The sequence below is a fragment of the uncultured Veillonella sp. genome (genome assembly GCF_963522475.1).
Classification (GTDB): Bacteria; Bacillota; Negativicutes; order Veillonellales; family Veillonellaceae; genus Veillonella.
In genome coordinates this window covers 1-48792 of the sequence record NZ_CAUQYW010000016.1, presented here as the reverse complement: position 1 = coordinate 48792, position 48792 = coordinate 1, and the positions used below count along the sequence as shown (strand labels likewise).

General features: G+C 38.5%; 52 protein-coding genes and 4 tRNA genes. 9 read left to right on the top strand and 47 right to left on the bottom strand.

All coding sequences use genetic code 11. The features are described 5' to 3' along the window. Nucleotides 1-10 precede the first annotated feature (10 nt). The 25 genes from RWP19_RS08470 to RWP19_RS08350 form a co-directional block, all read right to left on the bottom strand. Nucleotides 11-87: transfer RNA gene (locus RWP19_RS08470), tRNA-Arg, on the bottom strand. 105 nt (nucleotides 88-192) lie between these two features. Next, nucleotides 193-266, bottom strand: a tRNA-Gly gene (locus RWP19_RS08465). A 10-nt stretch (nucleotides 267-276) separates the two neighbouring features. Continuing rightward, nucleotides 277-353: transfer RNA gene (locus RWP19_RS08460), tRNA-Pro, on the bottom strand. A 277-nt stretch (nucleotides 354-630) separates the two neighbouring features. Continuing rightward, entirely contained in the window at nucleotides 631-1836 is a 1206-nt protein-coding gene (locus RWP19_RS08455; protein WP_314357302.1) for an NADP-dependent malic enzyme, read from the bottom strand. Nucleotides 1837-2099: 263 nt separating this feature from the next. Continuing rightward, the gene (gene speD / locus RWP19_RS08450) at nucleotides 2100-2882 is read right to left on the bottom strand and encodes an adenosylmethionine decarboxylase (RefSeq protein WP_295286823.1); all 783 of its coding nucleotides are present in this window, start codon (nucleotides 2880-2882) and stop codon (nucleotides 2100-2102) included. A gap of 85 nt (nucleotides 2883-2967) precedes the next feature. Then, nucleotides 2968-3465, bottom strand: a complete 498-nt coding sequence (locus RWP19_RS08445; protein WP_314357301.1) for a YfcE family phosphodiesterase — start codon at nucleotides 3463-3465, stop codon at nucleotides 2968-2970. Between the two features lie 66 nt (nucleotides 3466-3531). After that, entirely contained in the window at nucleotides 3532-4107 is a 576-nt protein-coding gene (locus tag RWP19_RS08440) for an XTP/dITP diphosphatase (RefSeq protein ID WP_314357300.1), read from the bottom strand. A 1-nt stretch (nucleotide 4108) separates the two neighbouring features. After that, the gene (gene rph / locus RWP19_RS08435; protein WP_314357299.1) at nucleotides 4109-4864 is read right to left on the bottom strand and encodes a ribonuclease PH; all 756 of its coding nucleotides are present in this window, start codon (nucleotides 4862-4864) and stop codon (nucleotides 4109-4111) included. A gap of 130 nt (nucleotides 4865-4994) precedes the next feature. Beyond that, the gene (locus tag RWP19_RS08430) at nucleotides 4995-6449 is read right to left on the bottom strand and encodes a histone deacetylase (protein ID WP_314357297.1); all 1455 of its coding nucleotides are present in this window, start codon (nucleotides 6447-6449) and stop codon (nucleotides 4995-4997) included. Next, the gene (locus RWP19_RS08425; protein ID WP_314357296.1) at nucleotides 6439-8148 is read right to left on the bottom strand and encodes a hydantoinase/oxoprolinase family protein; all 1710 of its coding nucleotides are present in this window, start codon (nucleotides 8146-8148) and stop codon (nucleotides 6439-6441) included. The genes RWP19_RS08430 and RWP19_RS08425 overlap by 11 nt, the downstream gene beginning before the upstream one ends. Before the next feature lie 145 nt (nucleotides 8149-8293). Further along, nucleotides 8294-8944, bottom strand: a complete 651-nt coding sequence (locus RWP19_RS08420) for a coenzyme F420-0:L-glutamate ligase (RefSeq protein ID WP_295206244.1) — start codon at nucleotides 8942-8944, stop codon at nucleotides 8294-8296. Nucleotides 8945-8956: 12 nt separating this feature from the next. After that, on the bottom strand, nucleotides 8957-9496 hold the full coding sequence (locus tag RWP19_RS08415) for a hypothetical protein (RefSeq protein ID WP_295209161.1): 540 nt from the start codon (nucleotides 9494-9496) through the stop codon (nucleotides 8957-8959). A 12-nt stretch (nucleotides 9497-9508) separates the two neighbouring features. After that, a complete protein-coding gene (gene murI / locus RWP19_RS08410; RefSeq protein WP_314357295.1) occupies nucleotides 9509-10312 on the bottom strand; it encodes a glutamate racemase in 804 nt (267 codons plus the stop codon). Further along, nucleotides 10305-10724 (bottom strand): thioesterase family protein, encoded by a 420-nt coding sequence (locus RWP19_RS08405; RefSeq protein WP_105085333.1) that lies wholly within the window; start codon nucleotides 10722-10724, stop codon nucleotides 10305-10307. Before RWP19_RS08405 ends, murI begins: the two co-directional genes overlap by 8 nt. Nucleotides 10725-10842: 118 nt before the next feature. Continuing rightward, the gene (locus tag RWP19_RS08400; RefSeq protein WP_314357304.1) at nucleotides 10843-11187 is read right to left on the bottom strand and encodes a YkvA family protein; all 345 of its coding nucleotides are present in this window, start codon (nucleotides 11185-11187) and stop codon (nucleotides 10843-10845) included. Nucleotides 11188-11206: 19 nt separating this feature from the next. After that, complete coding sequence (locus tag RWP19_RS08395; protein WP_314357293.1) at nucleotides 11207-12058, bottom strand: hypothetical protein; 852 nt, start codon at nucleotides 12056-12058, stop codon at nucleotides 11207-11209. A gap of 137 nt (nucleotides 12059-12195) precedes the next feature. Then, nucleotides 12196-12963, bottom strand: a complete 768-nt coding sequence (locus tag RWP19_RS08390) for an SDR family oxidoreductase (protein ID WP_314357292.1) — start codon at nucleotides 12961-12963, stop codon at nucleotides 12196-12198. An 11-nt stretch (nucleotides 12964-12974) separates the two neighbouring features. After that, on the bottom strand, nucleotides 12975-13769 hold the full coding sequence (locus RWP19_RS08385) for a TSUP family transporter (protein ID WP_314357291.1): 795 nt from the start codon (nucleotides 13767-13769) through the stop codon (nucleotides 12975-12977). A gap of 65 nt (nucleotides 13770-13834) precedes the next feature. Then, nucleotides 13835-14131: a YerC/YecD family TrpR-related protein gene (locus RWP19_RS08380; RefSeq protein ID WP_314357290.1), complete on the bottom strand. Its 297-nt coding sequence runs from the start codon at nucleotides 14129-14131 to the stop codon at nucleotides 13835-13837. A 9-nt stretch (nucleotides 14132-14140) separates the two neighbouring features. Continuing rightward, nucleotides 14141-14794, bottom strand: coding sequence for a methionine ABC transporter permease (locus RWP19_RS08375; protein WP_295991958.1), 654 nt, complete (start codon nucleotides 14792-14794; stop codon nucleotides 14141-14143). After that, a complete protein-coding gene (locus tag RWP19_RS08370) occupies nucleotides 14775-15821 on the bottom strand; it encodes a methionine ABC transporter ATP-binding protein (RefSeq protein ID WP_314357289.1) in 1047 nt (348 codons plus the stop codon). The genes RWP19_RS08375 and RWP19_RS08370 overlap by 20 nt, the downstream gene beginning before the upstream one ends. A gap of 55 nt (nucleotides 15822-15876) precedes the next feature. Then, nucleotides 15877-16734 carry an aminotransferase class IV gene (locus RWP19_RS08365; protein WP_314357287.1) on the bottom strand — a complete coding sequence of 286 codons (858 nt, stop codon included), beginning with the start codon at nucleotides 16732-16734 and terminating at the stop codon, nucleotides 15877-15879. A 171-nt stretch (nucleotides 16735-16905) separates the two neighbouring features. Beyond that, nucleotides 16906-18027: an acyltransferase gene (locus RWP19_RS08360; protein ID WP_314357286.1), complete on the bottom strand. Its 1122-nt coding sequence runs from the start codon at nucleotides 18025-18027 to the stop codon at nucleotides 16906-16908. A gap of 10 nt (nucleotides 18028-18037) precedes the next feature. Then, nucleotides 18038-19843 (bottom strand): DUF4127 family protein, encoded by a 1806-nt coding sequence (locus RWP19_RS08355; RefSeq protein WP_314357285.1) that lies wholly within the window; start codon nucleotides 19841-19843, stop codon nucleotides 18038-18040. Between the two features lie 128 nt (nucleotides 19844-19971). Beyond that, nucleotides 19972-20619: a trimeric intracellular cation channel family protein gene (locus RWP19_RS08350; protein WP_314357284.1), complete on the bottom strand. Its 648-nt coding sequence runs from the start codon at nucleotides 20617-20619 to the stop codon at nucleotides 19972-19974. An 83-nt stretch (nucleotides 20620-20702) separates the two neighbouring features. Here RWP19_RS08350 and tadA point away from each other — a divergent pair, with 83 nt between their 5' ends. The 3 genes from tadA (at nucleotide 20703) to RWP19_RS08335 (ending at nucleotide 22612) form a co-directional block, all read left to right on the top strand. Beyond that, entirely contained in the window at nucleotides 20703-21248 is a 546-nt protein-coding gene (tadA, locus tag RWP19_RS08345) for a tRNA adenosine(34) deaminase TadA (protein ID WP_314357303.1), read from the top strand. Continuing rightward, nucleotides 21202-21292 (top strand) — tRNA-Ser (locus tag RWP19_RS08340). Before tadA ends, RWP19_RS08340 begins: the two co-directional genes overlap by 47 nt. A gap of 132 nt (nucleotides 21293-21424) precedes the next feature. After that, nucleotides 21425-22612: an MFS transporter gene (locus RWP19_RS08335; RefSeq protein WP_314357283.1), complete on the top strand. Its 1188-nt coding sequence runs from the start codon at nucleotides 21425-21427 to the stop codon at nucleotides 22610-22612. Nucleotides 22613-22661: 49 nt separating this feature from the next. Here the strand turns inward: RWP19_RS08335 and RWP19_RS08330 are convergent, their stop codons facing one another. The 4 genes from RWP19_RS08330 to RWP19_RS08315 all read right to left on the bottom strand — a co-directional run bounded on the left by RWP19_RS08330 (nucleotide 22662) and on the right by RWP19_RS08315 (nucleotide 26122). After that, nucleotides 22662-23909 (bottom strand): L-serine ammonia-lyase, iron-sulfur-dependent, subunit alpha, encoded by a 1248-nt coding sequence (locus tag RWP19_RS08330; protein WP_314357282.1) that lies wholly within the window; start codon nucleotides 23907-23909, stop codon nucleotides 22662-22664. A gap of 1 nt (nucleotide 23910) precedes the next feature. Beyond that, nucleotides 23911-24282, bottom strand: coding sequence for a RidA family protein (locus RWP19_RS08325; RefSeq protein WP_295274185.1), 372 nt, complete (start codon nucleotides 24280-24282; stop codon nucleotides 23911-23913). 117 nt (nucleotides 24283-24399) lie between these two features. Further along, nucleotides 24400-25176, bottom strand: a complete 777-nt coding sequence (locus RWP19_RS08320; RefSeq protein WP_314357280.1) for a hypothetical protein — start codon at nucleotides 25174-25176, stop codon at nucleotides 24400-24402. A gap of 1 nt (nucleotide 25177) precedes the next feature. Then, entirely contained in the window at nucleotides 25178-26122 is a 945-nt protein-coding gene (locus RWP19_RS08315) for a hypothetical protein (RefSeq protein ID WP_314357279.1), read from the bottom strand. Between the two features lie 240 nt (nucleotides 26123-26362). On the opposite strand from RWP19_RS08315, the gene menA reads away from it, so the two are divergent. Both menA and RWP19_RS08305 read left to right on the top strand, forming a co-directional pair. Next, nucleotides 26363-27259: a 1,4-dihydroxy-2-naphthoate octaprenyltransferase gene (gene menA, locus RWP19_RS08310; RefSeq protein ID WP_314357278.1), complete on the top strand. Its 897-nt coding sequence runs from the start codon at nucleotides 26363-26365 to the stop codon at nucleotides 27257-27259. 108 nt (nucleotides 27260-27367) lie between these two features. Further along, nucleotides 27368-28189, top strand: a complete 822-nt coding sequence (locus tag RWP19_RS08305) for a MetQ/NlpA family ABC transporter substrate-binding protein (protein WP_314357277.1) — start codon at nucleotides 27368-27370, stop codon at nucleotides 28187-28189. A 42-nt stretch (nucleotides 28190-28231) separates the two neighbouring features. Here RWP19_RS08305 and RWP19_RS08300 read toward each other — a convergent pair whose 3' ends face one another. Genes RWP19_RS08300 through RWP19_RS08285 form a run of 4 tightly spaced genes read right to left on the bottom strand, consistent with a single transcriptional unit; the run spans nucleotide 28232 to nucleotide 31298 of the window. After that, on the bottom strand, nucleotides 28232-28627 hold the full coding sequence (locus tag RWP19_RS08300) for a cytidine deaminase (RefSeq protein WP_314357276.1): 396 nt from the start codon (nucleotides 28625-28627) through the stop codon (nucleotides 28232-28234). Between the two features lie 10 nt (nucleotides 28628-28637). Further along, nucleotides 28638-29939 carry a pyrimidine-nucleoside phosphorylase gene (locus RWP19_RS08295; RefSeq protein WP_314357275.1) on the bottom strand — a complete coding sequence of 434 codons (1302 nt, stop codon included), beginning with the start codon at nucleotides 29937-29939 and terminating at the stop codon, nucleotides 28638-28640. Nucleotides 29940-29991: 52 nt separating this feature from the next. Next, a complete protein-coding gene (gene deoC / locus RWP19_RS08290) occupies nucleotides 29992-30654 on the bottom strand; it encodes a deoxyribose-phosphate aldolase (protein ID WP_314357274.1) in 663 nt (220 codons plus the stop codon). 14 nt (nucleotides 30655-30668) lie between these two features. Then, nucleotides 30669-31298, bottom strand: a complete 630-nt coding sequence (locus RWP19_RS08285) for a 3'-5' exonuclease (RefSeq protein ID WP_314357273.1) — start codon at nucleotides 31296-31298, stop codon at nucleotides 30669-30671. A 203-nt stretch (nucleotides 31299-31501) separates the two neighbouring features. On the opposite strand from RWP19_RS08285, the gene pyrF reads away from it, so the two are divergent. After that, the gene (pyrF, locus tag RWP19_RS08280) at nucleotides 31502-32221 is read left to right on the top strand and encodes an orotidine-5'-phosphate decarboxylase (RefSeq protein ID WP_295259343.1); all 720 of its coding nucleotides are present in this window, start codon (nucleotides 31502-31504) and stop codon (nucleotides 32219-32221) included. Then, nucleotides 32218-32805 (top strand): orotate phosphoribosyltransferase, encoded by a 588-nt coding sequence (pyrE, locus tag RWP19_RS08275; RefSeq protein WP_105090214.1) that lies wholly within the window; start codon nucleotides 32218-32220, stop codon nucleotides 32803-32805. Before pyrF ends, pyrE begins: the two co-directional genes overlap by 4 nt. A 192-nt stretch (nucleotides 32806-32997) precedes the next feature. On the opposite strand, the gene RWP19_RS08270 is transcribed toward pyrE, so the two are convergent. The 13 genes from RWP19_RS08270 to RWP19_RS08210 form a co-directional block, all read right to left on the bottom strand. Then, a complete protein-coding gene (locus tag RWP19_RS08270; RefSeq protein WP_314357272.1) occupies nucleotides 32998-33453 on the bottom strand; it encodes a hypothetical protein in 456 nt (151 codons plus the stop codon). 123 nt (nucleotides 33454-33576) lie between these two features. Beyond that, a complete protein-coding gene (locus tag RWP19_RS08265; protein ID WP_314357271.1) occupies nucleotides 33577-33984 on the bottom strand; it encodes a transcriptional regulator in 408 nt (135 codons plus the stop codon). A gap of 9 nt (nucleotides 33985-33993) precedes the next feature. Next, nucleotides 33994-34569 carry an HAAS signaling domain-containing protein gene (locus RWP19_RS08260; RefSeq protein WP_314357270.1) on the bottom strand — a complete coding sequence of 192 codons (576 nt, stop codon included), beginning with the start codon at nucleotides 34567-34569 and terminating at the stop codon, nucleotides 33994-33996. Beyond that, nucleotides 34556-34885, bottom strand: coding sequence for a PadR family transcriptional regulator (locus tag RWP19_RS08255; protein ID WP_295209076.1), 330 nt, complete (start codon nucleotides 34883-34885; stop codon nucleotides 34556-34558). Before RWP19_RS08255 ends, RWP19_RS08260 begins: the two co-directional genes overlap by 14 nt. Before the next feature lie 336 nt (nucleotides 34886-35221). Beyond that, nucleotides 35222-36316 carry a S1C family serine protease gene (locus RWP19_RS08250; protein ID WP_295260143.1) on the bottom strand — a complete coding sequence of 365 codons (1095 nt, stop codon included), beginning with the start codon at nucleotides 36314-36316 and terminating at the stop codon, nucleotides 35222-35224. 539 nt (nucleotides 36317-36855) lie between these two features. Then, on the bottom strand, nucleotides 36856-37545 hold the full coding sequence (locus RWP19_RS08245) for a response regulator transcription factor (protein ID WP_004693664.1): 690 nt from the start codon (nucleotides 37543-37545) through the stop codon (nucleotides 36856-36858). Then, nucleotides 37542-38882, bottom strand: coding sequence for a HAMP domain-containing sensor histidine kinase (locus RWP19_RS08240; protein WP_314357269.1), 1341 nt, complete (start codon nucleotides 38880-38882; stop codon nucleotides 37542-37544). The genes RWP19_RS08245 and RWP19_RS08240 overlap by 4 nt, the downstream gene beginning before the upstream one ends. 415 nt (nucleotides 38883-39297) lie before the next feature. Continuing rightward, the gene (locus RWP19_RS08235; RefSeq protein WP_314357268.1) at nucleotides 39298-40650 is read right to left on the bottom strand and encodes a pyruvate carboxylase subunit B; all 1353 of its coding nucleotides are present in this window, start codon (nucleotides 40648-40650) and stop codon (nucleotides 39298-39300) included. A gap of 522 nt (nucleotides 40651-41172) precedes the next feature. Then, nucleotides 41173-41499, bottom strand: a complete 327-nt coding sequence (locus tag RWP19_RS08230) for a hypothetical protein (RefSeq protein ID WP_314357267.1) — start codon at nucleotides 41497-41499, stop codon at nucleotides 41173-41175. Further along, a complete protein-coding gene (locus RWP19_RS08225; RefSeq protein ID WP_314357266.1) occupies nucleotides 41486-42658 on the bottom strand; it encodes a glycosyltransferase family 9 protein in 1173 nt (390 codons plus the stop codon). The genes RWP19_RS08230 and RWP19_RS08225 overlap by 14 nt, the downstream gene beginning before the upstream one ends. A 69-nt stretch (nucleotides 42659-42727) precedes the next feature. Next, nucleotides 42728-43672: a hypothetical protein gene (locus RWP19_RS08220; protein ID WP_295209062.1), complete on the bottom strand. Its 945-nt coding sequence runs from the start codon at nucleotides 43670-43672 to the stop codon at nucleotides 42728-42730. A gap of 8 nt (nucleotides 43673-43680) precedes the next feature. Further along, entirely contained in the window at nucleotides 43681-44619 is a 939-nt protein-coding gene (locus tag RWP19_RS08215; RefSeq protein ID WP_295260115.1) for a phosphodiester glycosidase family protein, read from the bottom strand. An 11-nt stretch (nucleotides 44620-44630) separates the two neighbouring features. Continuing rightward, on the bottom strand, nucleotides 44631-45434 hold the full coding sequence (locus RWP19_RS08210) for a polysaccharide deacetylase family protein (RefSeq protein ID WP_295209057.1): 804 nt from the start codon (nucleotides 45432-45434) through the stop codon (nucleotides 44631-44633). Nucleotides 45435-45750: 316 nt separating this feature from the next. Between RWP19_RS08210 and RWP19_RS08205 the strand changes: the two genes are divergently transcribed. Continuing rightward, nucleotides 45751-46542, top strand: coding sequence for a carbon-nitrogen family hydrolase (locus RWP19_RS08205; protein ID WP_314357265.1), 792 nt, complete (start codon nucleotides 45751-45753; stop codon nucleotides 46540-46542). Nucleotides 46543-46651: 109 nt separating this feature from the next. Here the strand turns inward: RWP19_RS08205 and RWP19_RS08200 are convergent, their stop codons facing one another. Beyond that, on the bottom strand, nucleotides 46652-46864 hold the full coding sequence (locus tag RWP19_RS08200) for a hypothetical protein (protein WP_314357264.1): 213 nt from the start codon (nucleotides 46862-46864) through the stop codon (nucleotides 46652-46654). Nucleotides 46865-47346: 482 nt separating this feature from the next. On the opposite strand from RWP19_RS08200, the gene RWP19_RS08195 reads away from it, so the two are divergent. Continuing rightward, nucleotides 47347-48720: a phosphoglycerate transporter PgtP gene (locus RWP19_RS08195; RefSeq protein ID WP_295209044.1), complete on the top strand. Its 1374-nt coding sequence runs from the start codon at nucleotides 47347-47349 to the stop codon at nucleotides 48718-48720. The last annotated feature ends 72 nt before the right edge of the window (nucleotides 48721-48792 follow it).

The following is a 48792-nucleotide window of genomic DNA, read 5'->3' as shown; positions in this document are numbered from 1 at the left end:
TACATTTCTTTGGTGATCCAGGAGGGATTCGAACCCCCGACCCACGGCTTAGAAGGCCGTTGCTCTATCCAACTGAGCTACTGAACCATGTGGATTACCTATATATGTAATTATCTATTATAGTATAAATTATGTAGTATGTATCGTCAACTGTGCTCTATTGCAGTTTACCCTAAAAAAGGCAAAAAAAAATGGAGCGGGTGAAGGGAATCGAACCCTCGCGACCAGCTTGGAAGGCTGGGGCTCTACCATTGAGCTACACCCGCAAATAAAAAATGGTCGGAGCAGCAGGATTCGAACCTGCGACCCCCTGGTCCCAAGCCAGGTGCGCTACCAAACTGCGCTATGCCCCGTCATTAATTACTTTGCTATTATAGCAAACCCGGTAGTTGATGTCAACCACTACTCTTGCTGAGTTTTTACTCTGTTGAGTATCGCTCTGCAACGAAAATTATTATATCATTGATGCAAAATAGTGACAAGTACTTTTTTACAACTTCATTAATTTTTTAAATTTTATTAATTCGTATACAAAAACATGCACCCCTTTCAAGGTGCATGTTTGATTGTTTATATTATCTTTGTTAGATTTTAAAGAGCTATTAAGCATTAAGCTCATAGCAATTAAAATTAACCTCCGTAGTTACCAGCTTTAACTGCTTCAGGATTTTTAGCAATACCTTGTTTTACAGCTACTTCAGCAACTGCTTTTGCAACAGCTGGAGCTACACGAGGATCAAATACAGATGGCATAACATTTTCTTCGTTCAATTCGCTATCTGGAATCAAATGAGCCAATGCTTCAGCAGCAGCCAATTTCATTTCGTCAGTAATTTTAGATGCACGAACATCGATAGCACCACGGAAGATACCAGGGAATACTGCTACGTTGTTGATTTGGTTAGGAGCATCAGAACGACCAGTACCAGCAATACGAACACCAGCAGCTTTCATATCCGCATATGTTGCTTCTGGGTTAGGGTTAGCCATGGAGAATACAATTGCATCATCAGCCAAGTTTTCCAAGATTTCTTTTGTGAAAGCACCTGCTGCAGATACACCAAGAAGAATGTCAGCACCTTTAGCATTTTCAGCCAAGTTACCATGTTTTTCTTCAAGTTTAAGCAAGTCGATCAATTCAGCTTGCAAGGAATCAAGACGTTTGTAGTCTTTATGCAATACGCCAGAGGATACTAACAATGTAATATCTCGAGCACCTGCAAGATACAACAAACGAGCGATGTTTGCACCAGCAGCACCCGCACCATTTACAACGATTTTAGCTGTTGTTAAATCTTTTTTAACAAGGCGAAGAGCACCTTTTACACCAGCTAAACAAGCGATAGCTGTACCGTGTTGGTCATCATGGAATACAGGTATTTCCAATTCTTCTTTCAAACGGTTTTCAATTTCATAACATTTAGGAGAAGAAATATCTTCCAAATTAATACCAGCAAAGTTTTTTTGCAATAATTTTACAGTGTTGATCAATGTATCAGCATCTTTAGTATCTACAACCAATGGAATGCAGTCTACATCGCCGAATTTTTTGAACAATAAGGATTTACCTTCCATTACTGGCAATGCTGCTGCAGCGCCGATGTCGCCAAGACCAAGTACACGAGTACCATCGGATACAACGGCAACCATGTTGGAACGACAAGTTAATTCGAAGGATTCTGCTTCATTATCTTTAATACGCAAGCATGGTTCTGCTACACCTGGTGTGTAAGCTACAGATAAATCATGAGCGTCTTTTAATTCATATTTTGTTCCTACAGTAAGGAAACCTTTTAATTCACGTTTCTTTTGTACCGCTAATTCACGTACGTCCATTCTAATTCTCCTTTGTGGATAAACTCGAACTCTTTTGAGTCGGTAATTAATACCTTTAACTAATTGTATTATACATAATGATATATGATAATTCAAGTTTTTTCGATATAGTTTTCCGAATATTTTAGAATTAAATTCTATTAATTTATATTAGTAAAAAAAATGATAAACAAAAAGTAGATAAGCCATATACGGCTTATCTACTTTCATACTACATACGCATCATATAACAGAACACATGGCGTAAAAATATATGTTTTTATTTATGCTTTTACAGAAGGTAAATTACGACCATAGAAAATTTCCATCATTTCTTGTTTTAATTGATGTTTAATTTGCTTGATTTCTCGTTCGCTTAATTCCGCTTCAGTAACACCAAATAAATAATTATCTAGATCAAACTCTTTTAACATCATTTTTGTATGGAAGATATTTTCTTGATACACATTTACATCAATCATATTGTACATATTACGAGTTTTTGCATTGATGTAGTTTTGGATAGAGTTAATGCGATGATCAATATAGATTTTCTTACCAGATACGTCGCGTGTAAAGCCACGTACATGATAATCCAATGTAAGAATATCGGAATCAAAGCTTTGAATTAAATAATTAAGTGCTTTAAGCGGAGAGATTTGACCACATGTAGAAACTTCAATGTCGGCACGGAATGTACTAATCCCTTTATGTGGATGGCTTTCAGGGTAAGTATGTACAGTAAGGTGAGATTTATCAAGATGCATAACAACATCTTCTTTTTCAATTTCCTCTTCAGAAATCAAAATTGTAACGGATGCACCTTGTGGATCATAGTCTTGTTTTGCTACGTTAAGGATATTTGCGCCAATAATACGACTAACTTCTGTTAAGATAGCCGTTAGACGATCCGCATTGTATACTTCATCAATGTACTGAATGTATTGTTTTTTCTCTTCTTCTGTACGAGTATAACAAATATCATAAATATTAAAACTCAAGGTCTTTGTGAGATTATTAAAACCATATAATTTCATTTTAGGTTTTGCTTTAACTGGTGTCTCCATGATATGTTATAACCCTTTCCATGCATAGACTTACTATTTTTAAAAGTTTATCGAGCTATTACGGCACGAAACTTTCACCATATAACTAAATAATATCTTCTTTATAAACAAACTCTACATCAAACTGTCCATTATCGTAGGTAACAATTGCAAAAGTACCACCAGAGCGGTCACGGGGCAACGATATGCTGCCAGGATTCACAAATACCGCATCACGGACACGAACCTCCCCATGATGATGACTATGACCAGAAACGATAAGTCGTGCGCCCATGTCAGTTCCTAATTCAATCAGTTTTTGTATTCGATTATAATATGATACCTCATGACCATGAGTCATGTAAATATAAGTATCCTCAAGAGGAATCAACTGTTCTCGAGGCTCAAGAGGCTGTACACGATCATTATTACCACGCACCGCATACACAGGAATCTCCGTATGTTCCTGCATATAGCGCGCATCATCTCCATAATCACCAGCATGAAGCCACATATCAATATCTTGATCTACAGTAGCCTCCAAAATGAGGTCAATATTCTCTAGATACCCATGGGTATCACTTACAATACCAATTCGTTTCATTTTATTATTTCTCTAATACTATTATATTATACATTGATTTGAACTATACCATATAGTTCGAAAATATCAAAGCTTGTTAATTAATTCACGTAGTGCACGTCCTCGATGGCTAATCGTTTCCTTTTCTTCAATGCTAAGTTCAGCCATAGTCTTTTTAAATTCAGGCACATAAAAATATGGATCATACCCAAATCCATTATCACCTTTTGGCTCATCTTGTACAATACCATCACAATAGCCTTCAGCTGTCACTTCACGACCATCAGAATATACAAGAGCTAAAGCACACACATAGTGGCCTGTGCGATTACTTTTACCTTGCAGTTCGCGAATTAATTTTTCATTATTAGCTTGATCATCACCATGATGACCTGCATAACGAGCAGAATATACACCTGGTGCTCCATTAAGTGCATCTACGGTGATACCAGAATCATCGGCAAGGCATGGACGATTGGTAGCCTTTGCATAGTAGTGAGCCTTCAAAAGAGCATTTTCCATAAAGGTTGTACCAGTTTCCTCTGGTTCCTCAACAGAAATCACATCTTTTACTGGTACACAGTCGATAGATAAATGAGAGAAAGCCTCAGAAAATTCACGAATTTTCCCTTTATTGCCTGTAGCTAATACGATTTGTTCCACCTTATACCTCCAGAGCTGTAGGATACACTTTACCTACTTTATCTGCTGTCACACCAAGTACTTCACGTTGTTTAGCCATAAGCTCATCTGTAGCGGCCTCCGCTAAGTCGAGTAATGCATTAAGTTCATCACGGTTAAAGGTACCATGTTCACCTGTACCTTGTACCTCAACCATATTACCAGATCCTGTACGCACTACGTTCATATCAACAATAGCAGCACTATCCTCTTCATAGCAAAGATCAGTAATAGGACCTTCTGGACCAACACCTACGGAAATAGCGGCACAGAAGTCAGTGATTGGGAATTTACCCGCTCCACCAAAGGTGAAGTCCACCGCATCAACGAGGGCCACAAAAGCACCGGTAATAGATGCTGTACGCGTGCCACCATCGGCTTGGATTACGTCGCAGTCAATTGTAATAGAGCGTTCACCTAATGCTTCAAGGTCTACAACAGCACGCAAAGCGCGACCGATAAGACGTTGAATTTCTACGGTACGGCCTGTTTGTTTCCCCTTTGCTGCCTCACGACTTACGCGAGTTTGCGTAGAACGTGGCAACAAGGAGTATTCAGCGGTTACCCATCCTTGGCCAGAACCTTTTAGCCAGCGCGGCACAGAATCCTCAACAGTAGCCGTACAGATAACCTTAGTCTTACCGCACTCAATGAGTACAGAACCTTCTGCATACTCTGTAAAATTCCGTGTTATTTTAATAGGTCGCAATTGACCTGCTGTTCTATTGTCGCTACGCATGGGAACCTCACCATTCTAAAATTAAACATTAGAACGCCCCTTACACAAAGGGGCGTTATTTCTTCTTATTATATCATAATTTTTCTATTTTTCATTACCATGAATCACATGGTGATTCGATAGTTTACCACTATACCTTGTATTGTCCATCGCCAAGTGGATCTACCACAACATAACGGCTAGCACCGCCTTCTGCTTTAGCTCGTTTAGCCTCTGTTATTGCATCTTGACGAGTTTCCTCATCTGCTTGCCAAGGGATAAACATAGCATATACACTTTGTGGCCCATAAGGTCCATATTGTCCTCGTGAAAGCACGCTATGCCAGCCCACCTTATCTTCGTACATACGCACCTTTTCAAGACGTTCCTCTTGTACGCCCGTTTCATCATAGTACACATTATAACGATTCGACCATATATCACCTACACCTGTACGTTCCTCTTCGGCCATCTTATAACGATCTGCCCATTGCACCTTCCATTTAGCAATAAGGTTATCAATATAAGCAGTTACATTTTGACTTTGCTTATATTTAACAGGGTCAAAGGCAGGTTCTACGACCTTACTGTAATCAAGGCCTGCCATAGATAATATGATACCTGTATTTACATAAGGCAATGCTTCCTGTACAGAGTAACCACCTTCTAATACGGCAATATCAGCTTGTAATAAATCTACAAGTTCAGCATAGCCCTTTGCAGTGACCTGCATATTTGCCAAAGGATCACTAAAGTGATTATCTTGACCTGCTGAGTTGATAACAACATCTGGATTAAATTCTTCCAAGATAGGCAATACAAGTTCACGCATAACCTTCATTAAGCCTTCGTCACCAGTTCCTGGTGGCAATGGGATATCTATATTGCCACCGATGGCTTGTGGTCCACCGAATTCATCCATAAAGCCTGTGCCAGGATACAATGTACGTCCATCTTGATGAAAACTAATGTATAGAGTATCAGGATCATGGTAGAACACATCTTGAGAACCATCGCCATGATGTACATCTGTGTCTACCACGGCCACTCGTTTTATACCATAGGTTTGGCGCATGTGTTGTATCATAACGGCTTCAATATTAATTGTACAGAACCCACGAATACCATGAACCATGGCCATTGCATGATGCCCTGGCGGTCTTACTAGGGCAAAGGCGCGATCTACTTCACCGCGCATAACCGCATCAGCAGCCGCAATAGCACCACCTGCAGAGACACGATGTGCTTCCGTCACCCAGGACTCTAAATCTGGAGCTCCCACATGAACTCGTTTTATCGTATCCCAATCGGCCACGATAGGATTATATTCCACAATATTAGGTATGTCTAATAAGCCTTCCTCTACGATTTGATCGCGTGTATATAATAACCGTTCTTGTCGTTCTGGATGTGTTTCAGAAATCTTCCAATCAAAAGCGGGGAAAAATACGAGGCCTAAACTATGTTTTAATACATTTTTATCCGGATTTAACGTGTCACCTGTATTTGTATTGGCGATCTTATTCGTACTAGTATTGGTAAGCTTATTTATACCAATATTTCTGAGTCCATGACGTTCTCGATAGGATAATCCTTTATTCCACATACTGTTTCACCCCCGCTGCTAGTTGTACTTTTACCGTTATTAAACGTTCCATTGATTGCCAGCCCTCTACTACAGGGAAATCTTCTATACTAATGACCTCTATGTCTTGGTTTTTACCAAGGCCTAAACGCAATGCTTCTTCACTGAGGGCCTCTTTAGCTCGTTCCACAACTTGTTCCACCCGCTTTAAGGTACATGTTTGCTGCTTAATGCCTAATTCGGGAATAACAAGTAAACGGCGTTTTGTATCGACATGAACAGTGAGTTCGATAGTAGATAAAGCTAGAGCAGCACCAATAGCATTAGCCACCTCCGCATTGTCTGGAATTGTCACAGGCAACTCCAAGTACTCCCCAATACTTGGACCTAAACTAGGCGCTGTACCACCTACTACAACGATTTGGGACGGTACAAATACATCAGGGTTTACGATATCCGCTACTACATAAATAGGTCGTTTATTTTCTGCCCTTACTACCTCATCTATACCACGTTGAATCGTTTGTAACGCCTTATTTACCACTAATTGAGCTATGTCAAAAGCCGTTATAGAAGATACTGATTGTTGTTTATTCTGAGTAGAATCAGATTTAAGACTGTTCTGTAATGTATTAGCTAATACGTCCATAGCCTGTATAGCTAATTTCGCATCACCATAGTTTGCATACCCTAATACAATGAGTGCATCCCCTAATGTAGGTTCATCGCCACCCAAAGCCGCAGATGGGCCTACCCGTTCAGGGCCCACTAAGATAACTCCATCTACAATACGAACGACAGATTCACCACCAATACCAACAGAGGTAACTGCAAAAGATCGTACTGCACTAGGGTACTCACGGATAGACACGCCATTTTTAGTCATCAATGGACTCCCTTGTTTCCACAAAGAAATATCTGTAGTGGTACCGCCAATATCTAAAGCAACTGTATGTTCATTCCCAATAGTTCCAAGAGCAGATAAGCCAAGTACGGTTGCTGCAGGTCCTGTAAAAGCGGTCTCCACAGGTCTACTCACCATATGCTCCATAGGTAAAGAACCGCCATCGGCTTTTAATATATGAAGTGGAGCCTTAATGTTTCGCACAGTGAGCGCATCTTCTACATTCTTCTTAAACAGTGTAAATACTGGTGTTACAGCACTATTAAAATATGCGCTAATGGTGCGTCGAGGAAAGTTTAATGAACCACTTAATAAGCTACCATTAGAAATAGTAGCATATGTATGTTCCAGCTCTTTTGCAATAGACAATTCCTCTTGAGGATTACGCACCCCAAATTTAGCAGATACAGCGGCTAAATCTGTGCCACTATGAGATTGAACCATTTCAGCTACACCATGAACTGTATTTGTAGGCGTACGCTCCACCACAATACCTCTATGATCAGTATAACCTTGAAGATATATCGGCTGCACAGGGAAAATATCATCCACATTTCGCCCAGGACCAGTTACTACATAGAGATCTACTACTTGTTCCTTCTCTTCTACGATGGTATTTGTTACCACAGTAGTAGACAGAGTGACTTGCTCAATATTTGCAGTATTACAACTTTGGATCACTGCATCAAGGGCTTCTCCTATCCCTTGCATTAAATTATCTTTGGTTGTTCGTCTTTTAGCGGATGCTACTACACGATGACCATCGATGATAACAGCATCTGTGAAAGTACCACCTACGTCTAAACCTAGTAACATAAAACCTCCTTATTAGCATTTATAGAGTTCTATACAAGCTCAATTATGGAACTAAATGGGCCCATCAATTTAGAATATAATTACCATTTACCCCCGCAACATAAAAAGGCTGTCCCCATCTCTATGTGATGAGTACAGCCTTCTATTATTTACCAGATACAGATGCGTAATTTTTAATGATAACAATCGGAGTCATTTGGCTATCATTACCAAATGGATTATCAATCAATAATTGTGCAATTTTATTACCGTCAATACCACGACTTGTACCTAAAACAGCGGAACGTTTCAAATCATTAACGTCAGCTACAACAGCACCATAACAGCCTGTGCGAGATACGATTTTCTCCGCTACTTTATCTGGGTCCTTTGGACCAAATACAATATGCTTATCAAATGGAGGCATTGTACCAGTCACGTCGTCAGTTAAAGATGCAGCACGAGCAATTGCATAGAATACACCTGGTTTGCGGAAAATTTTAGCAATAGCCCCCAAAATAAAGGCACCTAATACTTTCCATTTACCATCTAAGTTCATGGCGGATTGCATGCCATAAATAGATGCCATAGAGCCATCTGGATGAATAAAACGATTGATTAAACGAGCTTGCCAACATACATCTAGCTCTTCAGGACGTGTAAATCGTCCTTGTGTAATAGCTACTACAGATTCAGCTACACAAACGATATCTTCAGGTCCAATATTATGACCACCAAATTCAACGATAGCATCCACGATGTCATCATTATCTGTAAGAATACGTGTTGGCACACATACTAACTCTAATTCTGCCATTGTTATGCCTCCTTATTGAACCAATGCTGCTTGAACTTCTTCAGCAGTCAAACGAATACGTTGTTTATCAATATGATAATCTGTACGGCCTACGATTTGGTAGTAAATATCGATGTCCATATAAGGGAATCCCTTAATATCTTCACGAATATTCCCATTTTTACCTGTCAATGTAACGAATACACGAATGGTACCGCCTTTACGAGGTTTGATAATAACAGATTCAAAATAACCATCATGACGAGGACGATTAATATCCATAGCCCATGCTTCTACTTTTACAGCATCAAAATGTTCTTCAGGTAACAATGGACGAGGGAATAAATCCATAATTGTACCAAGTTGACGGCCTTTGTTTACAAAAGGAATATCACAGAACAAAGTAATAGATTCAAAATTACGATCAGACACTTGGAAGTTAGTTGCTCGTTTTGGCAATAAGATAACCTTTTCATTACCTTGTTTCAATACGAACAAACGGAATAATAAATACAAAGCTGCAATAGCCACAATAATAGCTATTACTACACTTAGGATGTTATAAAACCACATAGGGCATCTCCTTTATAATGTAATATGTTCAATGGTACGTCGACTTGGATCTAGGAAAGAAGCGCTCAATGTATCACCAAGCTCTATATCCTTTGTAAAATACAATGTCGCAGTACCTGCAGATTGTTGAGGATTAAACAAATCTTTACTCTCTAATCTACGGCGAACCAATTCACTCGTTTCAAAAGCAGGGTCAATAAATTGAATACGCCCTAACGTCAGTTCCTCTAGTAAAGGTTGTACAAATGGGAAATGAGTACAGCCCAAAACTACAACCTCAATTTCTCGAGATAATAAAGGTTCTAAATAGTCAGTACATACATCACGTACAAAATAATCATCTAAATGGCCTTGCTCAATGAGACCTGCCAATTCAGGACAAGGTTGTTCCCAAACAAGAACTTCATGATCAACTTCAAGGGCTACGTGTTTATGAATATGACTATTCACCGTCGCTACCGTCGCCATGATACCAATTGTCTTGCTTTTACTTTGACTAATCGCTGTTTTCACGCCTTGTGACACACCAATAACGGGTACAGATACGCGCTCACGTACCGCATCAAGTGCTACAACAGTAAACGTATTACAAGCAATAACCATCAATTTAACAGGCTGTTTTTCAAGAGCCTCTGCAATATGACAAGCTAAATATGTAATTTCATCATCACTGCGATTTCCAACAGGATTGTTTGCGTTATCGCCAATATAGATAAAATCTTCATTAGGAAATTGTTCTTGTAAAACCTTTAAAACAGATAGCCCACCCACACCGGAGTCAAATACACCGATAGGCAATTGTTGTACATTACTCATTAGGCATCTCCTCAACAGCTGCTAACATTGGCTGATAAAAAGTATCGTCTAATCGCACAATTTTACCTGTTGATTTTGACATAAATGCATTCTTAGTCTCTCCCGTAGCTAGGAGAGCACCATCGCTGGCACGGCGCATACGATAACGGAATACCATCTGTGCACGTGTCATCTTAACCAAATATGTTTCGATATGAAGCTCATCATCAAAATTTGCTGGTTCTTTATAATTACAGGATACATTCATAATAGGAAATACAATATCCTCATTCATCATATCCCACAGGGTTACACCGATTTGACGAAGGAATTCAATGCGTGCCATTTCAAACCATCTAAAATGATTACTATGGTGCGCAATACCCATCATATCGGTTTCGTAAAAGCGTACATTTACTGAAGCAATATGCATAAAATTTTCCTTCTTTTTTCATAGAATACAATCTTCATTGTATCTCTATTACTTTAGCGTGTCAAATAAATAAAGGCAGCTCAACCGCAACGGATTAAACTGCCTTAATGGTTAAAAGCTAGTTACTGCCACCAAATGGGAAGTATTTTTTTGCCTCTTCTTGATGACTAGTTTTAATATAACGATTAGCCACCTTAAAAGCAAGGCCAAGCACCGCTACATCATCTATCCAACCTAATACAGGAATAGTATCCGGTACAATATCAATAGGTAATACAAGATACCCTAAGGCACCAGCAATGACTGCTTTTACATATTTTGGAGTGTCCTTATCACGCATACAAAGAAACAAGGTCACCGCTCGTTGTACAAAGGCAAGTTTCTTACCATATCGCCCTAAAAAAGCGACAAATTTCGATTCGTTAAAATACTTACCATATGTAATAATCTTTAATGGATTCATCATAATAATCCTTCAACGCTTATTTGCGCAAACCACCAATTTTATCTTTTGCTGTATTAACAGTATTTACAGCTACATCTTTTGCTGTTTCTACAGCATCAGAAGCTTTAGTTTTTGCAGTTTCTACTGCAACTTGTGCGGAAGCTTTAGCTACTTCTACGCCACCTTTAGCTAACTCTTTTGCTACATCGATATTTTCTTTAGCAGCATCAATTTTATCTTTTGCTGCATCAGTTACTTTTGCCATAACTTCTGCGGCATTGTCATGTATTTGGTACTTAGTTTCCGTATTCCATTTATCAATAGCAGGCGTTACTTTTTCTTCATATACTTGTTTCAAAGTTTCCTTAGCAAGACCTGTTTCATTAGCAATACCAGCCCAAACGTCACGTTGACCTTGTGTGAAAGGAATGCTAGCGCCTGCATCGCGAATGATGTCAGATGCAATAGCTTTACCGCTTTCAAGGAATTCAGCAACCATTGGTTTATAACGTTCGATATCAGAAGGCATACCATCTTGGATCCAAATGTGAGCAATTTTACCGATAGCATATGTTAAACCAACTGCTACAGGAACACGAACTGCTTTTAGAGGAATAAGAAGAGAAATAGCCGCTGTACCTACAGCTGTGCTAAGACCACCAACTAGACCCACTACGGCACCAGATTGCAATTCTACTTCGTAAAGATGTGCAATGCGAGTTACCATATACGTTGCATTGGCGCACAAAGCAACACTGCTGAATTTAGGGGATAAAGCTAAAGCCGCTGCACGACCTGCACCCCAGAAAATAAATTGTTCAACTTGATAGTCACGATCTTGAGAACCATCCATAAGTGGCTCAAGTGTTACGCCATTATATTCTGCCATAAATATTCTCCTTTGTTGTGAACCAACTATAGGTCATGTTATTAGCATTATTATACCATTCTATTGATATAAGGGGAATAAATTTTTACAATTCTCCTAAGATTTAAAACGCAAAATATTATCTAAGATTTTCAATATTACCAACTAGTGAGACCACCGTCAATAGTCCAAGCAGCACCAGTTACAAAAGAAGCTTTGCTACTCAATAAAAATACAATTACCTCCCCAATCTCATGAGGTTGGCCAATCCGGCCTAAGGGATAATGTTGCCCCATTTCAGCCTTAGCAGCCTCTGCATCTTGTTGAGCATTTGCAATTTGCTTATCTACTAAGGAAGTATCTACATCACCAGGACACACGCAGTTAACGCGTACACTATGCGGCGCCATTTCTAGTGATAAAGACTTTGTAAAGCTTACCACCGCCCCTTTCGAAGCGCCGTATACAGAACAAGCTACGTTACCTTGTAATCCTGCATCACTGGCTACCGTTACAATGCTGCCCTTTGTAGTGCGCAAGTATGGTAGTGCAGCCTGACAGAGAAATACTGTACCTTTCACATTAGTCCCAAACATTTCGTCAAAGGCCGCCTCTGTCACATCTGCTAGAAGCTCTTCCTCATAATAGCCCGCTGCTGTTACGAGAGCAGATACACCACCAAATAATTTGACAGTTTCTTTTACAATGCGCTGGCAATCTTCAATCTTAGATACATCCCCTTGTACATACTGTACCCTTGAAGAATAGCGACGCAATTTCATCTTAGCTTTTTGTCCTGATTTTTCATCACGACCATTGATGACAACACACCAACCTTCTTTTAGAAGTAGTTTTGCAGTAGCAAAGCCAATTCCTGACGTGCCACCACTAATCAATGCCACTTGTACATCACTTTTATGAGGCATACCTTGCCCTCCTATAATGTTGAAACATAGTCATAGACTAATTTCAACAACATAACTGTCGTTACCGACAAGAATACAACACGTACCAACGAAGAACCTTTAGCAATAGCTAAATGAGATCCTAAATAAGCACCTATAATTTGTCCCACACCTGTAGCTAGACCGTACTTAATATTGACGTGACCTAAATAGAAAAAAACGATTAATGATGCTAAATTACTAGTAAAATTCAATATTTTTGCATTTGCAGAGGCATGTAAAAAATCAAAACCAGTAAAGATGAAGCCCATAATCAAAAAGGTACCTGTACCAGGACCAATAAAGCCGTCATAGATACCGATACCAAGCGCAAAGGCCATACAAATATATAGTGCTTTACCTGCCACTTGAGACGTACGGTTTATTTCTCCCCAATTCTTTTTAAAGACTACAAAAAATGTGACACAAACGAGTAGGACGATAATAATAGGCTTCACATATAATGGTGGCAAAGATACGACTGCCAAAGTACCAATCATAGAACCAATAAATGTAAAGGGTAATAATTTACGAACTAGTGAGAAATCAACCATGTGATTTCTCAAGAATGTTATTGATGCACTACCAGCTCCAAAAATACTAGACAATTTATTACTACCGAGTGCCATACTAGGTGGAAGATTGGTTAATAACATGGCCGGAACAGAAATAAGACCCCCACCACCTACAATGGAGTCTACAAAGCCTGCAAAAGCACCTGCTATGGCAAGCAAAACGAGAATAAGGATATCAAATGGTATCCCCGTTATCGCAATAAGCCACTCCATATAAACCTCCTTTAGATAGCACATCAACGGTCGCCAATAGGCCACCGTTGTCATGCGTGTTTATTTTATTTTGCACCTAGACGATCTAGCACTAATGTATAGCCATCAGCGCCATAAACTAAGCATCGTTTAACACGACTAATTGTAGCCGTGCTAGCACCTGTTTCTTCTACGATTTTTTCATAGCTATCCCCGGAGCGTAACATCTTAGCTACTTGTAAGCGTTGAGATAAAGCTTTTAACTCATTAATCGTACAGATATCCTCAAAGAATGCATAGCATTCCTCTGTGTTTTCAAGCGTTAAAATAGCGGTGAACAATTCATCGTTTTGAGAGCTTCTCAATTTTTCATTGATACTCATAGGAGCCTCCTACTTCTTATTCATCGCTTTAGACCATGCATCACCAATCATTTGTACTAATTGTACCAAAATGACTAAGATAACGATGGTGGCAATCATAATATCAGCTTGGAAGCGTTGATAACCATATCGGATAGCAATATCCCCAAGGCCACCGCCGCCAATTGCACCTGCCATTGCAGAGTAACTGATGAGGTTAACGATAAGAACCGTTACATTGTCGATAATTGTAGGCAATGCTTCCGGTAATAAAACTTTCCAAATAATTTGGAGTGGACTTGCACCCATAGATTGAGCCGCCTCAATAACACCAAAGTTAATATCTTTAATAGATGTTTCTACAAGGCGCGCTAAGAATGGTATTGCTGCAATTGTTAAAGGTACGCAAGCTGCAGTCGTACCAATAGATGTGCCCACCACCATACGAGTGAATGGAATAATAGCTACCATCAAGATGATGAATGGAACGGAACGTGTTGCATTAACAATAGCACCTAGTACTTTGTTAAGTGCTACATTCTCTAAAATATGACCCTTAGAGGTTACTACCAAAATAACACCGAGAGGAATACCAAGCAACATAGCCATGACCGTAGAGATAATAGTCATTTGCAATGTATCAAGGGTACCAGTTATGAGAAGATTAATTATTTGCTCTGACATAACCGATCACCTCGCTTTCAATTGGTAATGTTTTAATATAATCTAAGCCCTCTTGTGCATTTTCAGGATCACCATTTAGGATAACAATGAGGCGACCAACGCTCGTGTTTTGGATATAATCAATTCCACCAAAGAGAATGCTTACATCCAAATTAAAGCGACGTACAAGGCCTGCTACTACAGGTTCATCCGTAGCTTGGCCTGTAAATTTAAGACGTACTAATGGAGATGTACCTGCAATCCATTGATCATGTAATTCTAAATGCTCTAACGCCTCTGGCGGTAAGTTATCACTTACCACAGAACTAATGAATTCTTTTGTAGTATTTTCACGAGGATGTGTAAATACTTCAACAGTGCTACCTTCTTCTAAGATTACACCGCCTTCGATAACTGCTACACGATCACAAATTTCACGGATTACGTGCATTTCATGCGTAATAAGAACGATAGTAAGACCCATTTTTTCGTTGATGTCTTTCAACAATTTCAAAATGGATTCAGTTGTTTGCGGATCAAGAGCAGATGTAGCCTCGTCACAAAGAAGAACCTTTGGATTAGACGCTAAGGCACGAGCGATGCCAACACGTTGTTTTTGACCACCAGATAATTGAGATGGATAGTTGTTCATACGCTCAGTAAGACCTACGATATCAAGAATTGGTGTAATGCGCTCCTTGATTTCAGACTTGCTCAAACCTTGTAATTCTAATGGAAATGCCACATTATCATATACTGTACGAGAAGACAATAAATTAAAATGTTGGAAAATCATACCGATATCTTTGCGAGCTTTACGCAAATCGGATTTGTTAAGTGTTGTTAAATCTGTACCATTTACGATAACAGAGCCAGATGTAGGAGCTTCAAGCATATTAATGCATCGAATCAATGTGGATTTACCGGCCCCAGATTGACCGATAATGCCAAAGATTTCACCTTCTTTAATATCAAGGCTAATATCTTTTAACGCTTCCACACGAGTAGCGCCTTCATAGACTTTACTAATGTGTTGTAATTGAATCAAAATAATATCCTTTCTTAAGGTAACTATTTACAATTGTATGAAAGCCGATAACCTATTAAGGCAAACCTTCTTCCATCAATTTTTCTAAGGATTCGCGTAGACGAAGTGTAATAACACCTGGTTTGCCACCAGATACTGGATTTCTGTCTAGCTTAGTAATTGGGATGACACCACCAATTGTATCGGTAAAGAATAATTCGTCCGCATCATCTACAAAGGCACGATCAAATTCTTTTTCGATAAGTGTAATACCGAGAGACGGTGCTACACGAGTTACCATCATTTGACGCGTAATACCTTTTAAGATATGATTATCGGCCGGGTGCGTATACAAGATACCATCTTTAATGGCAAATACATTAGATGTAGCACCTTCTGTACAAATGCCATCGCGGAATAAGATTGCCGTATAAGCAAATTTCTTTTCCGCTTTAGTTTGAGCCAAAATATTTGGAATCAAATTAGTTGTCTTAATATCTACATGATCCCAACGTTCATCAGGCAATGTAATCGCTTTAACACCTTCACCCAACTTATTAACCGCATCCATGTCTAGATTGCGGATAGACATGAGCATTTGTGGTTCTAGTTTAGAACGATCATATGCATGATGACGTGGCGCTACACCACGAGAAATTTGCAAATAAATATAACCCTCTTTAATCTCACTTTGCTCGATTAAAATTTCGTGCAATTCTGTTAAATCATCTGGGGTCATTTTTACAGGAATATCCATTTCACGCATAGAGCGATACAAGCGATCTTGATGGTAAGACAATGCGAAGCAACGGCCTTTCACAACTCTCACTACTTCGTATACGGAATCACCAAACAAATAGCCACGGTCATCAATACTAATAACCTTGGCACCTGGTTCAACGAACTCGCCATTAAAATATGTTAATTCTTGCATAGGAGCACCTCTTTTTCTATATCGTTACTCTATCAAGTAGTAATCATCATGGGTTTATTATATCACAATTACTTTCAAATTTTCACACTTTACTTTGTGAAAGATACAACTTAGATATACAAAAATCCGCTAGGATGCCATAGTTAAAAACTATATCCTAGCGGATTGATTCTAATGACCTAAGATAAATTTTCGAATTGGTTTAGGCACATAATTGAAAGCCACCGTAGACAAATAGGACAATCCTAGCGCCATCACATACATAGCTAGTACATTAACTACGGTATACAAAAGATTGTATTTAGCCATCATACTAGAGATGATTAACAACCAGAATGGATGTGCTAAATAAATACCGTAGGACTTATCCCCTATTTCCGACCAAGTAGACTCGATGGTTGCATTCATTGGCAATACTTGAAATAGGAACAAACTAAATAGAGTTCCCAAACCTGTATAAAGAACTCCCATTGGACTCATTTGATGCACTGTATAAATTGCTTCTAGCACTGTATAATGCCATACGTCCATAACATAGTAGTAGGAGCCGAGCATCAACAATATAGAGCCTACTGCACTGGCACCTAACAAGTAACGATAACGCCACATGTATTCACATACGGTTTCATACCGTTCAGCACATACAGCACCTAACAGGAATATCCACACATAATGGATAACCCAATAGTTAAGCCTCATATCAAAGAGATATTTCAAGACAGGATTATTGCTAAGGTGTTCTGTTACCCAACGGCCGAGCATATAAGACGAAACATAATCGATAGCTACTTGGATAATAAATAGTAAAACCATCCAAAATACAGGCCGTTTTAAGATGACTTTCACCATAGTACGCCATAGAGGCATCATTACGTAGAACCATAAGAGAATAACCATAAAATATAAATGATACATAGACGTACCAAACAATAAATTTACCGCCAATGGTCCGGGATGTAAATTGCCAAGATTATGCGCCGTCAACCCCGTATAGAGTAAGTAAAACAAGGACCACGTAATATATGGAAATAGCACCACCTGAATACGGCGGTGCATAAATTCCTTATACGAGAATGGTCCCTCTGCAGATGTATGATAAAATAGGCCAAATGCAGAGAGGAAGAAAAATGCTGGTACCCCAAAGCGCGATAGAATTTCTAAGACGCTAATAAGTTCTAAATTTACAAAAGGATTTTGTAATGCGTAAGAACCTACATGAATGCCGATTACGCCAAGCATACAGAGGCCACGCATATAAGTAATTTCCGGTAAAAACGCTTTTTTCATAGCCATTCCCTATTCATTATTGACCAGGAACAACTGCAGGTGTTGGCACTAGGCGTGGACCTTGAGATATTGTAGCTGGTTGTTTTACTACTGGAATCACAGATACTGTAGTTTGAGTAGTGATAGTCTTTGCTGGTTGAGCTGGAACCGCTTGACCATTGGCCTTAGCTTCCGCTTCCGCTTTAGCCTTAGCTTCTGCTTCTGCTTTAGCTTTAGCCTCTGCTTCACGTTTTAAGCGTAATTCTTTTTCAAGAGGTACCACAGGTTTATCATAGATCGTAATATCTGTTTCGAATAGACGGCCCCAAGGGAATGTAGCTTTTACTGTACGAGGGTCAACTTTAAGGTATTTTTCAGCGAAGTCTTGGATACGTTCGCCTAAGTAACTTTCAAGACGTTCATTCAACTCGCCAGAATAACGTACATTATCTGTGCGAATGGAATCTTGCATGCGGTAAATATCTTTACGGATATTTGCTTGGTACGCCCAGTTATCTAAGTATTGTTGAGTCAACATGTTACGATGACCTTCTGGGCTCATAGTTTTGAGCAATACGCCTTGAGCAATGGCATAGCCTACCGTATTACTTGCTGTATTCCAACCATTATACGCGCCGATTTTGTATAGCATATCGCGCTTATACATAGCAGATACCAATGTATTATCAGCGCCATTGTTATAAGCAATATCAGCAACACTTACGTTTACGCCAGAATCAACTGCTTGTTGAATTCGATCTACAAAAGCATTTATAGAATTAGAAATCATCGGGAAGTTCTCGAAGCTTTCAGATTCACCAGTACTTGTAGTAAGTGGTGTATTTACTGCTAACAACACAGTTGGTTTACCTTGTGTCACCATAGTGCCACCTACGGCCTCAACATGTTGAGCAATTGTTTTATCAATTGTTTGGTCTTCGTAACCTGGCAATGTTTTTCCACCGCCACCGAGTGGGTAAATTACGGAGAATGTAGGTTTTTCTGTACTTTCATCTGTACGAGAACGAGCCATCAATAAGAGACCAAGTTGGTCGGCACCAGGGAAACTGCCATATTTCTCAACAGGAATATCCTTGGAGTATTTACTCAAGTAACGACCTTCTAACGCGGATTGAGACAATTGAGATGTATCATCATGGCCCAATGCAAAGTAATCGAATACACCACTACGAGTTTCATCAATTAATTCTTTGTTGATTTTCATATTTTTTTGACGACGATCAAACCAGTCTTGTAGATATTCTACAGGAACAGAGGCTTGCAAGCTCATCAATTTTTGAGTTTCCTCTTGTGTTAAGGATCCAGAATCTAATTTATCTTGTAATGCAGCAATTTGGAAAATAGTAGGACCATATTCCGCATAGTAAGCTGGTTCAGTACCACCACCACTAGCACGCGGAGAACGCATTACAGTACCAAAGCCATAGATACGCACATTTTTATTACGAGCTTTTAAGGATTCAATACGTTTCAAACGGCTTTCCAATGTGGAGAGTGGAATGTTATGTTTACGAGAGTCTACAAGGCCACCATAGATAAGGGTATCTGTACTCAATACCATCACATCAGCACGGGCTGCATTTTGTTCAACCCAAGCCATGATTTGATCAGCTTGACCTTGGTATGTCTTACCAGAAATCAAATTTTGAGGTGGTGTCAATATAGTCATACCTGCTTCACGAGCTGTATCTACAGTATATTGTAAGCTTACAGGGCGATCATCTTGAGGTACGTACAACACGGTTTCCGCATCAATTTTAATAGATGTACCAGTAGCGATGGCTGCAGCCATAAGTGCTACTTTCAACCATTTATTCGTCATAAATCAAATCTCCTTCTGTGTAGCGAGTACTCCCGACTCGCAAAATGAACTGTTTTATAATACTCTCTTTTTCTGACACTTTTATGAAATGTTCATATGCTCAATAGTATAATTATATCATTTGACTATTATTTCGCAACTGGCTTGATTTTTCCTACCTTAGGCAGGCTCCAATTATACTTGATGGCTAATAGACGTATAACGAGTACCACTGTGAAAGCACCATATACGGCCATGCTATCCCAACTCGATGTGACCATAAGATAATAAACGATGCCTCCAATAATACTAGGCAATGCATATACATCCTCTTTCAAAACAGATGGGATGCGTTGTGCCAACATATCGCGGATAATACCGCCACCAACAGCAGTGATTGTACCGAGCAACACAATAAAGATAGGCAACTCTGGATAAAGTTTAAAACCTGCGGAGGCACCTGTAACGGTAAATGATGCTAACCCTAATGCATCGGCTAACAAGTAACTAGCACGACTACGAGGTCCCATCGCATGCTTGCGATATCGACTGTTATAAATCAAGAACACGATAACTGTTACAGCTAAGACAACCGTTACATACACCACATTTCGAAGTGAGTTCGGCGGAAAATAACCGAGCAATACGTCCCGTACAATACCACCACCAATGGCAGTAGCCAATGCAAGAACAGTCATCCCAAATATATCCATCTTCCGGGCTACCCCAACAAGTGCCCCGGATACAGCAAAGGCAATGGTGCCAATCATATCAAACATATACCAAATAATATCCATAATTCCCCCATATAATCTATTCGCATAACTGCGTACACTGTGATAGACTTTATGTAAGATATTATACATGAAGAGGTATGCCAATGACAAAAGACATTACACCTATAGAGATAGAAAACATGGATGAGCGCACGCGCGATGAATATTTTATGGCATTTGCTATGGACGAGGCGCGCAAGGCTTATAACCTTGGAGAAATCCCTATCGGTGCTATTCTCGTAAAAGATAATACCATCGTTTCACACCATCACAATCGTCGTGAACTCGATCATGATGCAACGGCCCATGCAGAGGTCCTCGTAATCCGCGAAGCATGCGATACCCTCAAGCGCTGGCGGTTGACTGGTTGTACCCTGTATGTTACGATAGAGCCGTGTCCGATGTGCGCTGGCGCCATCATCAACAGTCGTATTGACCGCGTTGTATATGGTGCAAGTGATTACAAAGGAGGCGCCGTAGAATCGCTATTCAATGTGCTCTCTCATCCTGGTTTAAATCATGAACCAGAACTAGCATCTGGTGTGCTTGGTGATGAATGCAGCCAAATTATGAAAGACTTCTTCAAAGAGCGCCGTAAAGCACGGAGGAGTACCCAAGAGGCTGAAGGGTCCGCACTCGAAATGCGGTAGGTCGGGCAACCGGCGCGGGGGTTCAAATCCCTCCTCCTCTGCCAACTAAACTATATAAAGCGCTAACCATGGTTAGCGCTTTTTTTGTATCTATAACTATTTTTGTAACCATTTGGGTTATAATATAAGAAATACAATTTAAAATAATCTCCTCATAAACTCAAGGGACTATTATCATGAAAAAATATTACCCTTATCTCATTACAGTGAGTCATATGATTAATGACTCCTGTCAAAGTGTGTTGCCTGCCCTCTTACCTCTGTTCATTTATACCTATGGACTGAGCTTGGAGCAAGCAGGTTTTCTCATCCTAGCTAATACAGCATTATCCTCATTATTACAGCCTTTACTAGGCTATATTTCTGACAAGATCAATCAACCTAGACTTATTGCCTTTGGCGTTTTATTATCCGCTTGTAGTACAGGTATGATGGGCTTTGTTACCTCTTATGAAAGCCTCCTTGTTTGCGCCACTTTAGCTGGTGTAGGTTCTTCTATCTTCCATCCAGAAGGCGCGAAAATCATGAACCGCCTCGGCGGTGGCAAGAAAGGTAAGGCCATGGGTACCTTCGCCATCGGCGGCAGCTCAGGCTTTGCCTTTGGCCCTCTCTTTGCTGGCGCCATCGCCTATACAGTGGGGCCTCATGGGCTAGCGGCTTTCACAGTAGCAGGTATTATTATATTTACAATTCTGTTCGCACTCATGCCACGTATCGTAGCACATGCACGTACTATTGACCAAGCAATTGCCACAGAAAATCCAACGGTAGCAGCAAAACCGCTCAAAAACTACTGGAAATACTTTGGCATTTTGTTCCTTATCATCTTGAGCCAATCAGTAAACTTCCGTGTTATCAATGCATTTATTCCTATCTTCTGGACCCATGAACTCGGCACCAGCCCAGAACAAGGTAGCTTTGCATTAACCGTATTCTTTAGCATTGGTATCTTCATGACCTATATTGGCGGTCTATTGGGCGATAAATACGGTCCTATTAAGATTATCAGACTATCCCTATTAGTTTGGTTACCAGCTATGTTCCTATTAACAGAAGTACCAAACTTTGCACCATACATTATGCTACCTATAGCATATCTACTATTACTCATCATCGGTGCTACCAAAGCAATTAGCTACAGCCCAGTTATCGTACTAGGCCAAACATATCTAGCTAAAAGCATCGGCTTTGCATCGGGTATCACCCTCGGCGTAAGCCAAACCATCGGCGGTGTTATCGCTCCTGTCGTAGGTAACCTAGCAGATACCTACTCCCTACCTGTTGCTATGATGACACTCGTACCATTCCTAATAGTAGGCCTTGGGGCATCATTAATACTCAAAGATCCTAAAAAATTACAATAATTGCAATAGAGAAAAGCCCCCCTTACGGGGGCTTATATTTTTAGCTAAATTAGTGTTTTAGCATTTCATTCAAGATAACTACGTCCGTTTCTTTCATACCTTGAGCCACAGTGCCGATACTGCGTATGGTTTCATCAACGGAGTAGGCTACAAGGCCATCACCTTTTTGGTAGTTCTTATTAAGGCGTGCTTGTTTATATCCCATAAAAGCGCCATCAAGGGAGATAGCAATTTTACCTGCACAGGATGGTTTTGCTCCATCGCAAACGATACCGGATAAGCTGGCAAGACCATTTACAAGTGTATTCTCGATGATATCCTTGCCATCACCTTTCAAGAAGGCAATACCGGCTACACTTACTACGCCAGCAGATACAACACCGCAGTAGGCGGACAATTTACCAATGCCAGATTTAACGTACAGTGTTAACAGGTTGGCAAAAACAAGCGCACGATATAATTCATCATCACTTTTACCAAGTTCCTCGGCAGCCGTAATAATTGGTACAGATACGGTTAAGCCTTGGTTACCAGAGCCAGAGCAGATAACTACAGGCAATGGGCAACCGCTCATGCGCGCATCGGATCCAGCCGCTGCACGAGCTTTACATTTCGTTTCTAAAGACGGGTTTTCTTCATCCAACAATAAGAGCTGCCCAATATTGGCGCCATAGTCATTAGACAAACCTTCTCTAGAAATAGCCGTATTGTATTCTACTTGCTGTTTAATCTGAGGGATAATCCCTGAAATATCTGCAGTCTTTGCAAATTCGTAAATGCTATCAAAAGTCATAGCATATTCGGTTTTGGCTGCTTTCTGGATTGCATTGATTGTTTCAGACACAATCTCACCATCTACAGCAACATAGGTTACATTCGTATGGTCATTTTCAATGCGAACCACTGCTGTATGTTCATCGGTTTCAGCAGTGATTTCAATATAAAGATTATCTACACCTTCAGCGAGTGAGACCGTACAGAAATTAGCATCTAGCAATGTGCCAAGCCATTTACGATCTTCATCTGTAGCAGATTCTAGTACCTCTAGCTCACGCTCAGGATGACCTACGATGGCACCAAGGGTAGCAGCCGCTTGAAGGCCCTTTCGTCCACCAGAGTTAGGAATCACTACGGATTTGACATTTTTTATAATATTCGCGCTACATCGTGCGTGAATATGGTTAGGAAACTCATCTAAAACAGAGACTGCCTTCGCAGCCGCATAAGCCAATGCAATTGGCTCAGTGCACCCGAAGGCAGGACGCATCTCTGATTGTAATAAAGAAATATAATCCATCTTATACTTCCGCAATAATTTCCACTTCTACGGACACTCCCAATGGAAGGTCTTTTACGGCTACGCAAGAACGAGCTGGTTTAGAAGTGAAATATTTAGCATATACTTCGTTGAATGCTTTGAAATCGCCGATATCAGCTAAGAAGCAAGTAGTTTTAACTACTTTAGAGAAATCTGTGCCAGCTTCAGTCAATACAGCTTCGATGTTTTTACATACTTGTTCAGTTTGCTCAACAATGCCACCTTCTACAACCGTTGCAGTTGCTGGATTAATTGGCACTTGACCAGATGCGAATAAAAAACCACCAGAAACTTTAGCTTGAGAGTAAGGACCTACTGCTGCTGGAGCTTTGTCTGTGTGAATTGTGTTCATAATAATTCTCCTTTAAAAATATAATAAAAAATAATATAAATCATGCTAATACCGACATACTCACATTAGTAATTACCTTGTATATGACATACTTCGTGAAAGTATATCTATAACAAATTATTTAATAGATTTGAAGGCATTGTCAAATATCGTTTTGAAATAATTCCGCTGTACATCAGTTGTTACACCTACGTATAGTACTGGTTTACCTGGCTTTAACACAAATGCAGCATTTGCATAAAGAGGAGTTTGAACATCGCCATCTGCATATAACAAGCGAGAACTTGCTGCATAAGTTTGATATTTAGTACCTGCCACAGGATGTACTTGTTCTGCATTTTCTACAGTAAGTGTTCTTGGCTGTACAATTGGCTTACCCGACTGTGTCTTAAGATGTGCATAGCGAGCCGGATTATTTAAAGGCACTACAGTTGTAGTAGTTGGAATTTGCTTATTTATAGCACCTAGCATGAGTTGCTCTGTAACAGGGTCAATTTGACCTTTATCTAGAGCCGCCATAGCCGCTACAAACATAGGATCATTAGCTTTGTCCTTAGCCACTTGCTGTGCAATTTGTTTAACATCTACAGCTACTACTAACGCATCTTTTTGACCTGTTTTGTCAGCACCTTTTAATTGGTATACGTCAAAAGTAGTGCCAAAGTTTTGAAGAAACTCCTTCGCCATCATATTTGCCATTGAAGATTTTGAAGGGTTCTCATTCAATTGTTTTTCTACAAAATCACGGGTATTTGTTTTAGATGCAGAAACAACGTTTACATTATTTGGCACTACCATAGAGCCTGCAATAGTTTGCACATCTTTAGCGAAACCTACGCCAGATACAGTACCTAATAAACAGGCTGCACAAGCCAATACTTTCAAAGATTTCATATTATTTACCTCCCTTGAGAGATTGTGTTTGATACATATGATTCAACTCATTAGCCCAATAATCATGGCTAGAATCATCAGATGATAAAATCTGTAAGGATACACCTTTATCTGTAGGAACGGCATAACCAATCAAAGCATAAGAATTTCTAAAACCATCATAGCTAAGACCACCACGCAAATCGCCTGTTACAGCCGTACCATAACGTGTTTGAACAGGTTTATATCCTACATGAGTTGCATCTAGGCTCACTTGTTTTGCCATAAAGTCTACATAAGAACGGAGCTCTTCTTTACTTTTAGGAGATAAATTCTTTTCTGTAGCAAGCATTTTATCAACTACCCCCATAATGTGAGCAGGTAACTTGTCATTTAGCATCTTCAAATCTTTCGCTAATTTAGCACCTTCAATAGTATTGCCTTTCAAACCTTGTAATTGTTGTTGAGCCTTCTCTTTAGAGTAGGAATCTACATATTTAGAGATAGAGCTTTTTATTTTAGCTTTTTCTGCGTCTGGAACCTTTTCTAAAATAGTTTTATTCATATTAATCACTTGATCTATAGCATTTTTAGAATAGTCTACAACAACTAACTGCCCTACATGGTGACCTTGTTTGTCAGTTCCTTGTAATTGATAGAGGGAATAACCATCAAGAACATCCCCCTTCATCGGTTCAACAGAAACACCAGTTTGTGCTTTCACAGTATTATTAACCACATCAATAGCAGCTTTATTTGTCATTTTAAGAAAATTATTTTCTTCTTGATTACGCAATTTAGAATCAGTGGAAACATGCATAACCTTAGCTACCTTCACTGTAGGAGACGTATTGCCATACAAACCATATCCTAAATCTACTGTATCAGCACATGCCACTGCGCCCATGCCAACAGTCAAGCACGTCGCAAAAGCCAATGTCGTCATTTTTTTATTGAGAGCTCTCATAAGACACCTCACGATTTAACAATACACTATGTATACAGATTATATTCATAACCTGTACTGCATCTATAAGATTTCAAAAAGATAATCTATACTGCATATATCAATTATTATACTATATAGAGATGTATAACTGTATAGTGTAATTTACAACCTTTCAGTTCTGCTATACAATACTTTAATAGATATATAATTATATGGTATGAGAAATAGAAAGGAGTGCACACTTGGTGTGCTTTTATTATGATACAAGAAATAATTCCACTCACTAGACCTCGTACATTAGCAGCCGCTTTAGGGCCTACCATTTTAGGCGCTGCCTTTAGTTATTACGCATTCGGTGCCGCTCATGGTACAGGTTTAGCCATTTTCCATACATTTTTAATATTTTTAGCTGTTGTAACAGCTCAAATTGTTGCTAACTTATGGAATGAATATAAAGATTTTAAATCTGGTCTCGATGCGGGGCAAAAGGTCGGCAATGCTGGTTCTATCACCCGTGGTGCCATTACACCAGAGCTCATCGTTACCATGATTAAAGTACTCATGGTTGTACCTATTATCATCGGTCTTTATCTATCGGCAACTATCACCTGGTACTATATTCCAGCTGGTTTTCTTTGCATTCTCATCAGTTTTCTCTACTCTGGTGGGCCAAAACCAATTTCTCGCACACCATTTGGTGAAATTTCCTCTGGTATCGCTATGGGTTTTGCCATCGTCCTCATTACAGGCTATGCATGGACGCGAGACCTATCCTCTGCATTATTGATTCCAGCTATACCGTCTACATTGCTTGTAGGTTCTATTATGCTTACCAATAATATTCGAGATATTCGCAATGATGAAAGCCACGGTCGACGTACATTACCAATCGTTTTAGGACGGAAACGTGCGCTCAGTTTAATGAGCATCATCTACCTATTCAATTTCATTTGGATCATTGCGTGGATTATTGTAGGTCACATGACATGGTTCTCCTTAATAGCCTTCTTCGCTGCTCCACTAGCTTTCAAAACAGTACATACCTTAAGTAATAAAACAGATGAATTTCTACTAGATAAGGCTATGGGTACAACTGCAGGAGCTGCTATGATTTACCAAATTATGTGGTCCATAGGCTTAATTATTGGAAAATAAATTGTTAACTATTGATTTTCTATAACAATTCCCTCTTGATAGATAGGAAATAATTTAGTACTATTAATGTAATATTTTATATAACTAATTGTAAAAGGAGTGTGTCTAATGAGAAAATTTTTAGCATTAGCGGCTACTGTAATCCTTGGCGGTGCTTTATTGATCGCTGGTTGCGGTAACGACAATAACAAACAAGCTGCTAGCAATGGCAAACAAGTATTGAAAATCGGTGCTACTGCAGTACCTCACGCAGAAATTTTGGAACAAGTTAAACCTATCTTGGCAAAAGATGGTATTGATTTACAAATCACTGAATTCACTGATTACAACACACCAAACCTTGCGTTAGGTGATAAAGAAATCGATGCAAACTTCTTCCAACACGTACCTTACATGGATGAGTTCGCAAAAGCTCATAACCTTCCATTAGTATCTGTTGGTGGTGTTCACCTTGAGCCAATGGGTTTATACTCCCGTCAAATCAAAGATTTAAAAGATCTTCCTAAAGGCGCTAAAATCGCTATCCCTAATGACCCTACAAACGGTGGTCGTGCATTATTGTTATTGCAAAAAGAAGGTCTTATCACATTGAAAGACTCCAGCAATATCTTGTCTACAGTTCAAGATATCACTTCCAATCCTAATGGTTACCAATTCGTTGAATTGGAAGCTGCTCAAGTGCCTCGTTCTCTTGATGACGTAGCATTAGCAGCTATTAACACTAACTATGCATTAAATGCAGGTCTTACCCCTGGTAAAGATGCATTGGCTATCGAATCTAAAGATTCCCCTTACGTAAACATCGTAACTGTACTTAAAGGTAATGAAAGCGACCCTCGCATCAAAAAATTGATGGAAGCTCTTCATAGCCCTGAAATTAAAAAGTTCATCGAAGATAAATATCAAGGTGCAATTGTTCCTGCATTCTAAGGTATAACAAAAAAGAGACCGCATATGTGGTCTCTTTTTTTACTATAAGCTGTCCGCACCAAATCTAAATGGTAATAACTCATCAAGGTCAAGGACTCTATAGTTTCCTTTTAGATTAGCTAAGATAATCTGTGGTATTTCAAATTCAGAAATCACTTGGCGACAAGCACCACATGGTGCACAAGGTCCTTCCATATCAGCAACTACGGCGAGGGCCTTAAATTTTGTATACCCTTCTGATACGGCTTTAAATATAGCAGTTCGTTCTGCACAGTTCGTTAAGCCATAGGAAGCATTTTCTATATTGCAACCTTCATAGATTGACCCATCCTCACACAGAAGGGCTGCACCTACTCCAAAATGGGAATATGGGCTATAGGTTTTCTCACGCGCTACTATAGCATGGTCAATTAGATTTTTAATTTCTTGTTCCGTCATATGGATCTCCTTATTCCACCATATCAAGAATCGTATCTACCACCACTGGTGCAGTTTTACCAAAGGTAATTGCCTCTAAATAAGTTTTACCGGCATTAGCAAGCAAACTTTCATCAGATGCATACAGAGTAGCTATACTTTCACCAGCCCTAACAGCATCACCTGTTTTCTTGTGCATTACTATGCCTGCACTGTAATCAATAGGTCCATCCTTAACGGTGCGACCAGCCCCGAGCATAACAGATGCAATACCACATTGCTCTGTATTCATATGAGTAATATAACCATCTTGAGGCGCTGTAACATCATAAGTGAATTTCCCGATGACCAGTAAACTTTCATCATCAAGAACACGGCTATCTCCACCTTGGGCATCGATCATCATGCGCAATCGTTCAAGCGCTGCTCCCGAATTAAGGGCCTCTTGTACGCGACTGAGAGCGGTTTCATAATCACAAATATGGCTCAATACGAGCATATGGGCTGCCATGATAAGACATTCATGGGTTAAATCCTCTGGGCCATGACCTTTCAAGGTGTTAATAACCTCGCGAATTTCCAAAGCATTGCCAATGGCATGACCTAGAGGGCGGTCCATGTCGGTTAAAACAGCCCTAACAGAACGGCCATTTTCCGTTCCAATATCAACCATAGCTTTCGCCAATGCACGAGCATCATCCAAAGTTTTCATAAAGGCTCCACTGCCAACCTTTACATCCAGCAAAATGGCTTGTGCGCCAGAGGCTAATTTTTTACTCATTACAGAGGATGCAATTAGAGGGATACTATCTACGGTGCCTGTTACATCACGCAAAGCATATAGTTTCTTGTCTGCAGGTGCCAGCCCTTCAGACTGTCCAATAACAGCAAGACCGATTCGATTTACTTGGTCAATAAATGCTTCTTGGTCTAGTGACACCTGTAAATTTGGTATAGATTCCATCTTATCGATAGTGCCACCTGTATGACCAAGGCCACGGCCTGACATTTTCGCTATCTTGCCTCCACAAGCAGCTACAAGAGGTCCAATAATAAGTGTTGTTTTATCCCCTACACCACCGGTACTATGCTTATCTACTGTTATCCCATCGATATTGGACAAATCTACCATGTGTCCCGATTGTGCCATCGCTAATGTCAATGTGCCTAGTTCATGAGCATTCATTCCATTAAATACAATAGTCATCAACAAGGCACTCACTTGATAGTCTGGAATTTCTTCATTTACATAGCCATCGATAACAAAACGAATCTCCTCATCTGTTAATGGTAAATTTGCTCGTTTTTTCAAGATAATATCATACATCCGCATGTTATACCGCCATTCTAAGAAACCACCTAAGCACTGCCTAGGTGGTTTTCTATTATACTTCTTCGTCTAAATGATCTTTTAGTAGTTCTACTGCTGCACTAGCACCGATACGACTGCAACCTTCAGCAATATAGGCTTTCATGTCAGAAATAGAACGAATACCACCGGCAGCCTTAATTTTTACATTAGGACCGATGTGTTTTTTAAAGAGTTGGATATCTTCAATACTAGCACCACTACTACCAAAACCTGTAGACGTCTTGATATAGTCAGCACCACCGTCTGTAACACATTTACATAGGGCTACCTTTTCAGCGTTAGTTAGATAACATGTTTCGATGATAACCTTTAAGATTTTTTCTCCACAAGCCTCTTTGAGAGCCTTAATTTCAGCAGTAACGGCCTCAAAATTCCCTTGTTTCACATTGCCTAGGTTTATAACCATATCAATTTCAGAGGCCCCTTCTTGAATGGCTTGTTTTGTTTCCGCCACCTTTACCTCTGTCGTTTCATAGCCTAAAGGGAATCCAATAACAGTGCATATATTAAGCTCTGTGTACTCTTTATGGGCAGAAGCCACAAAATCTGGTGGAATGCAAACAGATGCTGTTTTATAGGCTACGCCAGCGTCACAAATTTCTTTAATATCATCCCATGTAGCTGTAGGGCGCAATAGTGTGTGGTCCACATAAGATAATAATTCTTTACCTAACATAGTGTCTCTCCTTACTAAAAGAACGACATTTGCTCTGGCTCAGGTTCTTTATGTAAAGCCTCTTGAGCAGCGCGATTTTTGTCATCAATAAATGGTTCTAGTGGTACACCTGTAGCCTTCAACAAATCTGGCAAGCTATTAACGCCCTTCGCCTTAGCCGCCTCTAACACAACCTTAGCACATGTTTCCGCATCATCTAATGCGTAGTGATGTTTAAACTCGATTCCGATATATGCAGCCATTGTATTTAGCTTATGGTTTACTAAATCTGGCCATACTGCACGTGAAAGTTTCACCGTACACGCATAATCAAGATCTGGCCAAGGGATTTTATAGTAATCCAGTGTAGCACGCAATACATTCATATCGAATTTTGCATTGTGAGCAACCATAATATTACCTTTTAAGTGGTTTTCATAAATAGCATTCCACAATTGATCAAAGGTCTTCTCATGAATAACATCCTTTGGTTGAATGCCATGAATTTCAATACATTCATCATCGAAGCTCATGAATGGTGGTTTAATAAGGCTGTATGCCTTTTTTGTAATCTGTCCGTCCTTTACGGTAATAACCGCCAAGGAGCACGCACTATTTTTAAATTTATTAGCTGTTTCAAAGTCTAATGCAACAAAATCTAACATAGGACTCCTTTCAAATCTATATGTTTCAAAATTTATATATAAGAATTATATTCATTTTCTCCATTTATTATAGCATGAAACAGTCTATAATCTACTATTCAAGGGTGACTAATAGTCACCTCTTTCACATCAAATTTAATTGACAGATGGGCCCTCTGTATGTGAAAATTATTTAGATATATATGTAGTATGGAGGTTGCAAGATGGCAGATGACAGATTAATCGTTGCCCTTGATGTATCCACTATGGATGCGATGAAAGAAATCGTAACATCCCTTGGTGATGCGGTTAGCTTTTACAAGGTCGGCATGGAGCTATTCTACGCCGAAGGAGAGCAAACAGTTCGCTATTTACAAGAGCAAAACAAACAAGTATTTCTTGATTTGAAATTGCATGATATTCCTAATACGGTAGCGCATGGCGTATCTTCCCTAACACGTTTAGGTGCTAACTTGATCACTATGCATGGTCAAGGTGGTCCAGTTATGATGAAAGCAGCTGTACAAGCAGCTCGCGAAACAGCTGAACAATTAGGTGTTGAAAGAGCTAAATTGTTGGCAATTACTGTGTTAACTAGCTTTGATGATGAAGCTTGGACCTCTACTGGCGGACAATTGCCTATTTCCGACCAAGTTATTCGTTTAGCGAAACTCGCTAAAGAATGTGGTATGGATGGCGTTGTATGTTCCGCATTAGAAGCTAAGATGATCCGTGAAGCATGTGGTGATGATTTCCTCATCGTAACACCTGGTATTCGCCCTTCCTTTGCAGCAACAAATGACCAAAAACGTATTGCTACTCCTGCTAGTGCATTACAAGATGGCGCATCTCGCCTCGTTATTGGCCGTCCTATTACACAGGCTGAAAATCCTCGTGAAGCAGTTCGTTTAATTATTGAAGAAATGGAGAATGTATCCAAATGATGACAGAACAAGAAGTAAAACAATTACTCATCGACACTCAAGCTATTTTAGAAGGTCACTTCCTTTTGACATCTGGACTCCACAGCCCAATGTACGTTGAAAAATTCAATGTATTGCAACATCCTAAATACACTGAAGCTCTTTGTAAAGAATTAGCTGAACGCTTCCGCGACCAAAATGTAGAACTCGTTATTGGACCTATGACTGGCGGTATCTTACTTGCTCACGAAGTGGGTAAAGCTCTTGGCACACGTGCGATCTTCACCGAACGTGAAAAAGGTGTTATGACATTGCGCCGTGGCTTCAAAATTGAACCAGGCACACGCGTACTTATCGTTGAAGATATCGTAACTACTGGTGGTTCTGTACAAGAAGTAGTAAATGTTGTAAACCAATCCGGTGGTGAAATCGTAGGTGTAGGTTTGCTCGTTAACCGTTCTGGTGGTAAAGCAGAATTCGGCGTGCCTCACGAAAAAGTACAAGCATTGCTCAACCTCGAAGTTCCTACATACAAACCTGAAGAATGCCCTCTTTGTAAAGACGGCGTAGCTATGACAGAACGTGGTTCTAAACACATCAAATAAAATTACAAACAGATACAAAAAGAGCTCCTTCACTGAGGAGCTCTTTTTGTTTGTGTGTAGTTATTGTGTGTAAGAGAGAGATTCTGATACGAATGTATCACATAGAGTGTGTGGCTCTACGGTGGCCATGAATGCACTTTCACGACCACGTTCTCTATTATTTTATGAGAGAAAAGGACTCATAAAATATGGTTAGTTTTGTGTAGTTTGTGGTACACCTTGACCAGTTTGTTGTTGTGATGCATTATCATTATGTCGATCACCATGAGAAGGCTGATCTTGTGGTGGCATTTGATGATTATTACATTGTGGTGGCATTTGATGATTATTACATTGTTGTCTCATTTGATGGTTTTCACCTTCTGGTCTCATAGATTGATCGTTATCTTTTCGATGCATATTATCAACTTGATGATTCATTGGCATATGCTCCATTCGATCTTGTCTATGCATTTGGTTATTTTGATTTTCTAGTAGCATATCACATTTTTTATCTTGGAAATTGTTTGCATCATCATGATTTCGTTCTACTAACAAGTTCATCTTGATTGGCTCATTATTATTTTGTACGTCATTAGCAGAAGCAAATGTTACACCGCCAATCCCAAATGCTGCGGTTAATACTGTAGCAATTAAAAGTTTTTTCATATTTTCACCTTTACCTAATATTCAAATACGATTAAAACAACGATATCCTCAGATAGATCTAACTCTATATCTATTAATATCTTAAAATATACGGCTCAATCTATATTAATAGTTTTATATATTTTATTGAGCTTGTGTCTCACCATTAGGTGCTTGTTCTGAAGCATTACCATTAGGTTGATAACCTTGAGATGGTTGGTCTTGTGGAGGCATTTGACCATTTTGATTCATATACTGACCATTATTTCGTCCCATACCATCTTGAGGCATCATTTGGTTTTGACAATTTTGGTACATATGTTGACCATTATTTGGTCCCATACCATCTTGAGGCATCATTTGATTATTTCCATCCATCATATGTTGGTCCATATGCATATTAGAACCATCATGTCTATGTGGTTTTCTAAACTGTTGTTCATTAGTTTTCATCCATTCACCAAAATTTGGTAAATCATTTACAGCAAAGGATGTACCTACCCCTACAGCACTGATTACAGTTAGAATGGCAGCAATTATAATTCGTCTCATAGGTCCTCCTTAATCTACATTGCTGAAATAACGTTCGCGTACACCACGAAGTTCAATACCAATAAAGATACATGTAAGGCCCCCAAAGAGACCTACACCACCAAGTGCAACTAAAGTTAGCAATGATAATGCAGGAAATGCCGTTACATTCTCAAACGGTTGCCATGAGCTTCCGAGTAAATATAAGATGGCAGGTGTAATAATAAATATTAAAACCCCTACAATATATGACAAACCACTTCCAATAGATACCAATGTTTTGGATGCTTTTTTAGCCATACCTGGTAATTGTGGTAATAAACGTTCTTTATAATCATCAAATCGTGCATAAATTTCTTGCATATTAACAGATTTACTTTCAGCACCATCTTGTCCTAATGTATCTGTAATAATACCTGCATCTACATAGGATTTATAGATTTCTTCTGGAGTTCCCAAAGATTTAATGATTTCACTATCTGTAAGACCTTTTTCATAGCCTACAGCAAAATGTTCCTCATAGACCTCTATAATACTCTCTACATCAGCAACGCGCGCTTTCTTAAATATATTGCGCAGTGCTTCTAAAAAGTTATTTTTGTTCATTATAGTCTACTCCTTTCAACAAGATATTTATTACACCAGAGAATTCATCCCATTCTTGGCGCATCTTATTGTATGCTGCACGACCATCAACCGTGATATGATAATATTTTCGAGACGGTCCTGTGGAAGATTCCTTCAAATATGTTTCAACATACTTTTCTTTTTTTAATCTATTAAATAATGGATATATAGTTCCTTCAGAAATCTCAATATATTCTGAAATAGTGCTTACGATTTCATATCCATAGCGATCAGTTTGTGTTAGTAATGCTAGCACCAGCATATCCATAACACCTTTTTTTAATTGAACTTGCATCGTTCCTCCCTTTAGGCCGTGCTTGCCTGCCAATGTGAAAGCTCTCTTACGGTCACTATCATGTACTGACAAATACATAATAACACAAGGTACCTCGAATTACAAGGTACCTTGTTAAAAATATATTTTACCAAATAAAAGTTAACACATTCCAACGATCACAAACATAGATAATTACTGAATTTATAGATATAAAATACTTTAAAAATTTATATGCTTTACAAGTGGTTTTACACAAATCTAGTCTAATAATTCAACTGAAATAAAAAATCCTCATCTTAGATGAGGATTTTTATTTCAATTAAATTTAATCTACTAATATATTTAATACTCTGATTAATTCGAAGATGCTTGCCCTAATTTAAGCTGTGTGCTTTTCATTTTACCATTATGAGTATAAGATACTAAAATTGTATCTCCAGGGCTTTTAGCATCAATTTGCTCTTTTAATTCAAGCAACGTACTAATTTCCTTTCCATCAATTTGAGCAATTGTATCACCTTCTACTAAACCAGCCTGTGCAGCAGGACCATTTTGATCAAGCTGAACAATGAGAAGGCCATCTCCCTCATAACTTACATTGTTACGTGCTGCTGTTTGCCGATCTACAGCCCACACACCAATATAAGGGCGTACAACCTTACCATTTTTAATAATAGAATCTACAACTGTCATGGCTGAGTTAATTGGAATGGCAAAACCCATACCTTCAACGCCTTCTTTAGAAATCTTAGAGCTATTAATACCGATTAACTCGCCATCTGCATTGATAAGGGCCCCACCAGAGTTACCAGGATTAATAGCTGCATCAGTTTGAATCAATGGGAATCGTTGACCCTGATCATCAATAGTACGTGCTAATGCACTAATTACACCAGATGTAACAGAACCTTTAAACTCTAATCCTAGAGGATTGCCAATAGCGATGGCAGGCTCACCGACTTGTAGTGAATCAGAGTCACCAATTTTTATGGGTTGAATATCCTTCGGTGGATCAATTTTAACCACCGCTAAATCTGTTTGAGCATCGGTACCTATGACTGTACCTGATACGCTGGAACCATTAGACAAAGATACTGTCACCTCTCCGTTTTTAGCGCCCGCTACAACATGGTTATTAGTTACAATATGTCCATCATTATCAATAAGTACACCAGATCCTACGCCTTCTCCAGCATAGATAGTACGGTTAAAAATATCCTTTTGGAAAACTTGCGTAGTAATACCTACTACAGCGGGGCCAGATTCTTTAGCCGCTTGAACTACATACGTATTACGCGTATCTGTAATTGGCTTTGTTTGTTTTGTTTGTTCTCTCACAGTTGTTTGATGTGTAACAGGATTACCAAAGAAATAGTATCCTCCACCTACGCCAATCCCAAGGGCTAGCACACAGGCAATAATCGATTTCTTATATTTTGAAAAATTCATTCATTTCTCCTTATATTATTGCTTACTTAATTTCTTAGCGCTATATTCATTATTATCTTGAATAATAATCATAATAAAATAAGCACGCCAACAACAATATAATATCGCATTATATCCGCTTTCACCAAGATTAATTTTATAAAATCAATTTTGATGAACTTATTATAGTACGCATTACTTTACATTGCAAGATAACAATTTATTATATTTATAAAAACATAAAGGGCATTCACTAGCCGTCGCTAGGAATGCCCTTTATGCATATAGTTTGAGAGTGTAAGGACTGTTGAGAGAGAGTATATGTAATCTAGATAAGCTGAGAGAGAACTTATTAAGAGAGAGAAGTTTAGTTATTTCTTATCTAGAACTAAATATCAGCCTTACTTAAATAAGTATACATGGAATATCTAAACTATCAAAGGAAGTATATAAACATTTTTTAAATCTTTAATTATATCTATATAATAACTCTCTACAAATACATATTTAATCAACAGCCACCAATCACGTGAGCGCAATATGAAATCACTTTTCAGTTATTAAACAAATTTATAACCTACGCCCCATACGGTAATAATATGTTTACTATCAGATGGATTATCTTCAATTTCTTCACGTAAACGGTTAATATGAACTGCTACAGTTGCATAATCGCCGTAAGAGTCAAGGCCCCATACACGAGAGTATAACTCTTCTTTACTAAATACGATATCACGATTACGCATTAAAAATTCTAATAATTGGAACTCTTTCTTTTTAAGGTGAACTTCTTTTTCGTTTACCCAAACCTTCATCATCTTAGGATCAAGACGAATTTCTCCAGATTGAATCGCATTAGTCTCCATAGCATCACGTTCTGTTAAACGTTTATATTGTGCCAACATAGCTTTAATTTTTGCAATCAATACAGATGGAGAAAATGGTTTTTCAATATAGTCATCAGCACCTACACCTAAGCCACGGATTTTATCAATATCATCAAGACGAGCCGTTACCATTACAATTGGCACGCGAACCTTATCACGAATTTGGCGACAAACTTCAAAGCCATCCATTTCAGGTAACATAACATCAAGGATGATAAGGTCTACAGGAGTATTCAACGCAGCTTCGATACCATCTGTACCATTAGTCATAATAGTTACATCGTAACCTGCCACCATTAAATAGTCACGTTCAATATTGGCAATATCCAAATCGTCTTCAATAATTAAGATATGTTCACTCATGATTCTTCTCCTTGTTTAGGAAATTCTAATATAATACGTAGACCATGTGGCCTTACATTTTCAATCACAACTCGGCCTTCAAAGATTTCCATAATTCGACGAATAATCGACAATCCTAGACCACTACCTTCTTGTGGGTTCGTACGAGACGAATCTACACGGTAGAATGGGCGCATCAGACGTTCTAGAGATTCTGGTGGTACCCCTGGACCATCATCGCTGATGACACAGTACACATAATCATCATCACTAGTCACATCAATTACACAATGACCTAAATCAGCCATTTTATACTTAGCACTATTATTCAACACATTTTGTAAAACACGTTGTAACAATTGTGGATTTGCATTAATAAAAGCATTCTCTGTAGCTATACGGAACTTGATTTCAAGCCCTCTTGTTTGATAAGGAGCTATATGATCCTCTACAAAATCACGTACATATTGACCAAGCTCAATTCTTTCAGATGGACGTGACTCCTTCTTATAATTTAATGTCGTAATAAGGAATAACTCCTCTAACATCGAATCTAAATCATTTGCCCGTTTCAAAATGATTCCCATGTATCGTTTCTGTTGCTCTTCTGTTGGGGCAATACCGTCACGAACACCTTCTGCATAAGCTTTAATAGCCGTTAATGGCGTTCTAATATCATGGGATATCCCCGCCAATAACTCTTTCTGTTGCTCCTGTTCCATTTCAATCTGACGATTCGCCATTTCTAATGATTTAGTCATATTCTTAACATGAATCATAATAAATCGTGTAACGAATCGATTAATAGCAAAGAATGTAACAATAAAGAGTAATATAGCCACTACAATGATATAAAAAGAAACTGATTCCATTAAGCTATCACTACCATGAGTAGCTCTCTTTATAGCAATATGGTATACATAAGCATGGCGTCCATCATATTTCCTCATTTCATAGACAAAAGTATTATTGGACTGATATACAATCCCTTGTAGTTCAGGGTTCACATCAATAAGACCAACAATAGCAGAAGCGCTATAAATTTGAGGATTACCATAGTTATACACCAGATTTCCTTGATCTAATACCTCGACGTATACTTCCTTCGGATCAAGTAGGCTATAGCTAGGCTTTACTAAGTTATCTATTAAATTATTTTCTAAACCATAAAAGGTAATTGTTTCAGTGATTCGACTGACACTTTTAAACTGTTGTTCCTGCTCAATACGCAAATAGTAACCGGCATTAGCCAATATGCGCAAACCTGTAAAGTATAGCAAAAACAATATAATTGCTATCAGAATAGGTACTACAAAGAGCACAACATTGGATATCCAAATTCGTATTTGTAAATTCACAGGGTTACCTCAATATCATAAATATCAGATACTCCTTATAGTTTACGCTATTTTTAATACTTAAAGCAAGTAAAAAGCACAAAAAAATGATTTATATTTCATATTTCCTTCATTGTCAGTTTATAATTAGTAGATATTAAATAAGTTCATCAAGCCTTTTATTATCTGCTATTCTTCGAGTTAAAATTAAATTTACACGCATCCGTGTAAATTATGATATTGCAATATAAGTAATTTTTAGGACATAGAATTTTAAATTTATTAGTACATACTACAGAACCGTCTATAACGTTTATATAATCTTTGAATATAAAAATACTATATCTCCAAGCATAAAATCTTTTGTGTCATATACTATTTTATTTAATTACAACAAAAAAGAGGATTCCTAAGGAATCCTCTTTTAATCTTTAGATTAACGACGGTTAGCTTCGAAGAAGTTAATAGCAACTTCTGGGAACATAGCGTATGTTAATACGTCTTCTTCAGTGATGCCAGTGTAACCTTTGGAGTTCAAATCTTCAGTGTAACCTGCCAATTCAGGTTCAATAAGATCTGCTGGACGGCAAGTGATAGGTTCTTCATCATCAATGATAGTGTGACGAATTTCGTCAGAAATTTTACCAGGCAATGCACCATATTTACCGCGTACAAGGTCTTTAACTTCGTTAGGAACCATTTTATAACGGTCACCCATCATAACGTTCATCATAGCCATTGTACCTACGATTTGAGAAGTTGGAGTTACCAATGGAGGGTAACCCAAGTCAGCACGTACACGTGGCATTTCATCCATAACGTCGAAGAAGCGATCGCCCATACCCATTTCATTCAATTGATTTTGAGTATTGGACAACATACCGCCAGGGATTTGGTAACGACGAACAGCTGGGATTACATCGCTAGCTGGTTTCAAGTTGAATTCTTCAGCGATTTGTTGTTTTACTTTACGGAAGTGTTCAACTAATGGAATGAATTTATCAAGATCTAAACCAGTATCCCATTCAGTACCTTTGAACATTTCAATAATTGTTTCAGTAGCAGGTTGGCTAGTTGCATGAGCAAATGGAGAGATAGCAGTATCGATGATATCTACGCCAGCTTTAGCAGCTTCCCAGTATGTAGTAGTTGCAAGACCACATGTGAAATGGCTGTGCAAGTCGATTGGCAATTCACCAAAACGTTTTTTAAATGTAGAAATCATTTCATAAGCGTCTTTTGGTGCCATCAAACCGGACATATCTTTAATGCAAAGAGAATCTGTACCCATTTCAACCAATTTTTCAGCAACTTTCAAGAAGCTTTCAGTTGTATGTACTGGGGAGATTGTGTATACCATTGCAGATTGAACATGTGCGCCAGCTTTTTTAGAATATTTAATAGCAGCTTCCATGTTACGAGGATCATTTAATGCATCGAAAATACGAATGCGGTCGATACCATTACGAACAGCAGCTTTACAGAATGCTTCAACTACATCATCAGAGTAATGTTTGTAGCCCAATAAGTTTTGGCCACGAAGTAACATTTGTAATGGAGTATTTTTTACATTTGCTTTTAATTTACGAAGGCGTTCCCAAGGATCTTCGTTCAAGAAACGAAGGCAGCTATCATAAGTAGCACCGCCCCAACATTCAAGAGCTTCATAACCAATTTCATCTAATAGGCCAAGTACAGGTTCCATTTGTTCGTAACGCATACGAGTTGCCAAAATAGATTGATGACCGTCACGAAGAACGGTGTCCATAAGTTTTAATTTTTTAGCCATGTTAATCCTCCAAATCGAAATAGTTTGGGTATGTAATTTTATACATCCCCAACAAAACTATCTCATACCTATTTTTTTACGATTTTTTTAGCACTTGCTTACACGAGTAACTATGCTATATATCGTTAATACATACTTATATTAGACTACTTATAGAATTCTTTGTCAACAACCACATTATGCAATTTACTCATGGTTTTATGTATCTAATTATGATTTTTCCGTGATGTAAATCACAATAAAGCGCGAAAAAGCTAGAGTTTAACGTGTATTTTTAATCAAATTCATTTCTTTGAAGTTTCTATTTTTAATGAGTAACCAAAATTTATATCGTAATAATTTTTAGTTATTATTCAATAAAGCTCAAACTATATCGGTATTTATAAATCTAGTAATTCGATTTTTTTGGTGCACTTATGACTTTATCACTTTTATTGATAACAAACATACATCATAGCATTTTATAAATATACAAAATGATTTACCTTTTATAGGTGATTTTTATATATAGCCTAGTTAAAATTATTTTTCTGGCTTTACCTTTTTAGGTGCCGTTTCAAGAACAATATTCTTACCATCTCGTTTTACTTGGATAGAAAATGCTCCTTCGCCTTCTTTAAAGTATTCCATCTTAATGTCGAGCAACATTTTACCAATTAATGTTTCTACCTTATCAGTAAGAAACTCACGATAAAATGCATCTTCCTTTTGTTTTGGACTTTGATGTACTACAGGTTTCTTAGCAGAACGCTCCATATCAAGCATAGTCTCTTCAAAATTTTTAGTATCTTTAAAGTTTTTCATCATATCCGCATCGGATAAACCTTTTTGAATTTTAAACTTTGCCATGTTTATCTCCTATCAATTCGAAAATTGCCTTTTTCACACGTACTGAATCAATACCAGACATACAATATTGATCAGGCTTAGGACAACGTCGTTTACGACAACCTAAGCAATCTAACTCATCATTAACAAGAACCTTAAAATCTCCTGTCAGTGGGCCCCACAGCTTAGGATCTGTAGGACCAAATAGAGCCACTACAGGTTTATTTAAAGCTAATGCAATATGTAAGGAGCCCGTATCAGCTGTTACTACTACATCACAACTTTCAATTAAAGCCCCTACCTCTTGAAGTGTCGTTTTCCCTAACATATTCAGCATAATTTTATCAAAACCTTCATCTGTTAAGGAATCCATCAAGGGTTTGTATTGATCAGCCTCTTTAGGACCGCCTAAACAAACAAAATTAGCTCTATATCGTAGTGATTTAATAAGTGAATACCATTTTTCCTGAGGCCACTCTTTCGTCGCCCAAGACGTGCCTAGTACAAGACCTATACGCAGCGGCTTGTCAATCTTTCCACGATTTAAGGATGAATTATAATTGATTAATGTCCACTGTTCTTCCGCCCAATCGGACAAATTAGAGGGAATAAAAAAATCCATGTGGTATATTTTTTTACCAGTTGGACCATTAACTATGCAAGGTTTTACATTATATACAGAAGCCACAGTAGACGTGTTTAAATCACTATGCTCTGCAACAGCTGTATTCAGTAATTCTGCTACTTCTATATAACGCTTGATAACATGGTCAATACTATGTTTTGCTTTGTAATTAGTAAATAACCAATTAAGCTCTTTTGTACCACCAAGGCCAAGGCGAATAGGCGCACCAGAGGCTAATAAAACAAGTCCCGTTATAAGTCGGCCTTGTACATCGACAGCCACCTCAAATTTGTATGGTTTTAATTTAGCTCTAAGTTCCCACCACATGCGCCACATCATAGAAATATGTAGTTTTTTAGAATGCGCTTCGTATTCATCCCGTTCCCAAGGAATGATTTCATCTACATAGGGGTTCCCCTTTAAAAGATCTACCATGCTAGGTGTCACAATCCAATGAAGCTTTGCTTCAGGATAATGTTCTTTTATCCATCGTGCAGCTGGTGTGGCATGCAGAATATCACCTATGTAGCTGAGTCGTACAAATAATATATTCATAGATATCCTTATAGTACAAACGAGTATAGGAATAAAGCCTTTATAATGAATCATTATAAAGGCTTTTTCTTAAGATTTCTTTTTACTGTCACGACTGGAAGATTTAGAAGATGTATCATCTTCTGTTACCTTCGTAGTTTCATCACTACCATTCTTAATAACGTCTTTTACATCGGACAATGTCAATTCGTTGAATGTAGTAGGATGATTATATTTATAAACTGGTTTGAAGCCTACACCGAGTTTACCAGTATAAACAGTTAAGGCATTGTTATCCTCATCAACACGAGCAATATAGATAGTTTTATCCATATCCACACCAATTAAACGGAAACGCCCTGGTGGATTGATAACACGCCAGCCACCTTCAATGCCGTTAAACATGAAAATATCGCCAGTTTTAGCATTGTCATAGAAGAATCTATCTTCATCATAGAATACACCAATATGTCCAATATCAGTGGCTTGCATGTAGACACGACGCGTATCATAGTTCGCATCGGTACGATAAATTCTGTATGCATTTTCTTGCACTTTTACCTTCATGTAAACAACATTCGTTGCTTCAGAGTAAGCAGCATCAACGATTTTACTGTTACGAGGTAAATCATCAAGTTTTGTATCTACTTCATGTTCAGGATCATCTGCATTGAGACGAGCCATAACTACCTCTCTAGAATCATATAAACCCATGATGGCATAGTTACGGTCAGGCATCCAACTAAAGTAACTGATAGAACGGCCCTTCAAATCAATCGTTGTAGGCTTACTTTCATTAGCCTTGTAAATTTTCAAAGAGCTTTCAGTAACAACCGCCATAAATTGACGGTCATAAGATACATATTTAGTGCCTTCCTTTACATCTGGGAAGTTCTTAGTATCATCTTTTGATGCACCAGCGACATTAAAATCTGTAGTTGGTGCAAACATATATTGATCAAGGTATAGGTACACCCCACCTTGCAGAAGAATACCTACCGCAAAGGCGCTCAGTACACGCGTAAAAGGTTTCATATGGCCTCCTATTTCACGATAAACGCCGTTGGGATCATGCGTTCCCCTAATAAATCGGCTGGTTTGTTCACTACTTTACCGTTAAGATATAGCGTAGAACTAGAACCACCATCTAAATTGGCTGCAATATAGCAACCTTTTTCATATAAAATATCTTGTACGTCACGCAATGTAGCACCAAGAGAATAACCTGGTTGACGACCATCAATTACAAGGAACAGTACTGTACCATCTTTCTTTTGACCAATAGCAGTACGTGGACCTACACCCCAACCGCCATCACCTTCTGTAATCATCTTCTTACCATCCACGATAAGAGGTGGGCCAAAGGTAATACCTTCCATGGCTTTCATATCCCCAAGTTGAGTTTTATCATAGTTACCGGCAATAAGGTTACCAGATTTAGAGAAGCCTACAAAGTCAACGGCTTCTTCAGGTCCTACATCTTTACCAATAACATAATCACCATCATGCAAGATAAAACCATAAGGCAATCGGCCTGTACCAGTACCATTTGGATCATGGAATCCCCCGCCATTAATAGCGGCTACCGCATTATTCATCTTCGCAATATTACTCGTAGTATCACCTTTTTCTTGAATATTAGCAGCGGTACCTACTTGGATACGCCGAGGATCTGGAATTTCAAGAATATAACCTACATAACGAGCAGACTGAATCTTTTCAAGGTTTAAACTCTTATCTTCACGGGCATTAAACTTGAATAGATCTTGGCTTTTCACCACGCCAACAGTACCTAAAATAGATTGCAATTCCTCTTCATTAAATAGCCACGTAATGTAATGAGGATGACGAGATTGTAAGATAGCACCAATAACAGCGCGCTTTACATTATTAAATGGTCCAAAGAGCACCACGAATGGTGAGGTCACAACGGTAAACAAGAACACCATGATGATGAACTTTACCCAATTCTTTTTGAACAATGTATCTCTCCTTATAAATCAGTGAAATGTTCGGTGCTAATGCGTTCTTCAAAATGCTTGATATCAACGGCATTTCCAACCCAAACACGCAAAATGTTATATGGATTATCACCAGTATGAGCCCAACCAGATTTCATAGCCATACTCATTTTAATGCCCGCTTTTTTAGTGGCAGCATCGGTGAATTCATTTTTATCTCCATAAGGATAGCAGAACCAAGGATTATCTTTGATACCTACTTCTTTAGCAAGGGCTTCTTGAGCCTTTGTAATATTTTCTATTTGTTTAGCTTCAGACAATTGGCCCATTTCGATATGTTGGAACCCATGATTAGAAATGGTGATACCATTCTTATGCATTTCACGAATTTGATCCCAAGTTAACCGAGTGCCTACATCGCCAGGATTGATAAACACAGTAGCTGCAAAACCATACTCTTTCATGATTGGATATACGATAGAATACGTATCTGCATAGCCATCATCGAAGGTTAACACAACAGGTTTTTCAGGCACTGCTGCACCATTTACGACATAATCATATAGTTGATCCATCGTTAAAGGATTATAGCCATTATCTTTGAGGAATTTCATTTGCTCTCGGAACAAATCCTCACGAATAACCGCATCATTATCTTTATCGTCGCCAATTTTATGATACATAAGAACAGGAATACCTGATGGATGTACCATTTTGACTTCTTTTACAGGCGCTGTTGGACTAGCAGGTTCCGTTTTTTGTGAAAGCAGTCCACATCCTGCCAAAACCATTGCCAATGCCACAACTAATAGTGTTACCAATGGAATCCGTTTCATAGGTCCTCCTCTATTAGAACACAATTATATACAGAATATTATAACATTTCTATGAAAAATAGTAAAAACTAACGCTTTACTAATACCTCTTCAATCGATTTTCTAGGTCTAGGATACATAGCCTCATCTGGAATGCCTATGGCAATAATTGCTTGTATATCTAGTATTATCTAAATCCACTCTATCCATTCATATAAAAGAATAGTATTTTAATTATTACTATTGTCATATTGTAATACTCTCAATAATGCTTTAATATTCTAATTATATACTATATAGCACTAACTATACTATTTTAATACACAGAGGATTTACCATGAAAAAACGTCTCACGCTCATACAAATGGACGTCCACGTAAACGATGTAGAATATAACTACAATCGCGTTCAGGGGTTACTTGAACAATCTTTAAGTGAAAGTCCAGATATTATCGTATTACCTGAAACTTGGAACACTGGCTTTTACCCATCTACAGATTTAATCAATATCGCCGATACAAATGGGGACCGCACAAAAGCCTTATTAAGTGCATTCGCTAAAGAACATAATGTAAATATTGTGGGCGGATCTGTAGCAGTTGCAAAAGACAATCTCGTATTTAATACATCATATGTTTACAACCGAAGCGGTGAACTTGTAGGAGAATATTCCAAGATGCATGGCTTTAGCCCTGCCAAAGAAGACAAATACTTTGCTAGTGGTACTCATACGACCCATTTTGAACTCGATGGGATTCCTTGTAGTACTGTTATCTGTTACGACATCCGTTTCCCTGAATTAGTGAGAATGGCTGCATTACCAGGCACGGAATTATTATTCGTGCCTGCTCAATGGCCTACTATGCGTCTACGACACTGGCAAGTACTCAATGAAGTGCGGGCTATTGAAAACCAACTCTTCGTCTGTGCCGTAAACGGCTGTGGCACAGTAGGCCGCGTTCAAAGCACAGGCCACTCTGCCGTATATGATCCATGGGGTACCAACCTGCTCGAAATGAATACTAATGAAGGGATTTCTTCTGTAGATATCGACCTTACCGTAGTCGAAGATATCCGTAACAAAATTAATATCTTCAGAGATCGCAAACCTGAACTCTATAACCTATAACATAAAGGCACATTGTTTTAAATACCTTCTTATATTAGGAAGGTCATTCATTTAACAATGTGCCTTTTACTTTTATTGTGCTGTATTAAGAAAATAAATTAGCGATCCATTAAAACTCAATAAGCTTCCACATATCTTCTGGAACTTGTTCTAGAGGTTTATTTTTTACCATAGCTTCTTTTAGGATATCAATGGTATCTTGTACCTCTTGTTTATCCTTTGTATCTGGATCGTGAAGAATGACACGATTCAAAGAGTCTAGCCCAAATTGGTTTAAATATTCTTTTTCTACTTGATTAAGTTCACGACGTAAGTATTTCATAATATATCCTTTATTGGTAGTTATCTTTTTGATATTTGATAATCGACTCCTAAGTCTAAAGTTGTAATATATTGTATGACATAAAAATATCTTAGTCTATATCTTACATATTTAGTTAATATGATTTTAATAATATTTTATATTTTACAACTCACAATAACTAGGTACACAAAAAAAGGCACACCACCCTTCTCTCGTCTCTCAGCGGCATGCCTTTTTATGTATATAGTTACTCTCGAACTATATCGTATGTCAGTCTGGCTAAACTCTCTCTAAGTCCCTTTTTGACACGCCAGTATGTCACCTTTAATATACAATTATAAAATAACTTTGTCAATATTTTAGAAAAATTTTATCTTTTCTGTAACAAAGAACTATATAAATGATTCATATTTGATTATAAGCATTTACATAAATTATATACAAATGGTAGTATTAGCAGTGTACTAGGATTTGGTTATTATGAAAGAAAGGTAATGACTATGTTTTCATTTCTACAACCAAAAGAGGCAAAATCATCGGTTCCTCAGAATATGATTATGAATTTATATTACAAATATAGATTTCAATCTCTAGCCGGTGTATTTATTGGTTACGCTGCGTACTATATCGTTCGTAACAACTTTGCCTTATCAACTCATTTTTTATCAGATATCTTACACATGAGCAAAACGGAAATTGGTTTGCTCTCTAGCGGTATGCTTATCGCCTACGGTCTAAGTAAAGGCTTCATGAGTAGTCTTGCTGACAAAGCAAGTCCTGCAAAATTTATGGCTTTCGGTCTTATTTGCTGTGCAATTATCAATATTTTTATGAGCTTTGCCGACAGCCTCGCTTTCTTCTTAGTATTAGTAGTTCTTAATGGTTTCTTCCAAGGCTTTGGTGTAGGCCCATCCTTCATCACACTTGCAAAATGGTATCCAAAACAAGAACGTGGTCGCTTTGGGGCAATTTGGAATATCTCCCATAATCTTGGTGGCGGTATCGTAGCACCAATCGTAGCTGCTGCGTTATACTTTACCACTACTGATCACTGGCAATTAGGCAGCTATGGTATTCCTGCAATTATTGCGATTGTAGTAGCTGTTATTATTTGCTTCTTGATTAAAGAAAGTCCAGAACGAGAAGGCTTACCACCAACTAGTGAAATCATTGCCGATACATCTCATAAAGCACATAGAAGTGCTGAGGCACCGCACCTAAGCACAAGACAAATTTTTGTACAATATGTATTAAAAAATAAAAATGCTTGGTATGTGTCTCTAGTTGATACATTCGTTTATATGATTCGCTTTGGTATGCTCACTTGGTTACCTATCTATTTATTACAAGTAAAAGGCTTCTCCAAAGCAGAAATGTCAATTGCTTTCTTATTCTTTGAATGGGCTGCTATCCCTTCCACTATTTTTGCTGGTTATATTTCTGATAAATTCTTTAAAGGTTATCGTATGCCACCAGCAATTATTGCAGTAAGCATTATCTTCTTCTGTATCTTTGGTTACTGGCAAAGCGAATCCCTCTTGTGGGTTACATTCTTTGCTGCTGTCGTAGGTTGCCTAATCTACATTCCTCAATTCTTAGCATCTGTACAAACTATGGATATTGTACCTCCATTCGCTGTAGGCTCTGCCGTTGGCCTTCGTGGCTTTATGAGCTACATCGTAGGTGCAAACCTTGGTACAACATTATTTGGTGTACTAGCAGATAAATTTGGTTGGAATGCAGGTTTCTATCTCTTATTAGTAGCATGTATTCTTTGCGTTACATTCTGTGTACTTGCCCACTTTGGTGCAAAAGAATTAGATGCTAAAGAAGCAGAATTAGAACAATCTCAACCATCTAATGTTAACAACTAACAACTAAATCCTAGAGCAATCATAACCACCCGTAGAACGGGTGGTTTGCTCTGACCCTATAAGGGTCTTTCT

What these genes read in the sequence shown, in the direction of transcription:
- RWP19_RS08445 (WP_314357301.1), bottom strand. Translation starts at nt 3,465, where the DNA reads ATGAAACGAATTGGTATTGTAAGTGATACCCATGGGTATCTAGAGAAT.
- RWP19_RS08390 (WP_314357292.1), bottom strand. Translation starts at nt 12,963, where the DNA reads ATGCCTCATAAAAGTGATGTACAAGTGGCATTGATTAGTGGTGGCACG.
- RWP19_RS08270 (WP_314357272.1), bottom strand. Translation starts at nt 33,453, where the DNA reads ATGAAAAAACTTTTAATTGCTACAGTATTAACCGCAGCATTTGGGATT.
- RWP19_RS08285 (WP_314357273.1), bottom strand. Translation starts at nt 31,298, where the DNA reads ATGTTAGATTTTGTTGCATTAGACTTTGAAACAGCTAATAAATTTAAA.
- RWP19_RS08385 (WP_314357291.1), bottom strand. Translation starts at nt 13,769, where the DNA reads ATGGAGTGGCTTATTGCGATAACGGGGATACCATTTGATATCCTTATT.
- RWP19_RS08295 (WP_314357275.1), bottom strand. Translation starts at nt 29,939, where the DNA reads ATGCGGATGTATGATATTATCTTGAAAAAACGAGCAAATTTACCATTA.
- RWP19_RS08315 (WP_314357279.1), bottom strand. Translation starts at nt 26,122, where the DNA reads ATGAGAGCTCTCAATAAAAAAATGACGACATTGGCTTTTGCGACGTGC.
- RWP19_RS08305 (WP_314357277.1), top strand. Translation starts at nt 27,368, where the DNA reads ATGAGAAAATTTTTAGCATTAGCGGCTACTGTAATCCTTGGCGGTGCT.
- RWP19_RS08260 (WP_314357270.1), bottom strand. Translation starts at nt 34,569, where the DNA reads ATGAACAAAAATAACTTTTTAGAAGCACTGCGCAATATATTTAAGAAA.
- RWP19_RS08375 (WP_295991958.1), bottom strand. Translation starts at nt 14,794, where the DNA reads ATGTCAGAGCAAATAATTAATCTTCTCATAACTGGTACCCTTGATACA.
- rph (WP_314357299.1), bottom strand. Translation starts at nt 4,864, where the DNA reads ATGCGTAGCGACAATAGAACAGCAGGTCAATTGCGACCTATTAAAATA.
- RWP19_RS08405 (WP_105085333.1), bottom strand. Translation starts at nt 10,724, where the DNA reads ATGCATATTGCTTCAGTAAATGTACGCTTTTACGAAACCGATATGATG.
- RWP19_RS08195 (WP_295209044.1), top strand. Translation starts at nt 47,347, where the DNA reads ATGTTTTCATTTCTACAACCAAAAGAGGCAAAATCATCGGTTCCTCAG.
- RWP19_RS08365 (WP_314357287.1), bottom strand. Translation starts at nt 16,734, where the DNA reads ATGCAAGAATTAACATATTTTAATGGCGAGTTCGTTGAACCAGGTGCC.
- deoC (WP_314357274.1), bottom strand. Translation starts at nt 30,654, where the DNA reads ATGTTAGGTAAAGAATTATTATCTTATGTGGACCACACACTATTGCGC.
- RWP19_RS08265 (WP_314357271.1), bottom strand. Translation starts at nt 33,984, where the DNA reads ATGAGACGAATTATAATTGCTGCCATTCTAACTGTAATCAGTGCTGTA.
- tadA (WP_314357303.1), top strand. Translation starts at nt 20,703, where the DNA reads ATGACAAAAGACATTACACCTATAGAGATAGAAAACATGGATGAGCGC.
- RWP19_RS08205 (WP_314357265.1), top strand. Translation starts at nt 45,751, where the DNA reads ATGAAAAAACGTCTCACGCTCATACAAATGGACGTCCACGTAAACGAT.
- RWP19_RS08380 (WP_314357290.1), bottom strand. Translation starts at nt 14,131, where the DNA reads ATGAGTATCAATGAAAAATTGAGAAGCTCTCAAAACGATGAATTGTTC.
- RWP19_RS08245 (WP_004693664.1), bottom strand. Translation starts at nt 37,545, where the DNA reads ATGAGTGAACATATCTTAATTATTGAAGACGATTTGGATATTGCCAAT.
- menA (WP_314357278.1), top strand. Translation starts at nt 26,363, where the DNA reads ATGATACAAGAAATAATTCCACTCACTAGACCTCGTACATTAGCAGCC.
- RWP19_RS08200 (WP_314357264.1), bottom strand. Translation starts at nt 46,864, where the DNA reads ATGAAATACTTACGTCGTGAACTTAATCAAGTAGAAAAAGAATATTTA.
- RWP19_RS08225 (WP_314357266.1), bottom strand. Translation starts at nt 42,658, where the DNA reads ATGAATATATTATTTGTACGACTCAGCTACATAGGTGATATTCTGCAT.
- RWP19_RS08400 (WP_314357304.1), bottom strand. Translation starts at nt 11,187, where the DNA reads ATGAATCCATTAAAGATTATTACATATGGTAAGTATTTTAACGAATCG.
- RWP19_RS08430 (WP_314357297.1), bottom strand. Translation starts at nt 6,449, where the DNA reads ATGTGGAATAAAGGATTATCCTATCGAGAACGTCATGGACTCAGAAAT.
- RWP19_RS08255 (WP_295209076.1), bottom strand. Translation starts at nt 34,885, where the DNA reads ATGCAAGTTCAATTAAAAAAAGGTGTTATGGATATGCTGGTGCTAGCA.
- RWP19_RS08425 (WP_314357296.1), bottom strand. Translation starts at nt 8,148, where the DNA reads ATGTTACTAGGTTTAGACGTAGGTGGTACTTTCACAGATGCTGTTATC.
- RWP19_RS08300 (WP_314357276.1), bottom strand. Translation starts at nt 28,627, where the DNA reads ATGACGGAACAAGAAATTAAAAATCTAATTGACCATGCTATAGTAGCG.
- murI (WP_314357295.1), bottom strand. Translation starts at nt 10,312, where the DNA reads ATGAGTAATGTACAACAATTGCCTATCGGTGTATTTGACTCCGGTGTG.
- RWP19_RS08320 (WP_314357280.1), bottom strand. Translation starts at nt 25,176, where the DNA reads ATGAAATCTTTGAAAGTATTGGCTTGTGCAGCCTGTTTATTAGGTACT.
- speD (WP_295286823.1), bottom strand. Translation starts at nt 2,882, where the DNA reads ATGGAGACACCAGTTAAAGCAAAACCTAAAATGAAATTATATGGTTTT.
- RWP19_RS08420 (WP_295206244.1), bottom strand. Translation starts at nt 8,944, where the DNA reads ATGGCAGAATTAGAGTTAGTATGTGTGCCAACACGTATTCTTACAGAT.
- RWP19_RS08395 (WP_314357293.1), bottom strand. Translation starts at nt 12,058, where the DNA reads ATGGCAGAATATAATGGCGTAACACTTGAGCCACTTATGGATGGTTCT.
- pyrE (WP_105090214.1), top strand. Translation starts at nt 32,218, where the DNA reads ATGATGACAGAACAAGAAGTAAAACAATTACTCATCGACACTCAAGCT.
- RWP19_RS08230 (WP_314357267.1), bottom strand. Translation starts at nt 41,499, where the DNA reads ATGGCAAAGTTTAAAATTCAAAAAGGTTTATCCGATGCGGATATGATG.
- RWP19_RS08335 (WP_314357283.1), top strand. Translation starts at nt 21,425, where the DNA reads ATGAAAAAATATTACCCTTATCTCATTACAGTGAGTCATATGATTAAT.
- RWP19_RS08330 (WP_314357282.1), bottom strand. Translation starts at nt 23,909, where the DNA reads ATGGATTATATTTCTTTATTACAATCAGAGATGCGTCCTGCCTTCGGG.
- RWP19_RS08415 (WP_295209161.1), bottom strand. Translation starts at nt 9,496, where the DNA reads ATGTGGTTTTATAACATCCTAAGTGTAGTAATAGCTATTATTGTGGCT.
- RWP19_RS08210 (WP_295209057.1), bottom strand. Translation starts at nt 45,434, where the DNA reads ATGAAACGGATTCCATTGGTAACACTATTAGTTGTGGCATTGGCAATG.
- RWP19_RS08325 (WP_295274185.1), bottom strand. Translation starts at nt 24,282, where the DNA reads ATGAACACAATTCACACAGACAAAGCTCCAGCAGCAGTAGGTCCTTAC.
- RWP19_RS08360 (WP_314357286.1), bottom strand. Translation starts at nt 18,027, where the DNA reads ATGGCTATGAAAAAAGCGTTTTTACCGGAAATTACTTATATGCGTGGC.
- RWP19_RS08220 (WP_295209062.1), bottom strand. Translation starts at nt 43,672, where the DNA reads ATGAAACCTTTTACGCGTGTACTGAGCGCCTTTGCGGTAGGTATTCTT.
- RWP19_RS08235 (WP_314357268.1), bottom strand. Translation starts at nt 40,650, where the DNA reads ATGGCTAAAAAATTAAAACTTATGGACACCGTTCTTCGTGACGGTCAT.
- RWP19_RS08455 (WP_314357302.1), bottom strand. Translation starts at nt 1,836, where the DNA reads ATGGACGTACGTGAATTAGCGGTACAAAAGAAACGTGAATTAAAAGGT.
- RWP19_RS08355 (WP_314357285.1), bottom strand. Translation starts at nt 19,843, where the DNA reads ATGACGAATAAATGGTTGAAAGTAGCACTTATGGCTGCAGCCATCGCT.
- pyrF (WP_295259343.1), top strand. Translation starts at nt 31,502, where the DNA reads ATGGCAGATGACAGATTAATCGTTGCCCTTGATGTATCCACTATGGAT.
- RWP19_RS08350 (WP_314357284.1), bottom strand. Translation starts at nt 20,619, where the DNA reads ATGGATATTATTTGGTATATGTTTGATATGATTGGCACCATTGCCTTT.
- RWP19_RS08250 (WP_295260143.1), bottom strand. Translation starts at nt 36,316, where the DNA reads ATGAATTTTTCAAAATATAAGAAATCGATTATTGCCTGTGTGCTAGCC.